Source organism: Halomonas sp. THAF5a, assembly GCF_009363755.1.
Classification (GTDB): Bacteria; Pseudomonadota; Gammaproteobacteria; order Pseudomonadales; family Halomonadaceae; genus Halomonas.
On record NZ_CP045417.1, the window covers coordinates 3668988 to 3722718 of the forward strand.

At 70.2% G+C, this 53731-nt stretch carries 56 protein-coding genes, 1 other RNA gene and 1 pseudogene (2 of these 58 only partly in view); 37 read left to right on the forward strand and 21 right to left on the reverse strand.

Translation table 11 applies throughout. The features are described 5' to 3' along the window. Together FIU83_RS16705 and FIU83_RS16710 are read left to right on the forward strand one after the other, a co-directional pair. Positions 1-85: the 3' portion of an iron ABC transporter permease gene (locus FIU83_RS16705; protein WP_152485061.1), read on the forward strand. 983 nt of this gene lie to the left of the window's left edge; the window shows 85 of its 1068 coding nt (coding positions 984-1068); its start codon lies beyond the left edge, outside the window; the stop codon is at positions 83-85. Beyond that, positions 79-828 (forward strand): ABC transporter ATP-binding protein, encoded by a 750-nt coding sequence (locus tag FIU83_RS16710; protein WP_152485062.1) that lies wholly within the window; start codon positions 79-81, stop codon positions 826-828. The genes FIU83_RS16705 and FIU83_RS16710 overlap by 7 nt, the downstream gene beginning before the upstream one ends. On the opposite strand, the gene FIU83_RS16715 is transcribed toward FIU83_RS16710, so the two are convergent. From FIU83_RS16715 to grpE, 4 genes are all read right to left on the reverse strand, one after another. Continuing rightward, positions 806-1702 carry a DMT family transporter gene (locus FIU83_RS16715; RefSeq protein ID WP_152485063.1) on the reverse strand — a complete coding sequence of 299 codons (897 nt, stop codon included), beginning with the start codon at positions 1700-1702 and terminating at the stop codon, positions 806-808. The two genes, FIU83_RS16710 and FIU83_RS16715, sit on opposite strands and share 23 nt — an antisense overlap. Before the next feature lie 187 nt (positions 1703-1889). Next, the gene (gene dnaJ / locus FIU83_RS16720) at positions 1890-3032 is read right to left on the reverse strand and encodes a molecular chaperone DnaJ (RefSeq protein WP_152485064.1); all 1143 of its coding nucleotides are present in this window, start codon (positions 3030-3032) and stop codon (positions 1890-1892) included. 91 nt (positions 3033-3123) lie between these two features. Further along, on the reverse strand, positions 3124-5052 hold the full coding sequence (gene dnaK / locus FIU83_RS16725) for a molecular chaperone DnaK (RefSeq protein WP_152485065.1): 1929 nt from the start codon (positions 5050-5052) through the stop codon (positions 3124-3126). Between the two features lie 121 nt (positions 5053-5173). Then, positions 5174-5797 carry a nucleotide exchange factor GrpE gene (grpE, locus tag FIU83_RS16730; protein ID WP_152485066.1) on the reverse strand — a complete coding sequence of 208 codons (624 nt, stop codon included), beginning with the start codon at positions 5795-5797 and terminating at the stop codon, positions 5174-5176. A 282-nt stretch (positions 5798-6079) separates the two neighbouring features. Between grpE and recN the strand changes: the two genes are divergently transcribed. Beyond that, complete coding sequence (gene recN, locus FIU83_RS16735) at positions 6080-7753, forward strand: DNA repair protein RecN (RefSeq protein WP_152485067.1); 1674 nt, start codon at positions 6080-6082, stop codon at positions 7751-7753. A 104-nt stretch (positions 7754-7857) separates the two neighbouring features. On the opposite strand, the gene fur is transcribed toward recN, so the two are convergent. Beyond that, on the reverse strand, positions 7858-8304 hold the full coding sequence (gene fur / locus FIU83_RS16740; protein ID WP_108446059.1) for a ferric iron uptake transcriptional regulator: 447 nt from the start codon (positions 8302-8304) through the stop codon (positions 7858-7860). 72 nt (positions 8305-8376) lie between these two features. On the opposite strand from fur, the gene FIU83_RS16745 reads away from it, so the two are divergent. Continuing rightward, positions 8377-8805: an outer membrane protein assembly factor BamE gene (locus tag FIU83_RS16745; protein WP_172976109.1), complete on the forward strand. Its 429-nt coding sequence runs from the start codon at positions 8377-8379 to the stop codon at positions 8803-8805. Positions 8806-8863: 58 nt separating this feature from the next. Here the strand turns inward: FIU83_RS16745 and FIU83_RS16750 are convergent, their stop codons facing one another. Both FIU83_RS16750 and FIU83_RS16755 read right to left on the reverse strand, forming a co-directional pair. After that, positions 8864-9175: an RnfH family protein gene (locus tag FIU83_RS16750; protein ID WP_152485069.1), complete on the reverse strand. Its 312-nt coding sequence runs from the start codon at positions 9173-9175 to the stop codon at positions 8864-8866. Beyond that, positions 9165-9599, reverse strand: coding sequence for a type II toxin-antitoxin system RatA family toxin (locus tag FIU83_RS16755; protein WP_152485070.1), 435 nt, complete (start codon positions 9597-9599; stop codon positions 9165-9167). The genes FIU83_RS16750 and FIU83_RS16755 overlap by 11 nt, the downstream gene beginning before the upstream one ends. 128 nt (positions 9600-9727) lie before the next feature. On the opposite strand from FIU83_RS16755, the gene smpB reads away from it, so the two are divergent. From smpB to FIU83_RS16785, 6 genes are all read left to right on the forward strand, one after another. Then, a complete protein-coding gene (smpB, locus tag FIU83_RS16760) occupies positions 9728-10219 on the forward strand; it encodes an SsrA-binding protein SmpB (protein WP_152485071.1) in 492 nt (163 codons plus the stop codon). Between the two features lie 40 nt (positions 10220-10259). After that, positions 10260-10639, forward strand: a transfer-messenger RNA (tmRNA) gene (ssrA, locus tag FIU83_RS16765). Positions 10640-11001: 362 nt separating this feature from the next. After that, positions 11002-12201 carry a saccharopine dehydrogenase family protein gene (locus FIU83_RS16770; RefSeq protein ID WP_152485072.1) on the forward strand — a complete coding sequence of 400 codons (1200 nt, stop codon included), beginning with the start codon at positions 11002-11004 and terminating at the stop codon, positions 12199-12201. Between the two features lie 6 nt (positions 12202-12207). Beyond that, the gene (nspC, locus tag FIU83_RS16775; protein ID WP_152485073.1) at positions 12208-13362 is read left to right on the forward strand and encodes a carboxynorspermidine decarboxylase; all 1155 of its coding nucleotides are present in this window, start codon (positions 12208-12210) and stop codon (positions 13360-13362) included. A 146-nt stretch (positions 13363-13508) separates the two neighbouring features. After that, on the forward strand, positions 13509-14804 hold the full coding sequence (locus FIU83_RS16780; protein ID WP_152485074.1) for an aspartate kinase: 1296 nt from the start codon (positions 13509-13511) through the stop codon (positions 14802-14804). 317 nt (positions 14805-15121) lie between these two features. Next, a complete protein-coding gene (locus FIU83_RS16785) occupies positions 15122-15595 on the forward strand; it encodes a methylglyoxal synthase (RefSeq protein WP_152485075.1) in 474 nt (157 codons plus the stop codon). A gap of 25 nt (positions 15596-15620) precedes the next feature. Here FIU83_RS16785 and FIU83_RS16790 read toward each other — a convergent pair whose 3' ends face one another. Next, positions 15621-16010 carry a CrcB family protein gene (locus FIU83_RS16790; protein ID WP_152485076.1) on the reverse strand — a complete coding sequence of 130 codons (390 nt, stop codon included), beginning with the start codon at positions 16008-16010 and terminating at the stop codon, positions 15621-15623. Then, positions 16007-16390 (reverse strand): CrcB family protein, encoded by a 384-nt coding sequence (locus tag FIU83_RS16795; protein WP_152485077.1) that lies wholly within the window; start codon positions 16388-16390, stop codon positions 16007-16009. Before FIU83_RS16795 ends, FIU83_RS16790 begins: the two co-directional genes overlap by 4 nt. A gap of 292 nt (positions 16391-16682) precedes the next feature. Here FIU83_RS16795 and ybiO point away from each other — a divergent pair, with 292 nt between their 5' ends. Further along, positions 16683-19070, forward strand: a complete 2388-nt coding sequence (gene ybiO / locus FIU83_RS16800) for a mechanosensitive channel protein (protein ID WP_152485078.1) — start codon at positions 16683-16685, stop codon at positions 19068-19070. Positions 19071-19307: 237 nt separating this feature from the next. On the opposite strand, the gene FIU83_RS16805 is transcribed toward ybiO, so the two are convergent. The 4 genes from FIU83_RS16805 to hemC are packed head-to-tail and all read right to left on the reverse strand — an operon-like array spanning position 19308 to position 23787. Next, on the reverse strand, positions 19308-20561 hold the full coding sequence (locus FIU83_RS16805) for a heme biosynthesis HemY N-terminal domain-containing protein (RefSeq protein ID WP_152485079.1): 1254 nt from the start codon (positions 20559-20561) through the stop codon (positions 19308-19310). After that, a complete protein-coding gene (locus FIU83_RS16810; RefSeq protein ID WP_152485080.1) occupies positions 20558-22045 on the reverse strand; it encodes a uroporphyrinogen-III C-methyltransferase in 1488 nt (495 codons plus the stop codon). The genes FIU83_RS16805 and FIU83_RS16810 overlap by 4 nt, the downstream gene beginning before the upstream one ends. 6 nt (positions 22046-22051) lie before the next feature. Continuing rightward, positions 22052-22846 (reverse strand): uroporphyrinogen-III synthase, encoded by a 795-nt coding sequence (locus tag FIU83_RS16815; RefSeq protein WP_152485081.1) that lies wholly within the window; start codon positions 22844-22846, stop codon positions 22052-22054. Beyond that, positions 22846-23787 carry a hydroxymethylbilane synthase gene (gene hemC, locus FIU83_RS16820; RefSeq protein ID WP_152485082.1) on the reverse strand — a complete coding sequence of 314 codons (942 nt, stop codon included), beginning with the start codon at positions 23785-23787 and terminating at the stop codon, positions 22846-22848. Before hemC ends, FIU83_RS16815 begins: the two co-directional genes overlap by 1 nt. Before the next feature lie 233 nt (positions 23788-24020). Between hemC and argH the strand changes: the two genes are divergently transcribed. From argH to FIU83_RS16855, 7 genes and pseudogenes are all read left to right on the forward strand, one after another. Further along, positions 24021-25430 (forward strand): argininosuccinate lyase, encoded by a 1410-nt coding sequence (gene argH / locus FIU83_RS16825; protein WP_152485083.1) that lies wholly within the window; start codon positions 24021-24023, stop codon positions 25428-25430. Continuing rightward, positions 25430-25534: pseudogene (locus tag FIU83_RS17775) on the forward strand (lipoprotein); the annotation flags it as partial. The gene argH and the pseudogene FIU83_RS17775, both read left to right, overlap by 1 nt. An 82-nt stretch (positions 25535-25616) precedes the next feature. Then, positions 25617-26897 carry a diaminopimelate decarboxylase gene (gene lysA / locus FIU83_RS16835; protein WP_152485085.1) on the forward strand — a complete coding sequence of 427 codons (1281 nt, stop codon included), beginning with the start codon at positions 25617-25619 and terminating at the stop codon, positions 26895-26897. Next, positions 26897-27760 carry a diaminopimelate epimerase gene (gene dapF, locus FIU83_RS16840; protein WP_152485086.1) on the forward strand — a complete coding sequence of 288 codons (864 nt, stop codon included), beginning with the start codon at positions 26897-26899 and terminating at the stop codon, positions 27758-27760. The genes lysA and dapF overlap by 1 nt, the downstream gene beginning before the upstream one ends. A gap of 46 nt (positions 27761-27806) precedes the next feature. Then, on the forward strand, positions 27807-28523 hold the full coding sequence (locus FIU83_RS16845; protein WP_152485087.1) for a DUF484 family protein: 717 nt from the start codon (positions 27807-27809) through the stop codon (positions 28521-28523). Further along, positions 28520-29440, forward strand: coding sequence for a tyrosine recombinase XerC (locus tag FIU83_RS16850; RefSeq protein ID WP_152485088.1), 921 nt, complete (start codon positions 28520-28522; stop codon positions 29438-29440). The genes FIU83_RS16845 and FIU83_RS16850 overlap by 4 nt, the downstream gene beginning before the upstream one ends. Continuing rightward, complete coding sequence (locus FIU83_RS16855; protein ID WP_152485089.1) at positions 29437-30165, forward strand: HAD family hydrolase; 729 nt, start codon at positions 29437-29439, stop codon at positions 30163-30165. The genes FIU83_RS16850 and FIU83_RS16855 overlap by 4 nt, the downstream gene beginning before the upstream one ends. 45 nt (positions 30166-30210) lie before the next feature. Here FIU83_RS16855 and yihA read toward each other — a convergent pair whose 3' ends face one another. Then, positions 30211-30849 (reverse strand): ribosome biogenesis GTP-binding protein YihA/YsxC, encoded by a 639-nt coding sequence (yihA, locus tag FIU83_RS16860; protein WP_152485090.1) that lies wholly within the window; start codon positions 30847-30849, stop codon positions 30211-30213. A gap of 238 nt (positions 30850-31087) precedes the next feature. Here yihA and FIU83_RS16865 point away from each other — a divergent pair, with 238 nt between their 5' ends. The 6 genes from FIU83_RS16865 to FIU83_RS16890 all read left to right on the forward strand — a co-directional run bounded on the left by FIU83_RS16865 (position 31088) and on the right by FIU83_RS16890 (position 36640). Further along, a complete protein-coding gene (locus tag FIU83_RS16865; protein WP_152485091.1) occupies positions 31088-31708 on the forward strand; it encodes a c-type cytochrome in 621 nt (206 codons plus the stop codon). Positions 31709-31873: 165 nt separating this feature from the next. After that, the gene (locus FIU83_RS16870) at positions 31874-32506 is read left to right on the forward strand and encodes a thiol:disulfide interchange protein DsbA/DsbL (RefSeq protein ID WP_152485092.1); all 633 of its coding nucleotides are present in this window, start codon (positions 31874-31876) and stop codon (positions 32504-32506) included. Between the two features lies 1 nt (position 32507). Beyond that, positions 32508-33344, forward strand: a complete 837-nt coding sequence (locus tag FIU83_RS16875) for an endonuclease/exonuclease/phosphatase family protein (protein ID WP_152485093.1) — start codon at positions 32508-32510, stop codon at positions 33342-33344. A 112-nt stretch (positions 33345-33456) separates the two neighbouring features. After that, entirely contained in the window at positions 33457-34014 is a 558-nt protein-coding gene (locus tag FIU83_RS16880; RefSeq protein WP_152485094.1) for a TRAP transporter small permease subunit, read from the forward strand. Next, the gene (locus tag FIU83_RS16885) at positions 34014-35417 is read left to right on the forward strand and encodes a TRAP transporter large permease subunit (protein WP_152485095.1); all 1404 of its coding nucleotides are present in this window, start codon (positions 34014-34016) and stop codon (positions 35415-35417) included. The genes FIU83_RS16880 and FIU83_RS16885 overlap by 1 nt, the downstream gene beginning before the upstream one ends. A 134-nt stretch (positions 35418-35551) precedes the next feature. Continuing rightward, positions 35552-36640: a TRAP transporter substrate-binding protein gene (locus FIU83_RS16890; RefSeq protein WP_152485096.1), complete on the forward strand. Its 1089-nt coding sequence runs from the start codon at positions 35552-35554 to the stop codon at positions 36638-36640. A 75-nt stretch (positions 36641-36715) separates the two neighbouring features. On the opposite strand, the gene FIU83_RS16895 is transcribed toward FIU83_RS16890, so the two are convergent. After that, on the reverse strand, positions 36716-37147 hold the full coding sequence (locus tag FIU83_RS16895) for a YqaA family protein (protein WP_152485097.1): 432 nt from the start codon (positions 37145-37147) through the stop codon (positions 36716-36718). A 63-nt stretch (positions 37148-37210) separates the two neighbouring features. Here FIU83_RS16895 and thiD point away from each other — a divergent pair, with 63 nt between their 5' ends. The 4 genes from thiD to dtd all read left to right on the forward strand — a co-directional run bounded on the left by thiD (position 37211) and on the right by dtd (position 40116). Further along, positions 37211-38023, forward strand: coding sequence for a bifunctional hydroxymethylpyrimidine kinase/phosphomethylpyrimidine kinase (gene thiD, locus FIU83_RS16900; protein ID WP_152485098.1), 813 nt, complete (start codon positions 37211-37213; stop codon positions 38021-38023). A gap of 83 nt (positions 38024-38106) precedes the next feature. Continuing rightward, the gene (locus FIU83_RS16905) at positions 38107-38952 is read left to right on the forward strand and encodes a universal stress protein (RefSeq protein ID WP_152485099.1); all 846 of its coding nucleotides are present in this window, start codon (positions 38107-38109) and stop codon (positions 38950-38952) included. A 77-nt stretch (positions 38953-39029) separates the two neighbouring features. Continuing rightward, a complete protein-coding gene (locus FIU83_RS16910; protein ID WP_152485100.1) occupies positions 39030-39611 on the forward strand; it encodes a chalcone isomerase family protein in 582 nt (193 codons plus the stop codon). Between the two features lie 67 nt (positions 39612-39678). After that, a complete protein-coding gene (gene dtd, locus FIU83_RS16915) occupies positions 39679-40116 on the forward strand; it encodes a D-aminoacyl-tRNA deacylase (protein ID WP_152485101.1) in 438 nt (145 codons plus the stop codon). A 303-nt stretch (positions 40117-40419) separates the two neighbouring features. Here the strand turns inward: dtd and FIU83_RS16920 are convergent, their stop codons facing one another. Next, on the reverse strand, positions 40420-42366 hold the full coding sequence (locus FIU83_RS16920) for an ABC-F family ATP-binding cassette domain-containing protein (RefSeq protein WP_152485102.1): 1947 nt from the start codon (positions 42364-42366) through the stop codon (positions 40420-40422). A 53-nt stretch (positions 42367-42419) separates the two neighbouring features. On the opposite strand from FIU83_RS16920, the gene FIU83_RS16925 reads away from it, so the two are divergent. From FIU83_RS16925 to FIU83_RS16955, 7 genes are all read left to right on the forward strand, one after another. Continuing rightward, positions 42420-42935, forward strand: a complete 516-nt coding sequence (locus tag FIU83_RS16925; protein ID WP_152485103.1) for a TIGR02444 family protein — start codon at positions 42420-42422, stop codon at positions 42933-42935. A gap of 102 nt (positions 42936-43037) precedes the next feature. Further along, the gene (gene dctP / locus FIU83_RS16930) at positions 43038-44060 is read left to right on the forward strand and encodes a TRAP transporter substrate-binding protein DctP (protein WP_152485104.1); all 1023 of its coding nucleotides are present in this window, start codon (positions 43038-43040) and stop codon (positions 44058-44060) included. Positions 44061-44257: 197 nt separating this feature from the next. Further along, entirely contained in the window at positions 44258-44836 is a 579-nt protein-coding gene (locus FIU83_RS16935) for a TRAP transporter small permease (RefSeq protein ID WP_152485105.1), read from the forward strand. A 30-nt stretch (positions 44837-44866) separates the two neighbouring features. Then, on the forward strand, positions 44867-46132 hold the full coding sequence (locus FIU83_RS16940) for a TRAP transporter large permease (RefSeq protein WP_152485106.1): 1266 nt from the start codon (positions 44867-44869) through the stop codon (positions 46130-46132). A gap of 33 nt (positions 46133-46165) precedes the next feature. Beyond that, a complete protein-coding gene (locus FIU83_RS16945; RefSeq protein ID WP_152485107.1) occupies positions 46166-46609 on the forward strand; it encodes a universal stress protein in 444 nt (147 codons plus the stop codon). A 144-nt stretch (positions 46610-46753) separates the two neighbouring features. After that, positions 46754-47440, forward strand: coding sequence for an FKBP-type peptidyl-prolyl cis-trans isomerase (locus FIU83_RS16950; protein WP_152485108.1), 687 nt, complete (start codon positions 46754-46756; stop codon positions 47438-47440). Further along, entirely contained in the window at positions 47433-48539 is a 1107-nt protein-coding gene (locus FIU83_RS16955) for a poly(3-hydroxybutyrate) depolymerase (RefSeq protein ID WP_253939503.1), read from the forward strand. Before FIU83_RS16950 ends, FIU83_RS16955 begins: the two co-directional genes overlap by 8 nt. A gap of 18 nt (positions 48540-48557) precedes the next feature. Here FIU83_RS16955 and FIU83_RS16960 read toward each other — a convergent pair whose 3' ends face one another. Continuing rightward, positions 48558-49157 carry an SCO family protein gene (locus FIU83_RS16960; protein WP_152485417.1) on the reverse strand — a complete coding sequence of 200 codons (600 nt, stop codon included), beginning with the start codon at positions 49155-49157 and terminating at the stop codon, positions 48558-48560. Then, on the reverse strand, positions 49157-49666 hold the full coding sequence (locus FIU83_RS16965) for a hypothetical protein (protein ID WP_152485109.1): 510 nt from the start codon (positions 49664-49666) through the stop codon (positions 49157-49159). Before FIU83_RS16965 ends, FIU83_RS16960 begins: the two co-directional genes overlap by 1 nt. A gap of 108 nt (positions 49667-49774) precedes the next feature. On the opposite strand from FIU83_RS16965, the gene FIU83_RS16970 reads away from it, so the two are divergent. Then, positions 49775-50689: an AEC family transporter gene (locus FIU83_RS16970; protein ID WP_152485110.1), complete on the forward strand. Its 915-nt coding sequence runs from the start codon at positions 49775-49777 to the stop codon at positions 50687-50689. Positions 50690-50997: 308 nt separating this feature from the next. On the opposite strand, the gene trmB is transcribed toward FIU83_RS16970, so the two are convergent. Next, positions 50998-51738: a tRNA (guanosine(46)-N7)-methyltransferase TrmB gene (trmB, locus tag FIU83_RS16975; protein ID WP_152485111.1), complete on the reverse strand. Its 741-nt coding sequence runs from the start codon at positions 51736-51738 to the stop codon at positions 50998-51000. A 106-nt stretch (positions 51739-51844) separates the two neighbouring features. Between trmB and FIU83_RS16980 the strand changes: the two genes are divergently transcribed. Continuing rightward, complete coding sequence (locus tag FIU83_RS16980; protein ID WP_152485112.1) at positions 51845-52225, forward strand: DUF423 domain-containing protein; 381 nt, start codon at positions 51845-51847, stop codon at positions 52223-52225. Here FIU83_RS16980 and FIU83_RS16985 read toward each other — a convergent pair whose 3' ends face one another. Continuing rightward, a complete protein-coding gene (locus FIU83_RS16985; protein ID WP_152485113.1) occupies positions 52226-52639 on the reverse strand; it encodes a PaaI family thioesterase in 414 nt (137 codons plus the stop codon). It lies immediately after the preceding gene. A 183-nt stretch (positions 52640-52822) separates the two neighbouring features. Further along, positions 52823-53731: the 3' portion of a malate synthase G gene (locus FIU83_RS16990; RefSeq protein WP_152485114.1), read on the reverse strand. The gene runs 1278 nt beyond the window's last position; only the last 909 of its 2187 coding nucleotides appear in the window; its start codon lies beyond the right edge, outside the window — the gene reads right to left on this strand; it ends in the stop codon at positions 52823-52825.

Consider the following 53731-nt stretch of genomic DNA (forward strand, 5'->3'; position numbering starts at 1 on the left):
CATCCCCATCGGCATCATCACCTCGCTGGTGGGCATCCCGTTCTTCCTGTTCCTGGTGCTCAGCCACAAGAAGGCCTCATGGTAACCCTCACCCTCGACCGCCTGTCGGCCCGCTACGGCCGCCGCCCGATCCTCGATGCCGTCACCAGCCCGCGCCTCTCGGGCGGCCAGGTGGTGGCCCTGCTCGGCCCCAACGCCGCCGGCAAGTCGACCCTCTTCCGGCGCATCCTCGGCCTGCTCGACGGGGCAGGCGAGGCCCGCATCGAGGGCGCCCGGCGCGAGCGCCCGGTGGCCTACATGCCCCAGGATACCGGCGCCAATGCGGTGCTGACGGTCTATGAATCGGTGCTGCTGGCGCGGATGCAGGGCCGGCGCCTCAAGGTGCAGGCCGACGACCTTCGCGAGGTCGAGCGGGCCCTGGACGACCTGGGCATCGCCGAGCTCGGCGAGCGCGACATCGGCAACCTCAGCGGCGGGCAGCGTCAGCTGGTGAGCGCCGCCCAGGCGCTGGTCCAGGACCCCGAGATCCTGCTCCTGGACGAGCCCACCTCGGCGCTGGACCTGCACCGCCAGCTCAGCCTGCTCGGCATCCTTCGCCGGCTGGCCCGGGAGCGCCAGATGCTCATCATCGCGGCGCTGCATGATCTCGGCCAGGCGCTGCGCTTCACCGACCAGGCCCTGGTGCTGGAGGCGGGGCGGCTGGTCGCCAGCGGCCCCACCGAGCGGGTGGTCACACCCGCCCTGCTGCGCGAGGTGTTCCGGGTCGACGCCCGCATCGAGCCCTGCTCCCAGGGGCGCCCCCAGCTCATCGTCGAAGCCGCCGTCTGAGCCGGCCCTCGAAGGCCGCGAGGACCGCCCCGCCCAGCACCAGCGGCAGGGCCAGCAGGAAGCTGGCGGACAGCGGCAGCCCGAAGATCCACAAGTCCGCCAGCACCGGCCAGATCAGGGCCACGTACTCGAAGGGCGCCAGCCGCGAGACCTCGGCATAGCGCAGCGCCAGGGTCATGCAGATATGGGCCGCTCCGCCGAACAGCCCGGAGAGCACCAGCAGCCAGAGGGTCGAGCCGGACACGGGCACCCAGCCCAGCGGCAGGGTGGCGAGCCCCGCCAGGGCGGTGACCAGCACGAAGTAGAAGGCGATGGAGGCGGCCGTCTCGGTGCGCGAGATCCGCCGCACCGTGACCAGCGCCCCCGCCGTCAGCAGCGCCGCCAGGATGCCCAACGCATAGCCCAGCAGGCGCCCGTCCGGCCGCGCCCCCTGCAGGTCGGGCACCACCAGCACCGCCACCCCGCAGAGCACCAGCGCCAGCGCCGCCGCCCGGTGCAGGGAGAAGCGCTCTCCCAGCAGCAGCACCCCGGCCACCGCCATGGCCACCGGCGACAGCTGCGCCAGCAGTGTCGCCTCGGCCACCGGCAGCCGCGCCACCGCGGCGAAGGAGGCGAACATCGCCGCCGCGCCCAGTCCCGAGCGCACCAGGTGGCCCAGCGGGCGGCGCGTCACCAGCGCCCCGGGAAACTCCCGCCGCCAGGTCATGAAGAGCACGATCGGCAGCAGCGCGAAGGCCGAGCGGAAGAAGACCGTCTGCCCCAGCGGCACCTCGACGCTGACCGCCTTGACGCACACCATCATGCCCGTGAAGAGAAGGCCCGACAGCAGCCTGAGCAGTATGCCGGCCAGTGGGCGGTCCATGGCGTTGTCCATGAGTGTCCTTGTGAATGAGTCGAGTCGAATCGGGCCCCGGCGTTGGCCGGGCCCGGGAGCGGCGGCCATGGTACACCGCCAATGGGAACCATTCCCATGCTCGTCGCCGATATCGCCGCCCTGGACACGACGAGGCCCCGCCTCCTCCTCGGAGCGCGGGGCCTCGTCGTTGGCGGCGGGGCGCCCCTTAGGGCTTCATGTCCTCGAAGAACTTCTTCACGCCGTCGAAGAAGCTCGACTTCTTCGGCGAGTGATGGCTCTTGCTGCCCTCCAGGCTGTCCTGGAAGGCGCGCAGCAGGTCCTTCTGCTCCTCGCTGAGCTTGACCGGGGTCTCGACCACGACCTTGCACAGCAGGTCGCCCGGGGGGCCACCGCGCACCGGCTTGACGCCCTTGCCGCGCAGGCGGAACAGCTTGCCGGTCTGGGTCTCGGGCGGGATCTTCAGCTTGACGCGGCCATCCAGGGTCGGCACCTCGAGCTCGCCGCCGAGAGCGGCGTCGACGAAGTTGATCGGCACCTCGCACTGCAGGTGGCGACCGTCACGCTGGAAGATGTGGTGCGGCTTGATCGCCACCTGGACGTAGAGGTCGCCGGGCGGCCCGCCGTTGACGCCGGCCTCGCCCTCGGCGTTGAGGCGGATGCGATCGCCGGTATCCACGCCGGCCGGGATCTTCACCGACAGGGTACGGGTCTCGCGCACCCGGCCCTCGCCGTGGCACTTGTGGCACGGCACCTTGATGTGCTCGCCGCTGCCGTGGCAGGTTGGGCAGGTCTGCTGCACGGCGAAGAAGCCCTGCTGCATGCGCACCTGGCCCATGCCGTTACAGGTCGGGCAGGTCTCCTTGGTGGAGCCGGGCTCGGCGCCGCTGCCGTCGCAGCGCTCGCACTCGACATGGCGCGGTACGCGGATATCCACGCTGGTGCCGGCCACGGCGTCCTCGAGGTCGAGCTCGAGGTTGTAGCGCAGGTCGCTGCCGCGCTGCGGGGCGTTGGGGTGGCGACGACCGCCGCCCCCGCCGAAGATGTCGCCGAAGACGTCACCGAAGATGTCGCTGAAGCCGCCGGCCCCCGCCCCGGCGCCGCCGAAGCCGCCGCCGGCCTGGCCGTCGACGCCGGCATGGCCGAACTGGTCGTAGGCCGCGCGCTTCTCGCCGTCGCTCAGGACCTCGTAGGCCTCGGAGACCTCGCGAAACTTCTCGGCCGCGGAGTCATCATCCGGGTTGCGGTCCGGATGAAACTTCTGGGCGAGGCGTCGGTAGGCCTTCTTGATGTCCTTCTGGTCGGCACCGCGCTCGACGCCCAGTACTTCGTAATAGTCACGCTTGGACATGAGTCTGTCCGCCTCCGTAGGGACTCTGCGGAAACACCAACGCGGGAGTCAGGCCCCCGCGCTGGCGTCATCCGTCAAACGATGTCGTGGTTTACTGCTTTTTCTGGTCGTCGTTGACTTCTTCGTACTCGGCGTCGACCACGTCATCGTCCTGCTTGGCGGCGCCCTCGCCGGCCTCACCGGCCTGCTGCGCGGCGTCGCCCTGCTCGGCGTACATCTTCTGCGCCAGGGTGCCGGAGGCCTCGGTCAGCTTGTCGAGCTTGGCCTGGATGTCCTCCTGGTCGTCGCCCTTGATCGCCTCTTCCAGCTCGGACGCGGCGCTCTCGATGGCCTGCTTCTCCTCGTCGGTCGCCTTGTCGCCGGCTTCCTCGAGGGTCTTGCGGGCGGCGTGGACCATGCCGTCAGCCTGGTTGCGCAGCTGCACCAGCTCCTCGAACTTCTTGTCCTCGTCGGCGTGGGCCTCGGCGTCCTGGACCATCTGCTCGACCTCTTCCTCGGACAGGCCGCTGGAGGCCTTGATCACGATGGACTGTTCCTTGCCGGTGGCCTTGTCCTTGGCGGACACGTTGAGGATGCCGTTGGCGTCCAGGTCGAAGGCGACCTCGATCTGCGGCACGCCGCGGGGTGCCGGCGGAATGTCGGCCAGGTCGAAGCGACCGAGCGACTTGTTGCCGCTGGACTGCTTGCGCTCACCCTGCAGCACGTGAATGGTCACGGCCGTCTGGTTGTCATCCGCGGTCGAGAAGGTCTGGGTCTTCTTGGTCGGGATGGTGGTGTTCTTCTCGATCAGCGGCGTCATCACGCCACCCAGGGTCTCGATGCCCAGGGTCAGCGGGGTCACGTCGAGCAGCAGCACGTCCTTGACGTCGCCGCCCAGCACGCCGCCTTGGATCGCCGCACCCACGGCCACGGCCTCGTCCGGGTTGACGTCCTTGCGGGCGTCCTTGCCGAAGAACTCGGCCACGGAGGCCTGCACCATCGGCATGCGGGTCTGGCCGCCGACCAGGATGACGTCGTCGATCTCGCCGTTGGAGAGGCCGGCGTCCTTGAGCGCGGTCTTGCACGGCTCGAGGGAGCGCTTGACCAGCTCCTCGACCAGCGACTCCAGCTTGGCCCGGGTCACCTTCACGTTGAGGTGCTTGGGACCGGTGTTGTCGGCCGTGATGTACGGCAGGTTGACGTCGGTCTGCTGGGCGCTGGAGAGCTCGATCTTGGCCTTCTCGGCGGCTTCCTTGAGGCGCTGCATGGCCAGGTTGTCGCCGGAGAGGTCGATGCCGCTGTCGGCCTTGAACTGATCGACCAGGTAGTTGATCAGCTTCATGTCGAAGTCTTCGCCGCCCAGGAAGGTGTCGCCGTTGGTGGCCAGCACCTCGAACTGGGTCTCGCCGTCGACGTCGGCCACTTCGATGATGGAGATATCGAAGGTGCCACCGCCCAGGTCATAGACCGCGATGGTCTTGTCGCCGCGGGACTTGTCCATGCCATAGGCCAGCGCGGCCGCGGTCGGCTCGTTGATGATGCGCTTGACCTCGAGGCCGGCGATGCGACCCGCGTCCTTGGTGGCCTGACGCTGGGAGTCGTTGAAGTAGGCCGGCACGGTGATCACCGCCTCGGTCACTTCCTCGCCCAGGTAGTCCTCGGCGGTCTTCTTCATCTTCTTCAGGACTTCGGCGCTGACCTGCGGGGGCGCCAGCTTCTTGTCCTTGACCTGCACCCAGGCGTCGCCGTTGTCAGCTTCGGTGATGGTGTAGGGGACCATCTTGACGTCCTTCTGGACGACATCGTCCTTGAAGCGACGACCGATGAGGCGCTTGATGGCGTACAGGGTGTTCTGGGGGTTGGTGACCGCCTGGCGCTTGGCCGCCTGGCCCACCAGCGTCTCGCCATCGTCGGTGTAGGCGATGATGGACGGCGTGGTGCGCGCGCCCTCGGCGTTCTCGATCACCTTGGCCTGGTCACCGTCGAGCACGGCGACGCAAGAGTTGGTGGTCCCCAGGTCAATACCGATGATGCGTCCCATAGGAAATCCTCAAACTGGCAGATGAATTCGTGATCTGTGGCTTTCGCCACGGGGTTGCCGTCTATCTGGGGGCCCTCGAGACCTTTTCAAGACCCGAGGACCGCTTTTCTATGGCTCGGTGTCAGCCGGCGGCCTGGCTGACGACCACCATGGCCGGGCGGACCAGGCGCCCGTTGAGCAGGTAGCCCTTCTGCATGACGTCCATCACGGTGTTGGGCTCCATCTCGGGGTTGGGCACCATGGCCATGGCCTCGTGGTACTGCGGGTCGAAGGGCTCGCCGTGGGGCTCCACCACCTCGACGCCGAACTTGGCCATCACGTCGTGCTGCATCTTGAGCGTCATGGAGACGCCCTCGATGTGGGCCTCGCTGGCCTCGTCGCCCATGGACTCCAGCGCCTTCTCGAGGCTGTCGATCACCGGCAGCAGCTCCTTGACGAACTTCTCCAGGGCGAACTTGCGGGCCTTCTCGGCCTCCTGCTCGGCGCGCCGGCGCACGTTCTGCGCCTCGGCGGCCGCCCGCATGGCCTGGTCCTTGGCCTCGGCGACGCTCTGCTCGAGCTCCTCGACGCGGGCCGCCAGCACCTCGGCCTCGGGATTGTCGGCGGCTTCGGCCTCGGCGGCGGCCTGATCGGCGCCCTCGATGGCGTCCTCCAGCTCACCCTCCACGGTCTCGGCCTGCGGCGCGGCTTCCCGCTCCTCGCGAGCGAGTTCGTCGTCCAGCGGGGTCTGAGAATCTTTGGCCATGTGGGGTCTCCTGAATGGCAATCAGCGGCCAGGGGCCGCTGGCAAGGCATGAATGGTGACGTGAATGATGATCTGCCGCGTATATGGGGCTGGCCGCGGTGAACTCAAGGCGTCGGGGCGAGACGAATGGGCGGGTGCATTGTGGGGGCCGCTGGACTACTGTATAAACACACAATACGTGTATGGATAGACAGTACCAAGCACACCCCACGGCCCGCGCCCTGCGCCACGACCGTGCGGTCCTTGCAGAACGGTATTCCCAGACCGCCCCCGGGAGGCACCATGCTGACAGAGCTTGCCATTCGCGACTTCGCCATCGTCGACCACCTCGAACTGGAGCTGTCCGGCGGCATGACCGCCATCACCGGCGAGACGGGGGCCGGCAAGTCCATCCTGCTCGGCGCCCTGGGCCTGTGCCTCGGCGAGCGCGCCGACAGCGCCAGCGTGCGCCACGGCCGCGAACGCGCCGACCTCAGCGCGCGCTTCGACCTCGGGGCCCTGCCCGAGGCGCGCGCCTGGCTCGAGTCCCGGGAGCTGCCCGCCGACGACTGCCTGCTGCGCCGCGTGGTGACCCGCAGCGGTCGCTCGAAGGCCTGGATCAACGGCCAGCCGGCCACGGTGGCCGACCTGCGCGCCCTGGGCGAGCACCTCATCGAGATCCACGGCCAGCACGCCCACCAGGCGCTGCTGAACGAGGAGACCCACCTGCGCCTGCTCGACGACTTCGCCGGCCATCGCGAGCGAGTAGCCGCGATGCGCCAGGCCTTCCGCGACTGGCAGGCGAGCCGCCGGCGCCTCGAGCGCCTGGCCGAGGACGGCGACGAGATCCGCGCCCGCCGCCAGCTACTGCGCTACCAGGTGGAGGAGCTCGATGCCCTGGCGCTGGCCGAGGGCGAACTCAAGGGGCTCGAGGAGGAGCAGGAGGAGCTGGCCCACGCCGAGGAGCGGCTGCGCGAGGCGCAGTTCGCCGCCGAGTGCTGCGACGGCGAGGAAGCCGGCGCCCTGTCGCTGCTCAACCAGGCGATCCAGCACCTCGCGGAGCTGCCGGGCAGTGACCGCGGCAGCCTGGCCGATACCCTCACCATGCTCGGCGAGGCGCGCATCCAGATCGAGGAGGCGGGCCGCGAGCTCGGCCATTTCGCCGCCGGCGTGGAGCTGGACCCGGAGCGCCTGGCCTGGGTAGAGGAGCGCCTGGGCGAGGTGCACCGCATCGCCCGCAAGCATCACGTGCTGCCCGAGGAGCTGGTCGACCTGCACCGGCGCCTGACCACCGAGCTCGAGGGCCTGGAGGGCGGCGACGGCGACCTCGAGACCCTGGCCGCCGAGGTCGAGGCGCACAAGGCGCGCTGGCACGAGCAGGCCTCGGCGGTCTCCCGGGCGCGCCGCCAGGCCGCCCGCCGCTTCGGTCGTGCCGTGCAGGAACAGCTCGCCTTCCTGGCCATGGACAAGGCCACCTTCGAGGTCGAGCTCGCCCCCCGGGAGGCCCCGGCCCTCGAGGGGCTGGAGGGCGCGCGCATGCTGATCAGCGCCAACCCCGGCCAGCCGGCGCGGCCGCTGGCCAAGGTGGCCTCGGGCGGCGAGCTGTCGCGCATCAGCCTGGCGATCCAGGTGGTGGCGGCCCAGCACTCGACCATCGCCAGCCTGGTCTTCGACGAGGTGGACGTGGGGGTCTCCGGGGCCACCGCCGAGATCGTCGGCCAGCTGCTGCGCCGCCTGGGCGAGAACGGCCAGGTGATGACCGTGACTCACCTGCCCCAGGTGGCCGCCCAGGCACACCATCACCTGCATATCGAGAAGCAGGCCGAGAAGGCCTCGACCCTGACCCGCATGGCCCTGCTCGACGAGGCCGGCCGGGTCGGCGAGCTGGCGCGTATGCTCGGCGGCGTTAACCTCTCCGACCGCACCCTGGCCCACGCCCGGGAGATGCTCGACGCCAGCCAGCGCGCCCATCACTGACGTCGCCGAACGCGGCGCTGGCCAGCACGACAGCCCCAACGCAGCGCGGCCCCGATCCAAGGATCGGGGCCGCGCCGTTCGCCACCCGGGTGGACCCGGTGGCGCTACTTCTTCTGGATGCCTTCCTGGCGCGTCGCCCGGGAACCCCGGGGCCGCACGTAGAGCACCAGGGCGTGATCGACGAGCTCGAAGCCATGCTCCTCGGCGATCTCCTGCTGGCGCCGCTCGATGGTCTCGTCGAAGAACTCGACGATCTCACCGCTCTCCAGGCACACCATGTGGTCGTGGTGCTCCTCCTGGGAGAGCTCGAAGACGGCGTGGCCGCCATCGAAGTTGTGACGGATCACCAGGCCGGCGGTCTCGAACTGGGTCAGCACGCGATAGACGGTGGCCAGGCCCACGTCCTCGCCCGCGTCCAGCAGGGTCTTGTACACGTCCTCGGCGCTCAGGTGATGCTTTTCGGAGGCGCTCTCGAGGATCTGCAGGATCTTGACGCGCGGCAGGGTCACTTTGAGACCGGCCTTGCGCAATTCATGGTTCTGGTCGGCCATGGTCGCTCTTCGCAGTATCGGGTAGGGTCGGTTATGATCGACCGAATCCACGATAGTGAAGAACAGGCGCAAATGCAAAAGCTGACCAGAATCGTCACCCTTTCCGTCGCCCTGCTGATGATCAGCGGTTGCAGCTACTTCGGGGTCTACAAGCGCGACCTGCCCCAGGGCAACCTGGTGACCGAGGGCATGGCCGAACAGCTGCGGCCGGGCATGAGCCGCCAGCAGGTGGTCGACCTAATGGGCAGCCCGCTGCTCGAGGCGCCCTTCGATGCCCGCCAGTGGGACTATGTCTATCGCCTCGACGAGGCCTACGGCGACGTGGAGCAGCGGCGTATCACCCTGACCTTCGACGGCGGGCGCGTCGTGGCGATCGAGCGGGAGGGCGACTTCACGACCGCGCCGCCGCTCGGCGACGAACGCGGCATTGGCCCCGACAGCCGCCCCGCGACGGACGACCGGGACGCGCCGATCGACAACCTCACCCCGGATCGCCCCTAAGCCGCGTCGCGATCAGACGTCTCCATGACGCCCCGTGCCGGCCCCGCCGGACGGGGCGTCAGCGTGTCCTGGCGGCGCGTTCGGCACGCACCGCCTTGGGGTCGATCTTGAGCGGCCGGTAGACCTCGACGCGATCCCCCGCCTTCAGGGGCTGCGCCTCGGGGTCGCGCAGCCGCTTGCCGAAGAGCCCCAGGTCGGCCTCGCGAAAGGTCGCCGCGGGAAGCTCCGGAAACCTCGCCTCCAGCCCCGCCATCGCCACCGCCTCGCGGGCCGTGGTGCCCCTGGGGACGCGAAGCGCCACCACGCACTGCCGCTCGGGCAGGGCGAAGGCCACCTCGACCTCGATGGCGTCCGGCGCGCTAGCGGCCATAGAGGCGGTCCGCCCGGCGGGTGAAGGCGTCGACCAGCTGCCCGGCGACCTGCTGGAAGAGCTTGCCGAAGGCCATGCCGAGCAGGCGGTTGGCGAACTCGAACTCCAGCTCCAGGCTGATCTTGCAGGCCCCCTCGCCCATCGGGATGAACAGCCAGCGGCCGCGCAGGCGCTTGAAGGGGCCGCTGACCAGCGACATCTCGATGCGCTCGGGCTCGATCAGGTCGTTGCGGGTGGTGAAGCTCTGCTCGACCCCGGCACGACCCAGGGTCATCTCGCCGATCAGGTGCGACTCGTCGCGCTCGAGCAGGCGGGCATTCCGACACCCCGGCAGGAATTCCGGGTAGCGCTCGAAGTCGTTGACCAGGTCGAACATGTCCTGGGGGGTGTGCCGCACCATGGCGGACCGATTGACCGTTGGCATTGAGCTCTCCGCTGACTTCACAGTGCCCAGGGCGTATCATGAGCGGTTATTTCAGGCCTTGAATGGTACCACGCTTCCCCCCACATCGAAGGGCAAGCGCCACCGGCAGATACAGGACACGAGGTTTCATGGCCAACAAGAAAGGCAAGAGCAAGGGTCCCGGCGGCAACGTCATCGCCCAGAACAAGAAGGCACGCTTCGAATACCACATCGACGAGAGCTTCGAGGCGGGCCTGGTGCTGGCCGGCTGGGAGGTGAAGAGCCTGCGCGCCGGCAAGGCGCAGCTCACCGACACCTACATCCTGGTCAAGAACGGCGAGGCCTGGCTGCTGGGCAGCCACATCACCCCGCTCAACACCGCCAGCACCCACGAGATCGCGGACCCGACGCGCACCCGCAAGCTGCTGCTGCATCGCAAGGAGATCGCCAAGATCTTCTCGCGGACCCAGGAGAAGGGCCACACCTGCGTGCCGCTCAAGCTCTACTGGAAGAACAACCGGGTCAAGTGCGAGCTGGCCCTGGTGACCGGCAAGAAGCTGCACGACAAGCGCGCCACCGAGAAGGACCGCGACTGGCAGCGCCAGAAAGGGCGCATCATGCGCGAACAAACCAAGGCCTGAGGTGTCACAAGGCCACGCATCCTGTTAGGATGCGCGTTACGGGGGCGACACGGTTTCGACGCCGGTGACAATCCCTGAGGTGCATGCCGAGAGCGTGATGTATCTCGTAAATCCAACATCACGATTAAATAGTCGCAAACGACGACAACTACGCTCAGGGCGCGCTGGCAGCTTAAACGCCGCTAGCTTCTAGCCCGGCCCGAAGGCAATGTGCCCATTCATTGCCGACGGGATACGAGCCAAGACTGATGGGATCGCGGCCGGCTTCGTCCTCGCGTCGGCCGTTAAAACTTAGAGGAATCGCGCTGTCGTATCCTGATCGTCGGAGCCGGCAGCGTTAAAACAAAAGACGAAGCTAAGCATGTAGAGCCAATGGGTGAGTGCCGGCGGACGCGGGTTCAATTCCCGCCGCCTCCACCAAACAGTCGACGAATCAAGCGCCTACGGGCGCTTTTTTCGTTTCTGGGCGGCCCTCGCCGGCCCCTTCCCTCGGCACGGCCACCGCCAGGCCGCTGCGCCGCCTGAGTGTCTCGCTCCCCGCCCGACCCCCTCTCGGGCCGGGCCGGCCCGCGCTCGCCTCTGCGCCTTTCGTCGCATCCCGCGGGCGAAAAGCACTTGCTCCCGACTCGCTGGGACGCCATCATCGCGCACACGCGCCGCCCCCTCGGGGCGGGTGCGCCAGTACGACCGGGGTGGCATCGGGTCCGGGCTCGCAGCCGCGGTCCATCGACCGATACGACCCTATCATCGTTGAACCTTTCTCGATCTGGATTCCAAACCCCATGAGCAAAGTCCTGATTGTCGGCGCCGGCGGCGTCGGTGGCGTCGTTACCCACAAGTGCGCCCAGCATCCCGAAGTCTTCTCCGAGATCTGCCTGGCCAGCCGCAACCAAGACAAGTGCCGCGCCATAGCGGCACAGCTGGACCGCCCGATCCAGACCGCCCAGGTGGATGCCGACGACGTCGAGGCGCTGGTCGCGCTGATCGAGTCGTTCAAGCCCGACGTACTGATCCATGTGGCCCTGCCCTACCAGGACCTCACCATCATGGAGGCCTGCCTGCGTACCGGCGTGCCCTACCTGGACACCGCCAACTACGAGCATCCCGACGAGGCGAAGTTCGAGTACAAGGAGCAGTGGGCCTTCCAGGATCGCTACGCCGAGGCCGGCAACATGGCCACCCTGGGCTGCGGCTTCGACCCGGGCATGACCAACATCTACTGTGCCTACGCGCAGAAGAACCTGTTCGACGAGATCCATCACATCGACATCCTGGACGCGAACGGCGGCGACCACGGCTACCCGTTCGCCACCAACTTCAATCCCGAGATCAACATTCGCGAGATCACCGCGAAGGGGCGCTACTGGGAAGAGGGCGAGTGGAAGGAGACCGATCCGCTGGCGGTGAAGCGCACCTTCGACTTCGACGGCATCGGCGAGAAGGACCTCTACCTGCTCTATCACGAGGAGATGGAATCCCTCTGCCAGAACATCAAGGGCCTGAAGCGCATCCGCTTCTGGATGACCTTCTCCGACAAGTACCTCACCCACCTCAAGGTGCTCGAGAACGTCGGCATGACCAGCATCGAGCCGATCAAGGTGGGCGATGCCGAGGTCGCCCCGCTGGAATTCCTGAAGGCCGTGCTGCCCGACCCGGCCTCGCTGGGCCCGCGCACCAAGGGCAAGACCAACATCGGCATCATCGCCGACGGCATCAAGGACGGTAAGCGGCGCAAGGTGCACATCTACAACATCTGCGACCACGAGGCCTGCTACCGCGAGGTGCAGTCCCAGGCGGTCTCCTACACCACCGGCGTGCCGGCGGTGACCGGCGCCATGCTGATGCTGGAAGGCATCTGGAAGGGCGCGGGCGTGTTCAACGTCGAGCAGCTCGATCCGGACCCCTTCATGGACCGCATCGGCGACATGGGCCTGCCGTGGCAGGTCGTCGAGCTCGACCCCGACCACGACCCGCTGGCCTGATCGACGATGGTGGATACGCCCGACTTCGACGTCACGGCCTGCCCCTCGCCGGCCTACGTGGTGGATGACGCCCTGCTGCGCCGCAACCTGGCGCTGCTCGAGCGGGTCCAGCAGGAGAGCGGTGCGCGCATCCTGCTGGCGCTCAAGGGCTTCGCCCTGTGGGACGCCTTTCCGCTGGTCAGCCGCTACCTGGTCGGCACCACGGCCAGCGGCCAGGACGAGGCGCGGCTCGGCGCCGAGACCTTCGGCGGCGAGGTGCACGCCTACTCGCCGGCCTTCAGCGAGGCGGAGATGGCGGTGGTCCTCGAGTACGCGGACCACCTCAGCTTCAACTCCCCGGCCCAGTGGCAGCGCCATCGCGCGGCCGTGGCCGGGGCGCCGCGGGAGGTCTCCTGCGGGCTGCGGGTGAACCCGGAGTACTCCGAGGGCAAGGTCGCGCTCTACGACCCCTGCGCGCCCGGCTCGCGGCTCGGCACCCGGGCCGCGGACCTCGAGGGCGTGGATCTCGCCGGCCTCGACGGCCTGCACTTCCACACCCTCTGCGAGCAGGACAGCGACGCCCTGGAGCGCACCCTGGCGGCCTTCGAGGAGGCCTTCGGCCGCTACCTCGCCGATCGCAAATGGGTCAACTTCGGCGGCGGCCATCACATCACCCGTCCCGACTACGACGTCGAACGGCTGGTGCGGGTGATCCGCGACTTCAAGGCGCGCCACCCCCACCTCGAGGTCTACCTGGAGCCCGGCGAGGCCATCGCCCTCAACACCGGCTACCTGGTCTGCACGGTGCTCGATATCGTCGAGAACGACGGCGCCATCGCCATCCTCGACACCTCGGCCACCGCGCACATGCCCGACGTGCTGGAGATGCCCTACCGGCCGGAGATCCTCGGCGCCGGCGAGCCCGGCGAGAAGGCCCATACCTATCGCCTGGGCGGGCTGACCTGCCTGGCCGGCGACGTGGTGGGCGAGTACAGCTTCGACGCGCCGCTTTCGATCGGCGACCGGCTGGTGTTCACCGACATGGCCCACTACACCATGGTGAAGACCACCACCTTCAACGGCATGCGCCTGCCGTCGATCTGCCGCATCGACGCGGCGAGCCGCGAGGTGCGCACGGTGAAGACCTTCGGCTACGAGGACTACCGGCAGCGGCTGAGCTGACGCCGACGAAGACCTCGACGCCGACGCGACGGGCCCCCTCGGGGGCCCGTCGTCGTTTCCTCCCCGGGCGCATAGGCCCTTTTCTCCCCCGCGACTTTCCCGCATGGTGGCGTAAGCGACGTCATGCCAGCGCGAAAGGAGCCATCATGACCCAGGTCTTCAAGTTCGGCGGCGCCTCGATCCGTGACGCCGCGGCCATTCGCCGCCTGGGCGAGCTGCTCGCCCGCTTCCCCGAGCGCCCGCTGATCGTGGTGGTCTCGGCCATGGGCAAGACCACCAATGCCCTGGAGGCGCTGCTCGCGGCGGCCCGGGGCAGCGATGATGCCGACTACCGCGAGCGCCTCGCGGCCCTGCGTCGTGACCACCTCGCCACCGTCAAGGCGCTGTTCGGGGAACGCGCCGATCCCGTGGCCGGGAGGATCGAGGCGCTGATCGATGAGCTCGACCGCCGCCACCGCGCCCACGCGCACCGCGAACGCCCCTTCCACTACGACCAGACGGTCGGCATCGGCGAACTGCTCTCCACCACCCTCGTGGCCGCCTGGCTGGACGAGATCGGGCTGGCCAGCGAATGGCGCGATGCCCGGGACCTGATCGTCACCGACGACCGCTACCAGGCGGCCAACGTCGACTGGACGGCCACCGCCGAGCGGGTGCGCGACCTGGATAGCGACGACGGCCGGATTCGCGTCACCCAGGGGTTCACCGGCGCCACCGCCGAGGGTGCCTCGACGACCCTGGGCCGCGAGGGGTCGGACTACTCCGCGGCGATCCTCGCCCACTGCCTGGGCGCGGAGGGGGTCACCATCTGGAAGGACGTGCCGGGGCTCTTCAACGCCGATCCGCGCCGCGTCGACAACGCGGTGCGGCTCGAGCGGATCTCCTACGACGAGGCGATCGAGCTGGCCTGGCACGGCGCCAAGGTGATCCATCCCAAGACCCTCGCCCCCCTACGCCAGCGGGCGATCCCGCTGACCGTGCGCTCCTTCCAGGACCTCGCGGCACCGGGCAGCACCATCGGCGACGACGCCCGCCGCGATGGCGAGGTGCCCGCCCTGATGCTCTGCGAGGCACAGACGCTGCTGGAGGTGCGCCCGCGAGACCTCGCCTTCATGGACGAGGCGCGCCAGCACGACGTCCTCGGCCGCCTGGTGGCGGCCGGGCTGCACGCCGGCCTGATCGATGCCGGGGCGATGCGCCTCTCGCTGGTCCTCGACGGCCACCCCGAGCGCCTCGAGCCGCTGGTCGCCTCCCTGGCCACCGACTATGGGGTGACGCGCCGCGACGACCTGACCCTGGTCACCGTTCGCCATGGCGACGACGCCCTGCTGCGCGCCCTCGGCGCGGGGCGCGACTGCCTGGCCGAGCGGCGCAACGCCGATACCGCCCAGCGGCTCTTCCCCAGCGCCCAGTGCCCGGCGACCTGGCACCTGCCCGACTGAGAGGCTCAGGCCGCGGCCTCGCGCATGGCCGGGGCGGTGGCCTGCATGCGCTCGGCGACGCCCCACGCGCGGCCGTGCCTGGCCATCGCTGAACGCCAGCACCGGCGAGGCCCGAAGTTTTTAAGTAATCTTACGGTATTCCGCGCAGCCTTCGCCCGGCCCGCCCGAGGGCGCCTGCCGCCCGTCGAGCGACCAATGCATCGTCGATACGGGCCCGGCGGCGCATCGACGGACTCGCCGCCGACAACCGAGGAAGTAGTAAACATACCTGTAAAGCGCTATCGTCGTCGAAGGATCCCCGCCCGAGGAGCACCGAGATGTCACACCGACCGCCACGCAACGTGACGCGCACCCTGCCGGCCCGCAAGCGCATCGCCCTGGTGGCCCACGACGGCAAGAAGGAGGAACTGCTCGAGTGGGCGGCCCGCTGGGAGGCGACCCTCGCGGAGCACGCCCTGATCGGCACCGGGACCACGGCCGAGCGCATCTCGCGCCAGCTGGGTCTCGAGGTGGAGGGCCTGATGAGCGGCCCGCTGGGCGGCGACCAGCAGATCGGCGCGCGTATCGCCGAGCAGCGCCTCGACCTGCTGATCTTCTTCTGGGACCCCTTCGCGCCGCAGCCCCACGACCCCGACGTCAAGGCGCTGCTGCGCCTGGCGGCGCTGTGGAACGTTCCGGTGGCCTGCAACGCGGCGAGCGCCGACTTCATGATCAGCTCCCCCTGGCTCGACCGGGACTACGAGATGACCGTCCCCGATGCCGGGGCCTGGGTGTCGTCGCGTACCGCCTGAGCCGCCAGAGCGCGCCGCGAGGCCGTCAGGCCCGCGCCGCCGCCCGCCGGCCGGCTCGCTGGCCCAGCCAGGCCGCCACCAGCCACAGCGGCACGCTCGCCAGCACGTAGCCGAGCGACCGCCAGGGGTGGCCGGCCTGCAGCAGCTGCAGCGTCTCGAGGCCGAACAGCGAAAAGGTGGTGAAGCCGCCGCAGAAGCCGGCGACCAGGAAGGGCTGCCAGCGCGCCACCCGGCCATGGGTCCGGTGGGCGGCGAAGGCGGCGAAGGCAGCGATCAACCAGGAGCCGAGGCCGTTGATCGCCAGCGTGGCCCAGGGGAAGGGCGGCCCGGCCAGCGCCGCGCCGACGAGATAACGCAGCACCGCCCCCAGGCCGCTGCCGAGCCCGACGGCACCATAGGCGCGCCAGGCGATCATGCGAGCCCCCCGGCGAGCCAGGCGCCCGCCAGCAGGGCCGAGAAGCCCCCCAGCAGGGTCACGAGGACGTTGGCCGCGGCGGCGCCCGGCCGACCCTGCTGGGCGAGGGTCAGGGTCTGCAGGCTGAACGAGGAGACGGTGGTATAGCCGCCCAGCAGGCCGATGGCCATGAGCGACCACACCGGGCCCGAGGCCATGGGGCCCAGCGCGCCGGCGAGCCCGCCCATCAGCAGGGCGCCGCTGAGGTTGACCGCGAGGGTCCCCCAGGGCAGGCCGGTGCCCAGGCGACGCGCCACGGCGTCGCCCAGCGCCAGGCGCGCCATGCCGCCCAGGCTTCCACCGGCGGTCACGGCCAGCAGTGTCAACGGCTCGAGATTCATCCCTTCGGCACCCCGCTCGCTCCACACAACAGCCACCCGGGCACAAAAAAAGCCACCCGGGAGGGTGGCCAAGAGTATCGCATGCTTGCCTTGCAGGGGGGCAGCGGCCGACGGCCGCCGCGTTAACGGCAATATTGGCAGACAATTCTCATGATGTACAATATTTGTACATAAAAAGTCCACGACCCTCGGGTCGTGATCGTGGCGCCAAACCCGTACCATCCCGACAGGTACCTCGGTACCGCTCCCCTGATAGCCCATCGCCAACACGCCAAGAGACGGAGGTCACCGCGTGAACCCTATGCGAGCCCTGATCGCCCTGGGCATCTGGCTGCTGCTGGCCCTGGTGGCCCTCGGCGGTCCGGCCCAGGCCCAGCAAGCCGAGAGCGGCGGCGAGCCGCCGGCCTACTCCACCCTCGCCGACCTGCTCGAGAACGCCGAGAGCCGCCAGCAGCTGATCGACCAGCTGCGCGGCCTGGCCGCCGAGACCCCGGGCGCCGACGCCGCCGCCTCGGCGGCCGCCGAGGCCGGCGCTGCCTCCCCCTCCCTGCCCCGCCAGCTGGCCCAGGCCACCAGCCGCATCGCCGGCGAGGTCGGCACCCAGCTGGCCGAGGCGGGTGAAGCCATCGGCCAGCTGTTCACGGGCAGCGACGATGCCAGCGCCGAGATCGACCTGGCCGCCGTCGGCGAGGCGGCCATCAACCTGGGCCTGGTGATCCTCGCCACGATAGCGCTCTTCCTGGTCATCCGCTGGCTGGCCAAGCCGGTCTTCACGCGCATCAGCCAGTGGTCGCTCAACGGCCAGGGGCTCAACCCGGTGGTGCGCCTGGTGCTCTGCGTGGCCCTGGCCGCGCTGATCGACGTGCTGGTGGTGGCGCTCTCCTACGTGGGCGGCAACCTGGTCGCCACCTTTGCGGTGGGCGAGACCGGCGCGCTCTCGACCCGTGCCTCGCTGTTCCTCAACGCCTTCCTGGTGATCGAGCTGCTCAAGGCGGGGGTACGGATGCTCTTCGCCTCGCGCTACGAGGGCCTGCGCCTGCTGCCGATCACCACCGGTGAGGCCTCCTACTGGAACCGCTGGATCGCCCGACTGATCGGCCTCGTCGGCTACGGCCTGATGGTGGTGGTGCCGCTGATCAGCGCCTACCTGGCCCCCACCCTGGGACAGAGCCTCGGCACCCTGATCATGATCGGCGCCTTCATCTATGCGGTGACGGTGGTACTGAGCAACCGCGCGCGGCTGCGTGACGCCCTCAATCACAAGGCCCGGCAGACCACCATGGCCGCCAGCCGCGTCTCCCTGCAGCTGTTCGCCCGCACCTGGCACCTGTTCGCCCTGGCCTATTTCCTCATGGTGCTGGTGCTGACCCTGACCCGCCCCGCGGACGCCCTGCCCTTCGTGCTCTTCGCCACCCTCAAGACCCTGGCGACCGTGGTGGTGGGCATGCTGGCCTCCAGCTTCCTGACCCAGACCATCGGCCGCCAGATCCGGCTCTCCGACGACCTGCGGCGCAAGCTGCCGCTGCTCGAGCCGCGCCTCAACAGCTACGTGCCCAACGCGCTGCGCGTCATCCGCGCGCTGATCCTGATCACCGTGATCATGGTCGTGCTGAGTGCCTGGGGCGCCTTCGATCTGGCCGCCTGGTACGCCTCCGAAGCCGGCCGCGGGCTGGTCGGCAAGATCGCCAGTGTGATCGTGATCCTGGTGGTGGCCGCGGCGGCCTGGCTGGGCCTCGCCAGCCTGATCGAGCACAAGCTCAACCCGGAGACCGGCGGCGGCGTGCCCTCGGCGCGGGCCCAGACCCTGCTCGCGCTGTTCCGCAACGCCCTGGCCATCGCCCTGGTCACCATGACGGCGATGATCGTGCTCTCCGAGATCGGCATCAACATCGGCCCGCTGATCGCCGGTGCCGGGGTGCTGGGCCTGGCCATCGGCTTCGGTGCCCAGAAGCTGGTGCAGGACATCATCACCGGCATATTCATCCAGGTGGAGAACGCCATGAACACCGGCGACGTGGTCACCCTGGGCGGCATCACCGGCACCGCCGAGAAGCTGAGCATCCGCTCGGTGGGCATCCGCGACCTCTCCGGCACCTACCACATCGTGCCCTTCTCCAGCGTGGATACCGTCTCCAACTACATGCGCGAGTTCGGCAACCACGTCGGCGAGTACGGCATCGCCTACCGCGAGAACATCGACGAGGCCATCGAGCAGCTCAAGCTGGCCTTCGATGCACTCAAGGCCAGCGACGAGCACGGCCACAAGCTGCTGGCCGAACTGGACGTGGCCGGCGTGGTGGCCCTGGCCGACAGCTCGGTCAACATCCGCGTCATCATCAAGACCACCCCCGGCGACCAGTGGGCCGTGGGGCGCGCCTACAACCGACTGGTCAAGCAGTACTTCGACGCCGCCGGCATCGAGATTCCCTTCCCCCACACCACCCTCTACTTCGGGGCGGACAAGGAGGGCGGCGCGCCGCCGGCCAACCTGCGCGTCATGCAGCAGCGGTTCAGCATCGACGGCAGCCCCGCCGGCCAGCCCAAGCAGGGCGACTACGCCGACGACCGCTTCGATCCGCGTCGCGAGGTCAGGCCCGCGCGCGGCGAGTCCCGCGAGGGGGAGACACTGGCGGGCGAGGAGTACCGCAAGCCCAGCAGCGACGACGTCGACGAGCCCTGAGCGATCCCGCCGCCGGGCCCGGCCCGGCGGCGCTGCCGACGAACCACGCCGGCCTGGGGCGCGTCACCCTCCCGCCGACGATGCCCCTGCCGGCCGATCTCCCCACCACGATCTCCCCACCAACGACATCCTCACCAACGACATCTTCACAAACAAAGAGAGGGGCTGCCATGCGGCAGCCCCTCTCTTCGTGACGCACCGCGCGCCGGGTCAGGCGCGGGGGTGGCCAGCGCCCGCTCAGGACGCCGCCTTGGCCGCCTTCGCGCCCGACTCGGGCGCCTCGGTGGGTTGCGGCAGCGAGGGCAGCGACTTGTCGAGCAGCTCGACGCTCTGGCGGTAGAAGAGCTGGCTCTTCTGGTGCTCGCCCAGGTTGGCATAGAGCCGGGCCAGCTCCGCGCAGGCCACGCCGCTGGGCCGCTGGCGCTGGCTCGCCTCGAAGTACTCCTGGGCCTTGCCCCAGTAGGCGTTGCGCAGCGCCAGGCGCCCCAGGGTGAGCAGCAGGTCCGGGTCGTTGGGCCGCTCCTGCAGCCACTTCTCGGCCACCACCAGCTGGCGACGGGCATCCACGTCGAGCAGGCCGTAGCGCAGCACCAGGCGGCTGTCCCAGTGCTCCTTGAGGGAGTGGCGCAGCAGGCGCTCGGCGATGCCCTCCTCGCCGCCGCGCACCAGCGCCTCGGCGTAGAGCACGATCAGGTCGTTGTTGGTGCGCAGGTCGTCGGGCATGTCGGCCCAGAGGTTGCGCACCCGCTCGATGTCGCCGGGGTTGCGAGCCTCCTGGCCGATCAGTTCGCGGTAGGCGCGCAGCTCGAGCTGCTCGCGCTCCTCGCGGGAGATCAGCTGCTGGGCACCCAGCCGCGGCATCAGGCGGCGCAGGCCGTCCCAGTCGCTGACGCTGAGGTAGGCCTGCTTGAGCTGCTTGAGCACCTGGGGATGGTTCGGCAGGTGGCGGTCCAGGCGGGTCAGGATCGCCAGCGCCTCCTCGTACTGCTGGCGGTCCAGCATCAGCTGGGCCTGCATCATGCCCACCGCGGTGTCGGCCCCCTCGGTGCTCAGGTGCGCCCGCTTGAGCAGGGTGTCGGCCTGCTCGTAGCGCCCCTGGTAGTGGGCGGCCAGGGCCGCGGAGAGGTAGTTGACCAGCGGCGTGCTGGAGTCGTCGGCGGCCTTGACCAGGGCCTTCTCGGCGCGCTTCCAGCGCCCCTCGGCGAGCGCCACCAGGCCACGCACGGTGCGCTTCATGGCGGTGCGATTACGGGCGCGGCTGTTCCACACCTTGAAGCGGCTGACCGGGCGGGTCAGACGCATCAGCAGGCGCAGGCCGAAGTGCAGCGCGATGAACACGGCCAGCAGGATGACCAGGCCGAACCAGAAGGAGGTCTGGTAGGAGGTGTCGCCCACCCGCACCAGCCAGTAGCCCGGCACCGACATCATCAGCTGGCCGAACAGCGCCCCGAGCGCGAGGCCCAGGACCACGATCAGGATCAGCTTTCTCATGCGTCATCTCCCTGGCCGCCCTCGGCCTGATCGGCGACGCGGCTCTCGAAGCGATGCTCGATGAAGCCCGCCAGCGCCTGCTGGGAGCCGCTGATGTCCGGCAGCTCGGGGCGGATGCTGCGCTGCTGGAGCTCCTCGAGGCGGGCGACCACCGACTGCACGCCGGACGCGTCCATGTCGTAGTAGCCGCGGATCAGCGTCAGGGCCTTGTCGAGGCTGGCGTCGAAGAGCGCCTGCTCCTCCTTGAGCAGCGCCAGCTGGGACTGCTCGAGCACCAGGCGCACGCTCTGGCGCAGGTAGGACTCCTGCTCCGGAGCGATCAGCGCCTCCAGGGCCTCGTCGTGCTGACGCACGGTGACCAGGTCCTTGAGCTCGCTGCCGAAGCGCGACAGCTGCTGCTGCCAGCCGCCGGTGGGCGCGTCCTCGATGACGGCATCGGCGGTCATCTCCTCGATGTCCTGGGCCAGGGGCTGGCCGGCGATCAGCTCCTGCTGGGCGTTGAGGGCCAGGTAGAGGCCGGTGCGATCGACCGTCGGCACGGCCTCCAGGGCGGCGAGCTCGGAGGCGATCTCGCGACGCACCGGCACCAGGGCGGGGTTGTCGGCCTCGCGCAGGCGCGCGTCGGCGGTGCGCAGCAGGGCCGACGCGCCCTCGACGTCGCGCTCCAGCTGCAGGCGCTGGTTGGCCAGGCGCAGCAGGTAGGCCGCCTCGGCGTGCAGCCAGTCGCGCTCGTCGGTCTCCTGCTCGCGGGAGAGCTCGTCGAGCACCCGGTCGAGGGTCTCGTCGACGCTGCCGCGATAGTCGGCGAAATCGCCGCGCAGGCTGGAGAGGGTCGACTCGAGGGCCGCATCACGCTCGCTCTCGGCGCTCTGGAGCTGGGCTTCCAGGTCGCCCAGGGCGGACGCGCTGGCGACCTCGCCGGGCAGCGCGGCGAGGCGCTGCTGCTGCGACTCGAGCTTCTGCCAGGCCAGCCAGCCGAAGCCCCCCACGCCGATGGCGAGCAGGATCACCAGCGCCAGCGCCACGCCGCCGGCCTTGCCGCCGCCCCGGCCGTCGCCGCTGGTGGCGGTGGCGGCACCGCCCGCCGGGGGCTTGCCGCTCTCGGCGGCCTTCGCCTTGTCGGCGGAGGCGCCCGGCGCCTTGGCCTTGCCAGCGGCCGGCTTGTCGGCCGCGGCACTCTGGGTCTTGGCCTTGTCGGGGCCGGAAGCGCCCGAGGCCGGCTTGTCGGCGGAGGCGCTCGGCGTGCCGGACGAGCCGCTCGCCTCCTGCGCGCTCGAGGCGGCCGCGCCCTGCTTCTCCGGCCCGGCCGCGGCCCCGGCCGGCGCCGATGCGCCGCCCTTGCCGCGGCGGCGCGAACGGCGGGAGGACGAACCGCCGGCCTTGTCGGCCTCGCCGCCCCCCTGACCGCCCGGCGGCGTCGATGCGCCCTGGGCCGCATCGGAAGGCGTCTGCTGTTCGTCCTGATCGTTTGGTTGCTTGCTCATCTGTCGCTAGCCCTTTTCGAGATCATCATGATCGACATCGGCCTCCTCAGGGGCGCTGCACCCGGCGACCGCGGCCGCCAGGGCGGCAGGGGTGGCACCCGACGCCACCACGGGGACACGAAATCCCAGCCTGCCGGCCAGTGTAGCCAACCGCGCGCTGGAAACGATTAGCGGTTGGTTCAAGGCGGCATCCGTACACCATCCTGCCAGATGTTCGAGGATTTCTCCGCTGCTGACCACCAGCGCGCGGTAATTGCCCTCGGCGAGCCGCGCCTTCTGGGAGGGCGCCGGGTCCATCAGGCGGCGCCGGTAGACCGCCAGGCGCGTCACCCTCGCGCCGCGAGCGGCCAGGGTGTCGGCGAGCAGGGGACGCCCACCCTCGCCGGCCACCAGCAGCACCCGCTTACCATCGAGGTCGCGCAGCGAGGCGAGGCGCAGCAGCGCCTCGCTGGTGTCCTCGCCGCTGTCCGGCGGCGGCACGTGCACGCGTACCCCGAGGTGATGGTGCAGGGCGGCGGCGGTGGCGGCACCCACCGCATAATAGTCGATGCCGACCGGCAGCTGCGGCCAGTAGCGGTCCAGCGCCTCGGACAGGCACTCGGCGGCGAAGGGGCTCACCACCACCACCTTGTCGAACTGGTCGACGTCCAGCCAGTGGCGGCGCGCCGCCGGCGTCTCCGCCAGCGGCTCGAGGCGCATGACCTCGAGTCTCGCCACGGGCAGGCCGCGCGCCGCGATGGCCGCGGCCAGCGGACCCGCGCGCTCGCCCGGGCGGGTGATCAGCACCGGCCGGCTCGCCATCAAACGGCGCCGTAGACCTCGGCGAGGATGTCGCCGGCGCCCTGCTCGAGCAGCTCCTCGGCGACGCGGATGCCCAGCGCCTCCGGCTCGTGGATGGAGCCGCGCCCCTCGGCGCGCAGCACCCGGGTGCCCTCCGGATTGCCCACCAGGGCGCGCAGCCAGAGGGTCTGGCCGTCGTTCTCGAACACGGCGTGGCCGCCGATGGGCACCTGGCAGCCCCCTTCCAGGCGGGTGTTCATGGCGCGCTCCGCCCGCACCCGGGTGGCGGTGGCCGCGTCGTCCAGCGGGGTCAGCAGCGCCAGCAGCTCCGGGTCGTGCAGGCGGCACTCGATGCCCAGCGCGCCCTGGCCGCAGGCCGGCAGGCACACCTCGGGGGGCAGCTCCATGGCGATGCGCGCCTCGAGGCCCAGTCGCTTGAGGCCGGAGGTGGCCAGCAGGATGGCGTCGTACTCGTTGGCGTCGAGCTTGCCCAGGCGGGTCTGGACGTTGCCGCGCAGGTTGAGGACCTCGAGGTCCGGGCGCGCCTCGCGCATCTGCAGGCCGCGGCGCAGGCTGGAGGTGCCGATGCGTGCGCCCTCGGGCAGCTCGTCCAGCGAGGCGTAGTGGTTGGAGACGAAGGCGTCGGTGGGCTCGGCCCCCTCGAGGATCACCGAGAGGCCCAGGCTCTCGGGGAAGTGCATCGGCACGTCCTTCATGGAGTGCACGGCGATGTCGGCGCGGCCGTCGAGCATCGCCTCCTCGAGCTCCTTCACGAACAGCCCCTTGCCCCCGACCTTGGCCAGCGGCGTGTCGAGGATCTTGTCGCCGCGGGTGGACATGGGCACCAGCTCGACCGTGAGACCGGGATGGGCGGCCATCAGGCGGTCGCGGACATGCTCGGCCTGCCACATGGCCAGTTGACTCTTGCGGGTGGCGATACGCAGGGTGTTGATGGCTTGCACGTGGTTCTCCCGTACCGGTTGGCCTGCCGATGGCGCACGATGCGCTGGCGCCCGGTGATGATGTGGATACGCTTCATCATAAAGCACCGCGCGAAACAGGAAAAATCACGCCACGGCGAGCGTCCCCCGCCCCTCGCCAGCCCCACGGACTCTGGTACACTTTCCGCCATGTCAAGGCAGCGCCGCCAGGGCGGCGCCCATCACCCCTTTCATCAAGCAGGATGCCCAGCCCGATGAGCCCGAGCCCCTCCAACCCCGGCACTAACCAGTCCTGGGGTGGCCGCTTCAGCGAGCCCACCGACGCCTTCGTCGAACGCTTCACCGCCTCCGTCGACTTCGACCAGCGCCTCGCCCTCCACGACATCCAGGGCTCGGTCGCCCACGCCACCATGCTCGCCCGGGTCGGCGTGCTGACCGACGCGGAGCGCGACGCCATCGTCCAGGGCCTCGACGAGATCCGCGGCGAGATCGAGGCCGGCACCTTCGAATGGTCGGTGGCCCTCGAGGACGTGCACATGAACATCGAGGCGCGGCTCACCGACAAGATCGGCATCACCGGCAAGAAGCTACACACCGGCCGCTCGCGCAACGACCAGGTGGCCACCGACATCCGCCTCTTCCTGCGCGACGAGATCGACGCCGTGGCCGCGGAGCTCACGCGCCTGCGCGCGGGGCTGATCGACCTGGCCGACCGCGAGGCCGACACCATCATGCCCGGCTTCACCCACCTGCAGACCGCCCAGCCGGTGACCTTCGGCCACCACCTGCTGGCCTGGCAGGAGATGCTGGCCCGCGACCACGAGCGCCTGCTCGACTGCCGCAAGCGGGTCAACGTGCTGCCGCTGGGCGCCGCGGCGCTGGCCGGCACCACCTACCCCATCGACCGCCACGTCACCGCCGAGCTGCTGGGCTTCGAGCGTCCCGCCGAGAACAGCCTCGACGCGGTGAGCGATCGGGACTTCGCCATCGAGTTCACCTCCTTCGCCAGCATCCTGCTGATGCACATGTCGCGGATGAGCGAGGAGCTGGTGCTGTGGACCAGCGCCCAGTTCGCCTTCATCGACCTGCCCGACCGCTTCTGCACCGGCTCCTCGATCATGCCGCAGAAGAAGAACCCCGACGTGCCGGAGCTGGTGCGCGGCAAGACCGGGCGTGTCTACGGCCACCTGATGGGCCTGCTGACCCTGATGAAGTCCCAGCCGCTGGCCTACAACAAGGACAACCAGGAGGACAAGGAGCCGCTGTTCGACACCCTGGACACCGTCAAGGGCTGCCTGCGCGCCTTCGCCGACATGGCCCCGGCCATCGAGTCGAAGAAGCCGAGCATGGCCGAGGCCGCCCGCCGCGGCTTCTCCACCGCCACCGACCTGGCCGACTACCTGGTGCGCAAGGGCGTGGCCTTCCGCGACGCCCACGAGATCGTCGGCCAGTCCGTGGCCTTCGGCCTCAACGAGGGCAAGGACCTCTCCGAGATGAGCCTCGAGGAGCTCCGCCAGTTCTCCGACACCATCGAGGCGGACGTCTTCGAGGTGCTGACCCTCGAGGGCTCGGTAGCGGCCCGCAACCACATCGGCGGCACCGCCCCGGACCAGGTGCGTGCCGCGGCCCAGCGCGCCCGCGACGCCCTGGCGGGGCTGGCCTGATGGGACGCCTGCTGCCCGCCGCCCTGATGCTGGCCCTGGCCCTGGCCGGCTGCGGCCAGAAGGGCCCGCTCTACCTGCCCGGCGACGAGGCGGCCGCCGAACGCTACGACCCTGCCGGCGAGCAGGCGACGTCCAACGACGCCGCCCGGCAGGACGATGACACCGCCCGCGACGACGAGAGCTAGCATGGACCATTTCGACTACCGCGACGGCGTCCTCTACGGCGAGGACGTGCCGCTCACCCGCATCGCCGACGAATTCGGCACGCCCTGCTACGTCTACTCCCGGGCGACCCTGGCGCGCCACTACCGCGCCTACGCCGAGGCCCTGGGCGGCCACCCGCACCTGATCTGCTACGCGGTGAAGGCCAACTCCAACCTCGCCGTGCTGGGGCTGCTGGCGAAGATGGGCGCCGGCTTCGACATCGTCTCCGTGGGCGAGCTCGAGCGCGTGCTCGCCGCCGGCGGCGACCCGGCCCGGGTGGTCTTCTCCGGCGTGGCCAAGCAGGAGGCCGAGATGGCCCGCGCCCTGGAGGCGGGCATCAAGTGCTTCAACGTCGAGTCGCGCCCCGAGCTCGAGCGCCTCAACGCCGTGGCCGAGCGGCTCGGCACGCGGGCGCCGGTCTCGCTGCGGGTCAACCCGGACGTCGACGCCGGCACCCACCCCTACATCTCCACCGGGCTCAAGGACAACAAGTTCGGCATCCCGGTGGACGAGGCGCTGGCCGTCTACGAGCTGGCCGCGTCGCTGTCCCACCTCGAGGTGGTCGGCCTGGACTGCCACATCGGCTCCCAGCTCACCGAGCTCGCCCCCTTCCTCGACGCCCTCGACCGCCTGCTGGTGCTGCTCGAGCGGCTGCGCGAGTGCGGCATCGAGATCGCGCACCTCGACCTCGGCGGCGGGCTGGGCGTGCCCTACCACGACGAGCGCCCGCCGGCGCCCTTCGACTACGCCACCGCCCTGCTCGAGCGGCTCTCGGCGTGGCCGGGCAGCGAGCGGCTGACCCTGCTCTTCGAGCCGGGCCGCTCCATCGCCGCCAACGCCGGCGTGCTGCTGACCCGAGTCGAGTTCCTGAAGCCCGGCGAGACCAAGAACTTCGCCATCGTCGACGCGGCCATGAACGACCTGATCCGCCCGGCGCTCTACCAGGCCTGGCAGGCGATCCTGCCGGTGGATACCCGTCAGCCCCGCGACACCGCCACCTACGACGTGGTCGGCCCGGTCTGCGAGACCGGCGACTTCCTGGGCAAGGACCGCGAGCTCGCCATCGCCGCCGATGACCTGCTGGCGGTGCGCTCCGCCGGCGCCTACGGCTTCGTGATGGCCTCGAACTACAACAGCCGCCCGCGCCCCGCCGAGGTGATGGTCGACGGCGACCGGGTCCACCTGGTGCGCCGCCGCGAGCGCCTGGAGGACCTGTGGGCCGGCGAGGCGCTGCTGCCCGACGACGCGGGAGAGACGCGCTGATGCTCCTGCACTTCACCAAGATGCACGGGCTGGGCAACGACTTCATGGTGGTCGACCTGGTCACCCAGCGGGCGCGCTTCAGCGAGGCGGAGATTCGCCGACTGGCCGACCGGCGCTTCGGCATCGGCTTCGACCAGCTGCTGGTGGTCGAGCCGCCCCGCGACCCGGAGATGGACTTCCGCTACCGCATCTACAACGCCGACGGCAGCGAGGTCGAGAACTGCGGCAACGGGGCGCGCTGCTTCGCGCGCTTCGTGCGCGACCAGCGCCTGACCCACAAGCACGAGATCCACGTCGAGACCGCCGGCGGCCCGCTGACCCTGGTGGTCGAGGAGGACGGCCGGGTGCGCGTCGACATGGGCGCCCCGCGCTTCGCGCCCGAGGCACTGCCCTTCACGACCGAGCCCTTCACGACGGCATCCTGCGACGCCGCCGAGGACCGTGTCCTGCACGCCCTCGAGGTGGACGGCGAGCGCCTCGAGGTGGGCGTGGTCTCCATGGGCAACCCCCATGCCGTGCTGCGGGTCGACGACGTCGAGCGCGCCCCCGTCGAGCGGCTGGGGCCGGCCATCGAGGCCCACCCGCGCTTCCCCAAGCGGGTCAACGCCGGCTTCATGCAGGTCGTCTCGCCCCACGAGATCCGCCTGCGCGTCTATGAGCGCGGCAGCGGCGAGACCCTGGCCTGCGGCACCGGCGCCTGCGCGGCGGTGGCCAGCGGCATCCGCCAGGGGCTGCTCGAGAGCCCCGTCACCGTGCACCTGCCCGGCGGCGAGCTACGCATCGAGTGGGCCGGCGACGGCGCCCCGCTGATCATGACCGGACCGGCCGAGCGCGTCTTCGACGGCCGCGTCCTGCTGAACTGAGTCGCCCCGCCACCCCAAGGACCCTCGCCACCCAGGAGACGTGACCATGACCCGAGCCGCCCCCGATCCGCGCAAGACCCTCGATCCCGATCGGGTCGCCGAGTGGCTGGCCCGTCACCCGGACTTCTTCGTCGGGCGCGAGGGGCTGCTGCAGCAGCTCAAGGTGCCCCACCCGGAAAGCCGCGGCGCCACCTCGCTGCTCGAGCGGCTGGTGCACGACCTGCGCGCCCGCGCCGAGCAGGCCGAGTGGCGGCTCGAGCAGCTGCTGGAGTCGGCCCGCTTCAACGAGGGGCAGTACCGGCGCACCCGGGAGCTGATCCTCGCGCTGCTCGAGGCCGAGGACAACGACGCCCTGGGCCAGGCGCTGGCGACCCAGCTCGCCGAGCACTTCCACACCCCGGCGGTGGCACTCTGGTGCCCGGCCAGCCTCACCGACGCCGAGCCCCGCCCGCCCCAGGCGCCGCGTCAGGTGCTCGACGACCACGCCGGCCAGCGCCTCGCGGCGCTGCTCGACGGCCGCGCCAGCCGCTGCACGCGGCTGACGCCCACCGACTGGAAGCGCCTGCTGCCCCACGCGACGGCCCCCACCCAGGCTGGCTCCTGCGCGGTGGCCCGGCTGACCCTGGGCGAGCCGCTGGGCTACCTGGTGCTGGCGAGCCCCGACCCGGACCACTTCCGCGCCAGCATGGACACCCTGTTCACCGACTACGTGGGCGAGGTGGTGGCCCGCCTGCTGGTGCGCATGGCGCCGGCCGCGCCGTGAGTGCCGCCGCCCTCGAGCCCGAGGTCGAGGCCTTCGTGGCGGCGCTGGCGCGCACGGCGAGCCCCGCCACGGCGGACGCCTACCGGCGCGACCTCGGGGCCCTGACGGCCTTCCTCGCCGCCGAGGGGATCGACGACTGGTCGCGCCTCGACGCCGCCCTGCTGCGCCGCTTCCTCGGCGGCGAGCGGCTGCGCGGCCTCGCTCCGCGCAGCCTGGCCCGGCGCCGCGCGGCGATCTCGCGCTTCGCCGCCCACCTGGTGGAGACGGGGCGACTGCGCCACAACCCGGCCACCCTGGTGAAGGCCCCGCGCCAGCCGCGCCACCTGCCCCGGCCGCTGGACGTCGACCAGCTCTCCCGCTTCCTCGACACCCCCCACGACGACTCGCCGCTGGCGCGGCGCGACCAGGCGATGCTGGAGCTCTTCTACTCCAGCGGCCTGCGCCTCGCCGAGCTGGCGGCACTGGACCTTCCCGACCTGCAGCCGCAGCGGGTCCGGGTGCTCGGCAAGGGCGGCAAGCCCCGCCAGGTGCCGGTGGGCCGCCGGGCCCGCCAGGCGCTGGAGGCCTGGCTCGCGTTGCGCGGCCAGCTGGCCGGGCGCGACGAACCGGCGCTGTTCGTCGGGGTGCGCGGGGGGCGGCTCGGGCATCGCGGCATCCAGCGGCGCCTCGCCGAGCTGGCCAAGGCGCGCGGACTCGCCGAACACCTCCACCCGCACCGGCTGCGCCACTCCTTCGCCAGCCACCTGCTGGAATCGAGCCAGGACCTGCGCGCGGTGCAGGAGCTGCTCGGCCACGCCGACCTCGCCACCACCCAGGTCTATACCCGGCTCGACTGGCAACACCTGGCGGCGAGCTACGACGCCGCCCACCCGCGAGCGCGACGCCGCGGCGGCGACGACCACGGAGCCTCCTCATGAGCCTGCGGGCGATCACCTTCGACCTGGACGATACCCTCTGGGACAACCGCGGGGTGATGACGCGCACCGAGACCGGCCACTACGCCTGGCTCGACGAGGCCCTGAGCGACTGGCTCGCGCGCCGCGGCGAGTCTCGCGGGCGCTTCGCCGAGCGCTACCCGCCGACGGCCTATCAGGCGGCGCGGGCCCGGCTGGCCGAGCGCTTCCCCACCCGGCGCGGCGACTTCACCTGGCTGCGCGAGCGCGCCCTGGTGGAACTGCTGGAGGCCTATGGGCTGTCGCGCAGCGCCGCCTGGCTGTGGGCGGCCGCCGCCATGGCGCGCTTCCACGCGCTGCGCCTGGAGGTCACGCCCCACCCGGAGGTGGAGCCGCTGCTCGAGGACCTCGGCGGCCGCTTCCGGCTGGGGGCCATCACCAACGGCAACCTGGCGCTGCACCGCCTGGCCCTGCATCACCACTTCCGGGTGGCCATTGCCGCCGGCGAGATCCAGGCGCCCAAGCCGGACGCCCGCCCCTTCCTCGCCGCCCTGGCGCGCCTCGAGGCGACGCCCGCCCGGGCACTGCACGTGGGGGATTCCTGGCAGGAGGACGTGCTGCCGGCGCTACGGCTGGGGATGCGGGCGGCGTGGATCGCCCCGGACGCCCCGGCGGGGACGCTGCCCGAGGGCGTGCATCGGCTGGCGCACGTGCGCGAGCTGCCGGCCCTGCTGGCCGACCTGACCTAGCCGTCGCGTCGGACGACGCGACGACGGGAAGGCGGGGGTAGAACGTCAGTCGTCGGCGGGCGCCGGCGCCTCGAGCAGCCACTCGTCGAGGCGCGCGTGCACCTCCTCGATGCCCTGCTTCTTGAGGGCGGAGAAGAGCTGGATGCTGACCAGGTCCTCCCACTCGCGCAGCCGGGAGCGCACCTGCTGCAGGGCGTTCTTCGCCGCGCCGCTCTTCAGCTTGTCGGCCTTGGTCAGCAGGATATGCACCGGCATGTCGGCCTCGTCGGCCCAGCCCAGCAGGGTCTGGTCGAACTCCGAGAGCGGATGGCGCACGTCCATCACCAGCACCAGGCCGCGCAGCGAGCCGCGCCGGCGCAGGTAGTCGGAGAGGTGGCGCTGCCACTCCAGCTTGACCTGCTCCGGCACCTTGGCATAGCCATAGCCCGGCAGGTCGACCAGCCGGTGGTCGCTGTCCTCGCCGAGCCCGAAGAAGTTGATCAGCTGGGTGCGCCCCGGCGTCTTGGAGGTACGGGCCAGCGCCTTCTGCCGGGTCAGGGCATTGATGGCACTGGACTTGCCGGCGTTGGAGCGGCCGGCGAAGGCCACCTCGGCACCGGCGTCCGGCGGGCACTTGGCCAGGGTCGGGGCGCTGGTGAGGAAACGAGCGGCCTGGTAATTGAAGCGAGCGTTGCATCGCGACATGCGGGAGAGTCCTGACGTTGATCAAGGGCGCCACGGCTTGCATTCCCGCGGCTCGGGTGTTCCGTTATAATGCAGTGTCTTTGTCTGCGACCCGGGGCGCGTCAGTATACCACCGTGCTTCGGCCGCCAGCGACCGACCACCGCGTCGGCGACGACCGGCCACAGGGCACCCGGATCCAACCCGGGCGGCACCCGGGGTACGTACCGGCCAACAACGTAACGGGATAGTGGAACTGCGATGAGAAAGCTACTGGCAAGCCTGGCAATCACCATGGGTGCGGTCGGCGTGGCCCATGCGGACCTTCAAGCGGATGCCGACGCGGCAGCCGGTCGGGACAAGGCACAGGCCTGCGCCGCCTGTCACGGGCAGCAGGGCATCAGCCCCTCCGGTGCCTTCCCCAACCTGGCCGGCCAGCAGGCCTCCTACCTGGCCAAGCAGATCATGGACATCCGCGACGGCAACCGCATGGTGGCGCAGATGGCCGGCCAGGTGGACAACTTCTCCGACCAGGACGCCTGGGACGTGGCCAAGTACTTCGCCGAGATGGACCCGGCCCTCGGCCAGGCCGAGGACGACGAGGCGCTCATCGAGCGCGGCCGCCAGCTCTACCGCGCCGGCGACATGGCCAAGGGCATCCCGGCCTGCGCCGCCTGCCACAGCCCGCAGGGCGAGGGCATCGGTTCCGCGGTCTACCCGGCGCTCTCCGGCCAGAAGCACGACTACGTGGTCTCCACCCTGCAGGACTTCGCCGCCGGCGAGCGGGCCAACGACCCGGCCGCCATCATGCGCAGCATCGCCGCCAAGATGAGCGACGACGACATGGCCGCCGTGGCCAACTACGTGCGCGGCCTGCACTGAGCCCCGCCCGGCCCGCCGGGCAGCGGCACTCTAAGGGCGGCCGATGGCCGCCCTCGTCGTCTGTGGGGAACCCGGACGGTCCCGGGGCATCAAAGCCAGCGGCGTGCCGCGCGCCGGCACCCGGACGCAGTTTCATTCAAGGTGTTGCACACAAGGAGAGCTTTCATGCTGAAGACCCTGATGGTCGCCCTGGCCGGCCTGGGCCTGTCATCCCTGGTATCCGCCGCCCCCCTCGTCGAGGGCGAGCACTACACCGTGCTCGAAAACCCGGTGGAGACGCGGGTCGAGGACGGCCAGGTCGCGGTGACCGAGGCCTTCTGGTACGGCTGCCCGCACTGCTACAACCTGGAAGAGCCGCTCAACGCCTGGGTCGCCGAGCAGCCCGAGGACGTGGTCTTCCAGCGCATGCCGGCCACCATGGGCGGTGACTGGAACACCCACGCCTTCGCCTTCTACGCCGCCGAGCAGCTGGGCATCCTCGAGGAGCTCCACGGCGACTTCTTCCACGCCATCCATGAGGAGGGCCGCCGCCTGACCTCGGAGGACGATATCGCCGCCTTCTTCAGCGACTACGGCGTCACCGAGGACGCCGCTCGCGAGGCGCTCTCCTCCTTCGGCGTGAAGAGCCAGGTCAACCAGGCCCATGCCCGCATGCGCCAGATGCAGCTGATGGGCGTGCCGGCACTGATCGTCGACGGCCGCTACCTGGTCTCGCCGAGCACCGCGGGCAGCCTCGGCAACATGCCGCAGATCGCCGGCGCCCTGGTCGAGAAGGTCCGCGAGGAGCGCGCCGACTGAGATGTCCCAGCTGGCCGAGGCAAGGACTCCGCTGCTCGACGGCGGCCACCTGAAGCTGCTCACCTTCAACCTGCAGGTGGGCATTCAGACCTCGGCCTATCACCACTACCTGACGCGCAGCTGGCAGCACCTCCTGCCCCACCCGAAGCGGCTGCAGCGACTCGACATGATCGGCGAGGTCCTCGGCCGCTTCGACATCGTCGGCCTCCAGGAGGCCGACGGCGGGAGCTTCCGCTCGAGCCACATCAACCAGGTGGAGTACCTCGCCACCCATGCCGGCTTTCCCCACCATTTCCAGCAGCTCAACCGCAACCTGGGCCGCATCGCCCAGCACAGCAACGGGCTGCTCTCGCGCCTGACCCCGTCACGCATCGAGGAGCATCGCCTGCCCGGCACCCTACCCGGGCGCGGAGCCATCCATGTGCGCTACGGCGACGGCCCCGACGCGTTGCACCTGTTCGTCGCCCACCTGGCGCTCAGCCATCGTGGCCGGGTGCGCCAGCTCGACTACCTGAGCGAGATCATCCGCCCGCTGCGCCACGTGGTGGTGATGGGCGATCTCAACTGCACCCCGGACCAGCTGCACGGCCACGAGCGCTTCCGCGCCTCGCTGCCGCTGCATCCGGTGCGCCCGCCGCTCAGCTACCCCTCCTGGCAGCCGCGCCGCGCCCTGGACCACATCCTGCTCTCCGACTCCCTCCAGGCGGACGAGGTGCGGGTGCTGGAACACCTCTTCTCGGATCACCTGCCGATCGCCGTGGACGTGCGCCTGCCCGACGCCTGCCTGGCCAGCTGCCGGGCCATCGGCCGGCCGAACGGCGAGCGCCGGCACCACTGACGCCCGCGGGCCGATAACGTATAGTCAGCGTTGGAGACCGCGACGGTCTGCACCTTCCGGGTGTGCGACCATCCGCCCCTTTACACGCCCGTTCGACACAGCGAGACCCCCCATGGCCCAATCCCGAGAGTTACCGGGCATCATCGCCTGGCTCGACCGCGCCTCGGAGCGGCTCGGCACGAGCCTCTCCTGGCTGATCCTTGCGATGATGCTCATCCAGTTCCTGATCGTGGTGCTGCGCTACGCCTTCAGCGTCAACAGCATCCCCATGCAGGAGTCGGTGATGTACCTGCACGCCACGGTGTTCCTGCTGGCCGCCGGCTACACCCTCAAGCATGACGGCCATGTGCGGGTCGATATCTTCTATCGGGCGATGACGCCGAAGCGCAAGGCGCTGGTCGACCTCGCCGGCACCCTCCTGCTGCTGCTGCCGGTGATGGGCTTCGTAATCCTCGCGAGCCTCGGTTACGTCGGCAAGGCCTGGGCGATCCTCGAGGGCTCACCCGACTCCGGCGGCATTCCCGGGGTCTTCCTGCTCAAGACGCTGATCCCGCTGTTCGCCGGCCTGATGATCCTCCAGGGCCTGGTCGAGGCGGTGAAGAACGTCTACGTGCTGACCGGGCGCCTGGCCGCCACCCATGACGACGAGACCCACGAGGAGCACCTCTGATGCTGGAGTTCATGCCGCTGATTCTCTTCGTCGTCATCTGCCTGGTGCTGATGGCCGGCTACCCCGTCGCGCTGTCGCTGGCCGGCACCGCGCTGGCCTTCGCCGGGCTCGGTCTCGGGCTCGAGTCGCTGGGCATCGATGCCCACTTCGATGCCGGCTACCTGGGCGCCTTCCCCAACCGCCTCTACGGCATCATGACCAACCAGACCCTGCTGGCGGTGCCGCTGTTCGTGCTGATGGGCGTGCTGCTGGAGAAGTCCCGGGTCGCCGAGACCCTGCTCGAGGCCATGGCCCTGCTGTTCGGCTCGCTGCGCGGGGGCCTGGGCATCTCGGTGACCCTGGTCGGCATGCTGCTGGCCGCCTCCACCGGCATCGTCGGCGCCACCGTGGTCACCATGGGCCTGATGTCGCTGCCGACCATGCTCAAGCGCGGCTACAGCATGCCGCTGGCCACCGGCACCATCTGCGCCACCGGCACCCTGGGCCAGATCATCCCGCCCTCCATCGCCCTGGTGCTGCTGGGCGACGTGCTCTCCTCCGCCTACCAGCAGGCGCAGCTCTCCATGGGCATCTTCAGCCCCAAGACGGTCTCGGTGGGCGACCTGTTCATGGGCGCGCTGGTACCCGGCCTGGTGCTGGTGGTGTTCTACATCGTCTACGTCGCCCTGGTCGCCTGGTGGAAGCCCGACGCCGCGCCGGCCGTCGACCGCCGCGAGCTGATGGAGGAGCTCGGCCACGAGGGCGGCCTCGGCCTGCTGCTGCTCAAGGGGCTAGTGCCGCCCATCGTGCTGATCGTGGTGGTGCTGGGTTCGATCCTCGGCGGCTTCGCCACCCCCACCGAGGCCTCGGCGGTGGGCGCCTTCGGCGCGCTGATGCTGGCCCTGGCCTATCGCCGCCTGGACCTCGCCACCCTCAAGGAGGTGCTGCGCTCCACCACCCACGTCACCACCATGGTGTTCCTGATCCTGATCGGTGCGGCGCTGTTCTCGCTGGTGTTCCGCGCCTACGGCGGCGAGGAGCTGGTCACCCACCTGTTCGACAACATGCCGGGCGGCGTGGTCGGGGCCACGATCATCGTGATGCTGGTGATCTTCCTGCTCGGCTTCATCCTCGACTTCATCGAGATCACCTTCGTGGTGGTGCCGATCGTCGGGCCGATCCTGCTGGCCATGGGCCTCGACCCCATCTGGCTCGGCATCATGATCGCCATCAACCTGCAGACCTCCTTCCTCACACCGCCCTTCGGCTTCGCGCTCTTCTACCTGCGCGGCGTGGCGCCGGAGTCGGTGCCCACCTCGGCGATCTACAAGGGCGTGATGCCGTTCATCGCGCTGCAGCTGGCCATGCTGCTGGCCCTGGCCTTCCTCCCCGGGCTCGCCACCTGGCTGCCCGACCAGTTCTAGCCGGAGCGTGGAATCGGCCGCCCCGGCGGCCGGGTATAGTGACAAGAACTCCAGCGGGAGGGCGGCAGCCCTCCCCCAACGACCGGTCCGATGCGGGCCACTCTCCCACAACGTACACAACGAGAGGGAATCACATGCAACCGAAAGCACTCGCCATCGCCGTCGGCGCCGCCGGCCTGATGCTGGCCGCGGGTACCGCCCAGGCCCAGGAGACCTTCGAGTGGAAGATGGTCACCTCCTGGCCGAAGAACTTCCCGGGCGTCGGTCAGGGGCCCGAGCGGCTGGCCACCCTGGTCGAGGAGATGTCCGACGGTCGCCTGACCATCGAGGTGTTCGGCGCCGGGCAGCTGGTGCCGGGCTTCGAGGTGTTCGATGCCGTCGCCGGCGGCACCGCCGAGCTGGGCCACTCCGCCTCCTACTACTGGAAGGGCAAGGCGCCGGCCGCCCAGTTCTTCGCCGCCGTGCCCTTCGGCATGAACGCCCAGGAGATGAACGCCTGGCTGCACCATGGCGACGGCCTGACGCTGTGGAACGAGCTGTATGACGACTTCGGCGTCGACGTCATGGCCGCCGGCGCCTCGGGCGTGCAGATGGGCGGCTGGTACAACAAGGAGATCAGCTCCGTCGACGACCTGGACGGCCTGAAGATGCGCATGCCGGGCCTCGGCGGCGAGGTGATGAACCGCATGGGCGTGGCCATCGTCAACATGCCGGGCGGCGAGATCTTCACCTCCCTGCAGTCCGGCGCCATCGACGCCACCGAGTGGATCGGTCCCTACAACGACCTCGCCTTCGGCCTGCACCAGGCCGCCGAGTACTATTACTATCCGGGCTGGCACGAGCCGACGGTGATGTTCGAGGCGATCGTCAACGAGGAGGCCATGGCGTCACTGCCCGCCGACCTGCAGGCGATCCTGCGTACCGCCGTGCGCGACGTGAACGCCGACGTGCTTGACGAGTACACCGCGCGCAACAACGACGCCCTCGAGACCCTGGTCAACGAACACGACGTGGAGCTGCGCCGCCTGCCGGCCGACGTGCTGGCCCAGGCCAAGGAGCACTCCGCCGACGTGGTCGCCGAGCTCGCCGAGTCGAGCGAGATGGCCCGGAAGATCCACGACTCCTACCGGGCCTTCCAGGACAAGGTCGTGAACTATCACGCCATCTCCGAGCAGGCCTACTACAACGCCCGCAACCCGGAGGGCGACACCACCGGCGAGTAGGCACGCCGCCGCCACGCCCAAGAGGGGCCGCCCACGGGCGGCCCCTCGTCGTTACCGGGCGCCTCACCGGCGCGCTTACGTGCAGAGCGGGGCCAGCCAGGCCTCGGCGAGCCACAGCACCAGGGCGTAGCGCGCGCCCTTGGCCACGGCGATCAGCAGGACCGCCCGCCACCAGGGCAGGCGCAGGACCCCGGCCAGCACGGTGAGCGGGTCGCCGATGACCGGCGCCCAGGCCGCCAGCAGGCTCCACTCGCCGAAGCGCCGGTACCAGCGCTCGGCGCGCGCAAGCCCGCCCGCCGAGACCGGAAACCAGCGGCGCCCCTGGAAGTGGCGGGCATAGCGCCCCAGGCCCACGTTGACGAGGCTGCCCAGGGTGTTGCCGACGCTCGCCACGCCCCACAGCCACCATCCCGGCTCGCCCTGGCACCAGAGCCGCGCCAGCCACACCTCGGAGCCGCCGGGCAGCAGGGTGGCGCTGGCCAGCGCCACCAGGAACAGCATCAGCATGGCACCGGGCCCCCTCCCTGCAGTAGGCTAACGGTCCCCTTCGAAAGCAATGACAAGACGCTGATGGCCACCCCCCGCTCGATCCCCAATACCCTGACCATCGCCGGCTCCGACCCGTCCGGCGGCGCCGGCATCCAGGCCGACCTCAAGACCTTCTCGGCCCTGGGCAGCTATGGTACCAGCGTGATCACCGCGCTGACCGCGCAGAACACCCGCGGCGTCACCGGAGTGCACCCGGTACCGGCCGACTTCATCGCCGCCCAGCTCGACACCCTGCTCGACGACATCGCCATCGACGCGGTGAAGATCGGCATGGTGGCCAGCCGCGAGGTGGCCGAGACGATCCGCGAGGGCCTCGCCGCCCGCCGGCCGCCCTGGGTGGTGCTCGACCCGGTGATGGTGGCCAAGAGCGGCGACACCCTGGTGGACGACGCCGGCATCGCCGCGGTGCGCGACTGCCTGGTGCCGCTGGCCGACCTGATCACCCCGAACCTGCCCGAGGCGGCGGTGCTGCTCGACCGCCCGGTGCCCACCGACCGCGCCGGCATGCAGGCGCTGGCCCCCGCGCTGCGCGAGCTGAGCGCCGGGGCGGTGCTGCTCAAGGGCGGCCACCTGCGCGGGGAGGCCTGCCCGGACCTGCTGATCACGGCCGACCGCCTGGCGTGGCTGGAGGCGCCGCGCATCGCCACCGCCAACCTGCACGGCACCGGCTGCACGCTCTCCTCGGCGATCACCGCACGCCTGGCCCTGGGCGACGCCCTGCCCGAGGCGGTGGCCGCCGCCAAGGCCTGGCTGTCCCAGGCACTGGCGCAGAGCCACCGCCTCGCGGTGGGTGAGGGACACGGCCCGGTGCACCACTTCCACGCCTGGTGGTAGGCAGGCGGCCTTGCGCCCTCCCCCCGGGCCACCCATGCTGAGAGCGGTGCCCTCGAGATCTTCCTGCCCGGGAGGGAGTCATCATGAGCCAGACCCTGCTGTTCGCCAGCGACCTCTCCGCCGAGAACCGCGCCGCCTTCGCCCGCGCCGTGCGCCTCGCGGTGGAGAGCGGTGCCCGCCTCGACATCATCCATGTGCTCGACCCCTACCTGCCGCACCGCGTCCTTCACGACCTGGAGGCGGCCGTGGTGGCGGACCTCCACGCCACCCTCACCGACCTGCGGGAGGACTACGCGCTGCCCGAGCCCCAGAGCCTGATCCAGACCATGGCCGGCGCCCCCTACGCCGAGATCATCCGCGAGGCCCACGAGCGCCAGGCCGACATGATCATCCTCGGCGCCCACCGCAAGCGCGGGCAGCCCGACCTGGTGGCCGGCACCACCCTGGCCCGGGTGCTGCGCAGCGCCCCCTGCCCGGTGCTCTCGGTCAGCCACCTGGCGACCCAGGCGTGGCAGGACATCCTGGTACCGGTGGACTTCTCGCTGACCTCGCGGCACACCCTGCGCGAGACCCTCAAGCGCTTCCCGGAGGCGCGCCTGACCCTGCTGCACGCCTGGGACATCCCCGGCGAGCGCGAGCTGGGCTCGAACGGCGACTTCGCCCGCTGGCGCGACCGCGAGGTGGAGCGGCTGCGCACCCAGCTCGAGCGCGAGACCGAGCAGCTGATGAGTGAGCTCGACGACGTCCCGGAGCTCGAGCTGGTGCTCGAGCAGGGCGATCCCCTGGAGGTGCTGATGACGCGCCTGCGTCGCCAGCCGCCGGACCTGCTCGCCCTGGGCAGCCGCGGTCAGCCGGGCCGCCAGAGCCAGATCACCGAGCGCCTGCTCGCCGAGCCCCACTGCGACATCATGCTCTGTCGCGCCTGGTAGGACCGACCAAGCTGTACAGAACCTCAACGCCGTTTCGATGTCCGTAAAAGGACACGCCCGTCCTGCGAGGTTTCCCCATGCCCCTGTTCCTGGCCCGCGTCCTCCTGCTGCTCGCGGCCCTGGGCGCCGCGCTGCCCATTGTCGCCACGGCCTCGTCCACACCGGGCCCCGTCGTGATCGAGGGCGCCCGCTTCCCCGCCACCCTGGAGGTCGGCGAGCGCCGCTACGAGCGCATCGGCCACGGCCTCTTCCGCTACATGATCTGGGACGCCTACGCCGGCGCCTACTACCAGGCGGCGGGCTACCCCCGCCCGGCGCCGCAGTCCGACGTGCCTCGCCGTCTGGAGCTCGAGTACTTCCACGCCATCGAGGCCGGCGACTTCGCCGAGGCGACCCGCGAGCGGGTGCGCAAGGCCCTGCCCGGCGACGAGTTCACCCGCCTCGAACCGCGCCTTGCCGCCTTCAACGGCCGCTACCGCGACGTCCGCCCCGGCGACCGCTACGCCCTGGGCTGGGACGGCGAGGCCCTGACCCTCACACTGAACGGCGAGACCCTCTACTCGGGGGGCGACCCGGCGCTCGCCAATGCGCTGTTCGGCATCTGGCTGGGCGATGACCCGCTGGGCGACGACTTCCGGGACGCCCTGCTGGGGCGCTGAGCGCCCCTCGAGGCGGCGGTCGTGCTAGGCTTTCCCGCCCGAGACATCAGCAAGGAGAGTCCGCCCGATGAAGGCCCTGATCCAGCGCGTGCGACGCGCCAGCGTGGAAGTGGACGAGCGTGAAGTGGGCGCCATCGGCCCGGGGCTGCTGGCCCTGGTGGGGGTCGAGAAGGGCGACGACGAGGCCGCGGCCGACCGGCTGCTGCACAAGCTGCTGCACTACCGGGTCTTCGCCGACGCCGACGGCAAGATGAACCGCAACCTGCAGCAGGCCGAGGGCGGGCTGCTGCTGGTCTCCCAGTTCACCCTGGCCGCCGACACCCGCAAGGGGCTGCGGCCGAGCTTCTCCAGCGCCGCCCCGCCCGCCGAGGGCGAGCGCCTCTTCCACTACCTGCTCGACCGGGCCCGGGCGGCCTGGCCGCAGGTGGCAAGCGGCGAGTTCGCCGCCGACATGCAGGTCGCGCTGGTCAACGACGGGCCGGTCACCTTCCTGCTGGAGGGCTGAGCCTTGCACGCAACGCCCGCGATCAGGCGCACAAGACCAACGCAGATAGCGTTATAGACGGGTAGCGCGGGGCTGATCTGGCGACAAGCCTGCGAGCGGAGCCGGCCTTCCGGAGGCGCTGTGAACCCCTCCCTGGGCGCTACCGACGCCCTGCAGCGCTCTCGCATCCTGCTCCGCTTGCAGGACCGATGCTGGCCGTCCATGGCCAGCCCGTTCGGAGGCATCCTCCTCACCCCTGGCGTAGGACCTCCTCTTCGGCTTGTCCCCAGCGCTCCTTGTTTCCAGTCATTGCGATAGCCCTGTTCAGGCGCCGTTGAGCTCCGCCTCGGCGGCCTCCAGCGCCTCCTCGGCCTCGAGCCAGGCCTGCTCCAGGGCCTCGAGCCGCGACTTGAGCTCGCCCTGGCGGCCCAGGCGCTCGGTGAGCTCCTCCTTGCGCGCCGGGTCGGTATAGAGTTCGGCCTCGCCGAGGCCCTCCTCGACCCCGGCGAGTTCGGCCTGGACCCTCTCCATGGCCTGCTCCGCCCTGTCGCGGTCGCGCTTGAGCGGGCGCAGCTTCTCGCGCAGCTCCGCCGCCGCCCGGCGCGTCGCCTTGCGATCCTCCCGGGGCGCGCTCCCCGCCTCCTGGCGCTCGGCCTTGTCGGCCCGGGCCTCGCGACGCTCGTCCTCCAGGCGGTTCTTGAGCCAGGCCCGGTAGTCCTCCAGGTCGCCGTCGAAGGGCGTGACGCCGTGGTCGGCCACCCGCCAGAACTCGTCCACGGTGGCGCGCAGCAGGTGGCGGTCGTGGGAGACGATGATCACCGTGCCCTCGAAGCTCGCCAGCGCCTCGGTGAGCGCCTCGCGCATCTCCAGGTCCAGGTGGTTGGTGGGCTCGTCGAGCAGCAGCAGGTTGGGCTTCTGCCAGGCCACCAGAGCGAGGGCCAGCCGCGCCTTCTCGCCGCCGGACAAGCGGCCCACCTCGGCGAAGACGTCGTCGCCCTGGAAGCCGAAGCCGCCCAGGAACTTGCGGATGTCCAGGTCGGCCGCGGTGGGCGAGAGGCGCTGCACGTGCTGGAACGGCGTGGCGGCGAGGTCCAACCCCTCCAGCTGGTGCTGGGCGAAGTAGCCGATCGCCAGGTGCTCGCCGGGCACCCGCCGCCCGGCCAGCAGCGGCAGGTCGCCGGTGAGCGACTTGATCAGGGTCGACTTGCCGGCCCCGTTGGGGCCCAGCAGGCCGATGCGGCTGCCCGGCAGCAGGGTCACCTTGACGTCGTCGAGCTGCGTCGTCTCGTGGCCGTCGGCGTGACGGTAGCCGAGGCGCGCCTCGTCGAGTACCAGCAGCGGGTGGGAGCTCTTGTCGGCCGAGGGGATGGTGAAGTGGAAGGGCGAGTCGGCATGGGCCACGGCGATGTCGCCCATGCGCTCGAGCATCTTCAGGCGGCTCTGGGCGGCCCGCGCCTTGGTCGCCTTGGCGCGAAAGCGCGCCACGAAGCGCTCGATCTCCTCGCGGCGGGCCTGCTGCTTGGCGGCCTCGGCCTGCTGCAGGGCCAGCTTCTCGGCGCGGGTGCGCTCGAAGGTGGTGTAGTTGCCGCGATAGAGTACCAGTGACTGGCGATCGAAGTGCACGATGTGGTCGCACACGGCGTCGAGGAAATCGCGGTCGTGGGAGATCAGCAGCAGGGTGCCGGGATAGCGGGCGAGCCACTGCTCGAGCCACAGCAGGGCATCTAGGTCCAGGTGGTTGGTCGGCTCGTCGAGCAGCAGCAGGTCGGAGGGCTTGAAGAGCGTGCGCGCCAGGTTGACGCGCATGCGCCAGCCGCCGGAGAAGGCCGACAGCGGCCGCGTCAGGTCGGCCTGGACGAAGCCCAGCCCCACCAGCAGCTGGGCGGCCCGGGCCGGGGCGCTGTAGCCGTCCAGCGCCTCGATGGCGCCGTGCAGCTCGGCCTCGCGGTGGGCCTCGCCCGCCTCGCGGGCCCGCTCCAGGGCCGCCTCGGTGCGCCGCAGCTCGCGGTCGCCGTCGAGCACATAGTCGACGATGGAGCGCTCCAGGGCCTCCACCTCCTGATCCATGTGGGCGATGCGCTGCCCGCCGCTCATCTCGACCTCGCCCTTGTCCGGGGCGAGCTCGCCGAGCAGCAGCTTGAACAGGCTGGACTTGCCCGCGCCGTTGGGCCCGACGATCCCCGCCTTGTGGCCGGCATGCAGGGTCAGGTCGGCCCCCTCCAGCAGGGTCTGGGTGCCGCGTTGCAGGGAAACTTGGCGCAGTGCGATCATGCAGGCTCCACTCGACGGTCGGTGAGGCCGCCGCCCAGGGGCGACAGCGTGTCATGAGCCATGATTCTACCCAATTGCCCGACGCTCTGCGGGCCCGTCTGCTGAGCGCCCCGCTCTGGGAGTTCGCGCTGGCCCTCTACGGGCGCGACGGGGTCGAGGCGGCCTGCCTGACGCTGCAGGACGAGGCCGGCGTCGATGTCTGCGAGCTGCTCTGGCACTGCTGGCTCTATCGCCACGGCCTGGCCTGCGAGGCCCCGCCCGACGGCGTGCGCCACTGGCAGCGCGACGTCACGGCACCGCTGCGCCGCCTGCGCCGGGCCCTCAAGGCCGAGGCCCGGACCGACGAGGGCGTCGCCGAGCTGCGCGCCACCCTCCAGCGGGCCGAGCTCCAGGCCGAGCGCGAGGCCCTCACGCGCCTGCAGCGCCTGGCCCTGAGCGGGACCGGCATCCGTCCACTTCCTGACCCGCCGCCCGACCCGCTCGAGCTTCTCGCCGCGCGCTTTCACCTCAGAGAAGCGTCATATCTTATTGAACTTAAGATGCTAATAAGCCAGCTTGACCCCTCATAGCGGCCACGCTAGCCTGAAATTCAGTTGCGTGAATGCCATGTTCACCAGATACCCGGCGATGGGGCATATCATCTCGGGAAAACCTGTAGAGGGATCACAAGAATGAAGTCACAGAAGCTGTTGACGAGCGCCGGTATCGGCGCCCTGATGGTTGGCATGACCTCCGCCGCGATGGCCGACAACTGGCGCTATGCCCACGAAGAGTACGAGGGCGACGTGCAGGACGTCTTCGCGGTCGCCTTCAAGGACTACATCGAGGCCAACTCCGATCACACCCTGCAGATCTATCGCTTCGGCGAGCTCGGTGAGTCCGACGACATCATGGAGCAGACCCAGAACGGCATCCTGCAGTTCGTCAACCAGTCTCCTGGCTTCACCGGTGCGCTGATTCCCGAGGCACAGATCTTCTTCATCCCCTATCTGATGCCCACCGACATGGACCAGGTGCTCAAGTTCTTCGACGAGAGCCAGGCCATCAACGAGATGTTCCCGGAGCTCTACGCCGAGCAGGGACTCGAGCTGCTGCAGATGTATCCGGAAGGCGAGATGGTGGTCACCGCCAACGAGCCGATCACCTCGCCGGCGGACTTCGAGAACAAGAAGATCCGCACCATGACCAACCCGCTGCTGGCCGAGACCTACAGCGCCTTCGGCGCCACACCGACCCCGCTGCCCTGGGGCGAGGTCTACGGCGGCCTGCAGACCGGCATCATCGACGGCCAGGAAAACCCGATCTTCTGGATCGAGTCCGGCGGCCTCTACGAGGTGTCGCCGCACCTGACCTTCACCAGCCACGGCTGGTTCACCACCGCGATGATGGCCAACCAGGACTTCTTCGAGGACCTCTCCGACGAGGACAAGGCGCTGGTGCGCGCCGCCTCCGACGCGGCCTACGATCACACCATCGAGCACATCCAGGGGCTCGCCGAGGAGTCGCTGGAGAAGATCCAGGCCGCCTCCGACGAGGTCACCGTGACGCGCCTGGACGATGAGCAGATCGCCGCCTTCAAGGAGCGTGCTCCCCAGGTCGAGGAAGAGTTCGTCGACATGACCGGCGAGCGCGGCAAGGAGCTGCTCGAGCAGTTCAAGGCCGACCTCGAGGCCGTGAAGGACGACGCGGAGTAAGCGCGACCCACGTCGCCCTGACAGGGGGGTGGCCTGCCCGGGCCACCCCCCTGCTGTTTCTGGACAGGAAATTTCCGGGCATGCACGAGCGTGCACAGAGCGTTGAGGTCCCGGGTCTCGGCGTCTGAGTGCGACACGTATGCTGGCCCTACGGGCAACCATTTTCCCCGCATCGCATGCTGAAAGGGAGCGCGGACATGACCGAAGAAGAGTCCGAAAAGCATTATCGCTCGGGGTTACCGGGCTTTCTGGGCACCATCGACACCTTCATCAGCAAGCTCGAGGCGATCATCCTGGCGCTCGGCGTGCTGCTGATGGCCTTCAATACGATCGCCAACGTCATTGCCCGCTTCGTCTTCGGCGACAGCATCTACTTCTCGGGCGAGATCAACCGCATCCTGATCATCATGATCACCTTCGCCGGCATCGGCTACGCCGCCCGGCACGGCCGGCATATTCGCATGTCGGCCATCTACGATGCGCTGCCCGTCGGCGGGCGCAAGGTGCTGATGATCTTCATCGCCCTGATCACGTCGCTGGTGATGTTCTTCCTGCTCTATTACTCGGTCATCTACATCCTGGACCTCTACGACAAGGGCAGGATCCTGCCGGCACTGAGCTTCCCGATCTGGATCATCTATGTCTGGGCACCGCTCGGCTTTCTGATCACCGGCATCCAGTACCTGCTCACCGCGATCAAGAACCTGACGTCGCGGGACGTCTACCTGTCGACCGGCGTGCTCGACGGCTACAAGGATACGGAAACGGAAGTCTGACGGAGGGCAGTACGCCCGGGGGAACGCACGATGACGACAATAATGGTTACCACCATGATCGCCCTGCTGCTGCTGGGCTTTCCCATGATGATCCCGCTGATCACCGCGGCGGTCATCGGTTTCTTCATGATGTTCAACGGCCTGGGCCAGATGGATACGCTGATCCAGCAGATGATGGCGGGTATCCGCCCGGCCTCGCTGATCGCGGTGCCGATGTTCATCCTCGCCGCGGACATCATGACCCGCGGGCAGTCGGCCGACCGCCTGATCGCCATGGTGATGTCCTTCATCGGCCATGTGAAGGGCGGGCTCGCGGTCAGCACCGCCGCCTCCTGCACCCTGTTCGGCGCCGTATCGGGGTCCACCCAGGCCACCGTGGTGGCCGTCGGGTCGCCGCTGCGCCCCAAGATGCTCAAGGCGGGCTACTCCGACTCCTTCACCCTGGCGCTGATCATCAACGCCAGCGACATCGCCTTCCTGATCCCGCCAAGCATCGGCATGATCATCTACGGGGTCATCTCGGGCACCTCCATCGGCGAGCTGTTCATCGCCGGCATCGGCCCCGGCCTGCTGATCCTGCTGATGTTCTCCCTCTACTGCGTGATCTATGCCACGGTGCGCAAGGTCCCCACCGAGCCGAAGTCGAGCTGGGGCGAGCGCTTCACCGCGGTGCGCCAGGCGCTGTGGCCGCTGGGCTTCCCGGTGATCATCGTCGGCGGCATCTACGGCGGCATCTTCAGCCCTACCGAGGCGGCGGCGGCCTGCGTGCTCTACGCCGTCTTCCTGGAGTTCCTGATCTTCCGCTCCCTGAAGCTCCCGGACATCTACCAGATCGCCAAGTCCACCGGCCTGATCACCGCCGTGGTCTTCATCCTGGTGGCGGTGGGCAACGGCTTCTCCTGGATCATCTCCTTCGCCCAGATCCCCCAGGAACTGCTGGCGGCCGCCGGCATCAACGAGGCGGGCCCCACCGGCGTGCTGATCGCCATCTGCATCGCCTTCTTCGTGGCCTGCATGTTCGTCGACCCCATCGTGGTGATCCTGGTGCTGACGCCGATCTTCGCCCCGGCCATCGAGGCCACGGGCCTCGACCCGGTGCTGGTGGGCATCCTGATCACCCTGCAGGTGGCCATCGGCTCGGCGACCCCGCCCTTCGGCTGCGACATCTTCAAGCGGCCCTACCTCGACGTGATCAAGGGCACGCCGCCCTTCATCATGATCCTGGTGCTGGCGGCGGCTCTGCTGATCCTGTTTCCGCAGATTGCCCTCTTCCTTCGCGACCTGGCCTTCCGGTAAGGCGCGCGTCCTGGCCTGAGGAGAACGACGATCATGTTCAATCGCATACTGGTCCCGGTGGACGGCTCCAAGGGGGCCATGAAGGCCCTCGAGAAGGGCGCGGGCCTGCAGATGCTCACCGGCGCCGAGCTCTACATCCTGTGCGTCTTCAAGCACCACAGCCTGCTCGAGGCCTCGCTCTCCATGGTGCGCCCCGACAAGCTGGACCTGCCCGACGACGTGCTCAAGGAGTACGCCACCGAGATCGCCGTGCATGCCAAGGCCCAGGCCGTGGAGCTCGGCGTGCCCTCGGATCGGGTGCGCGCCTTCGTCAAGGGCGGCCGCCCCTCGCGCACCATCGTGCGCTTCGCCCGCAAGCGCGAGTGCGATCTGATCGTGATCGGCTCCCAGGGCACCAACGGCGACAAGAGCCTGCTGCTGGGCAGCGTCGCCCAGCGGGTGGCCGGCTCGGCCCACTGCCCCACCCTGATCACCTGAGCCCGTCGCGGGGCGCCAGCGGACCGGTTTGCCGGCATCCTCCACGGATGCGGAACCGGTTCGGCACTGTTAGAGTCCCAGAAAGCTGATCCGACTAGACCCATTCATCCACGGCGCCGCGGCGCCGGACCACAAGGTTGTTTCATGAAGACACTGCTGACCACCGCCTCCCTCACGGCCCTGCTCACCGCCGCTCCGCTGGCCCTGGCCGCTCCGGAAACCGAGGACGAGAAGCTGAGCTACAGCCTCGGCGTGACCCTGGGCCAGAGCATCCAGCAGGACGTCGAGGACCTCGACATCGACGCCTTCACCCAGGCCATTCGCGATGTCTTCGGCGGCGACGAGCTGGAGATGAGCGACCAGGAGATGGCCGAGGCCCTGACCGCCTTCCAGCAGCAGGCCATGGCCGCCCGTCAGGCCGAGGAAGAGCAGAAGGCCGCCGCCAACCGCGCTGAGGGCGAGGCCTACCTGGCCGAGAACGCCGAGCAGGAGGGGGTGACGGTCACCGACTCCGGTCTGCAGTACCGCGAGCTGGAGAGCGGCGACGGCGCCACCCCCGCGGCCGGCGATACCGTCGAGGTCCACTACGAGGGGACGCTGATCGACGGCACCGTCTTCGACAGCTCCTACCAGCGCGGCGAGCCGGTCAGCTTCCAGGTCGGTCAGGTCATCGAGGGCTGGCAGGAGGCCCTGCAGCTGATGAGCGTGGGCGATACCTGGGAAGTCGTGATCCCCTCCGAGCTCGCCTACGGCGCCCAGGGCCAGGGCCCCATCGGCCCCCACGAGACCCTGGTCTTCAAGGTCGAGCTGCTCGACGTCAGCGGTGAGTGATCCGGCCGCGAGGCGCCGCGGCCTGGCCATCGCCGCCGGTCTGCCGATCACCGGACTGCCGGCCACCGCGCTCTGCCTGAGCCTGGGGCTCGGCACCGCTCTTCCGGCCATCGCCCAGGAGACGCCGCCCCCCCTGCCCCGCCTCGCCCTCGCCGCGGACGACACCAGCGTGATCGGGGTCTCCTCGGGGGGCTACATGGCCACCCAGCTGGCGGTGGCCTGGCCGGCGCGCTTCCAGGGCCTCGGCGTGCTCGCCGCCGGTCCCTGGGCCTGTGCCCAGGGCTCGCTGAGCCTGGCCCTGGGCCAGTGCATGGGGACCCACAAGGGCCCGCCCGACCTCGAGCCCCTGGCCGAGCGCCATCGTGACTACCGCGAACGCGACCTGGTCGGCGACGCCGAGGCGCTCGCCGACCTGCGGGTGTTCCTCTGGCACGGCGGCGAGGACGACACCGTGGCCCCGGCACTGGGCCGCGCGCTGGCCGAACAGTTCCGCGCCTGGCTGGCCGCGCCCGACGACCAGCTGCACGTCGTGGAGAGCGAGGGAGCCGGCCACGGCTGGCCGGTGGCGGCGGACAGCCCGGCCCCCGTGGAGGCACTGGCGGACTGCCGCGAGGGAGGGGCCACGCACCTGCTGGCCTGCGACCTCGACATCGCCGGCGAGGCGCTCGGCTGGCTGCACGGCGAGCTCACCCCGCCCGAAGCCGCGGCGCGCGCCGGCCAGCTGATCGCCTTCGACCAGGCGGACTTCGATGCCCGGGGCCTCGCCGACCGCGGCTATCTCTTCGTGCCGGAGTCGTGCGAGGCGGGCGGCTGCGCGCTGACCGTGGCACTGCACGGCTGCGCCATGGGCGCGGAGCAGATCGGCGAGACCTTCGTGCGCCACAGCGGCCTGAACGACTGGGCCGCGGCCAACCAGCGGGTGGTGCTCTACCCCCAGGCGGAGAGCAGCCTGCCCAATCCTCAGGGATGCTGGGACTGGTGGGGCTTCGCCGAGAGCACCTGGCAGCTCGATCCGCTGCACGATACCCGTGAGGGGACCCAGACCAGCGCGCTGATGGCCATGATCGAGCGCCTGCAGGCCGCGCCCGACGCCCCCTGAGCCGACGGGCCGGAGGCGTCAGCCCTCCGCCAGGACCTGCTCCAGGGCCGCCTGGAGCGGGCCCGAGGTGGGGGAGTGCAGGACGCGACGCTGGATCTCGCCGTCGCGGTCGACCAGGAACAGCGAGGCGCTATGGTCGATGGTATAGCCCATGGCGGAGTCCGGGGTCTCCACCTTGCGCCAGATCACCCCATAGCGCTCGGCCAGCTCCTCGAGGGCCCCCTGGCTACCGGTGGCGCCGATGAACCCCTCGCCGAAGAACGCCAGATACTCCTCCAGCCGTGCCAGGGTGTCACGCTCGGGGTCCACCGACACCATCAGCGGGACCACCCGGCGGCGCTGCTCGGGGGAGAGCCGCTCCATGGCCTGGCGAACCACGGCGAGGCTCATCGGGCAGACATCCGGGCACCAGGTGTAGCCGAAGAAGACCACCGCCAGCTGGTCATCGTCGAGCTGGCGCAACGAGAACTCGCCCTCGGTCGACGGCAGCGCGATCGGGCCGCCCTCGGGCTCCCCCTCGACCGGCGACGTCGCCTGCAGATAGAGGGCCACGCCCACCGCCACCAGCAGCGCCAGCGCCGACGCCAGTCCCCACCGCATGCCCCGCCGCGTCATCATCATCGTCTCTCCACCTCGAAGTCGAACCAGCTTCCCAGACGCCCCCGGGGCGTGTCCACGACCACCTTCGCCCGCCAGGGCATGACCGCCTCGGTGCAGATCGAGACCTGCCCCTCGCCGCGAAAGGCCCCGTCGCCCTCGGCCGTGAGGGGAAAGCGATGCAGCCCCATGTCCATCTCGCGGCCGACGAAGTCGACCCGCACGGCCTCGGCCGTCGTGCCGGACACCCGCACCTCCAGCGGCAGGCGCTCGAGGGGCCGGATCGGCCCCTCGGTGACCACCGTCAGGCTCAGCTCGGCGCCGCCCCCCAGCCGCGCGGTACAGGGGGCCGCGGACGGATCGCAGGCGGCCGTGGCCGGCGGCATCCAGCGCACCTCGGCCTCGTCGCGCAGGCTGTAGCGGGTGAGGTACCAGAGGGCCACGGCCAGGGTCAGCAGGGTGACGGTGATCAGCAGCGGCAGCAGCGGCAGGCGCGACGCGCCGCTCGACGACGGGATACGCGGGGGCATGGCGAAGCGCGGAGCCTCCATCGATGGCAAGATGCGGGTAAGCTTACCAGCATTTGCCGGCATCGCAGTGCGCAAGGATGTCGCAGGGAAGGACCACGAGGAGGTGTTATGGAAGGCGTTGGCGGTGCACTGGGCCCCCTGTTCCTGATGATCCTGCTGGGGGCCGGGCTCGGCCGCTGGCGCCAGCCCGGCGGCGATTTCTGGCCGCAGCTGGAGCGGCTGATCTACTTCCTGCTGTTTCCCGCCATGCTGGTCTCGACCCTCGCCGAGGCGGACGTCGGCCAGGTGCCGGTGGCGCGCCTCGCCCTGGCGCTGCTCGGCGCCCTGGGGCTGTTCGGCCTGCTGCTGTGGGGGCTGCGGCGGCGCCTCGGCCTCGCCCCGGCCGCCTTCACCTCGACCCTGCAGGGGGCGCTGCGCTTCAACACCTACGTCGGCGTGGCCGGCGCCGCGGCGCTGCATGGCACGGCCGGCACCACGGTGGCGGCGGTCGCCGTGGCGCTGCTGGTGCCGATGGTCAACGTGCTCTGCGTGGCCAGCTTCATCGCCGCGGGCACCCTGGGCCGGGCGAGCCTGGGGCGCAGCCTGGGCGCCCTGGCGCGCAACCCGCTGATCCTCGCCTGCCTGGCCGGCATCGGCCTGAACGCAAGCGGCATCGGCCTGCCCGGCTGGAGCGCGGCCACCGTGGAGCTGCTGGGCCGTGCCGCCCTGCCGCTGGGCCTGGTGGCCGTGGGCGTGGCGCTGCGCCCCGCCGCACTGCTGCGCCGGGATCGCGGCGTCTGGGTCGCCAACCTGATCAAGCTGGTGCTGATGCCCGCGGCGGTGCTGGCGCTGGCCCTGCTGCTCGGCCTGGACCCGGTGACCCGGGACGTGGCGCTGCTCTTCGCCGCCCTGCCCACCGCCACCTCGGCCTATATCCTGGCGCGGCAGCTGGGCGGCGACGCCGAGCTGATGGCGGCGCTGATCACCGGCCAGACGCTGCTGGCCATGCTGACCCTGCCCCTGTGGTTGAAGCTGGTCGGTTGACGCGGGTCGGGCGCGGGAGACGCGACATCACGGCGGGCGCCCTGGGCCGACACTTAACGAAAACACTTCTTGTTTGCATTGACGGCGCAAACGAGAATGATTATTCTGCAGGGGTGGCGTGGATGAGGCGCCACGACCGGACAGGACCCCTGCCAGTGTCCTGTCGGGATTTCTCCCTCTCATTGTTTGTCACGGTTCTTGTCGCCGCCCCCTCGGGCGGCGTTTTTTTGTGCGCTCGTCATATGCCCCAACGCAGGACGCCCCCGGGATCGGGCGATCGCCGGGGGCGTCTGCGGGCGCATGGCCGCTCAGTCGACGCGTCGGAAGATCAGGTCCCAGACGCCGTGACCGAGCTTCTCGCCGCGCGCCTCGAACTTGGTCAGCGGGCGGAACTCGGGGCGCGGCACGTAGGGGGCCGTCTCGGGCTCGGCGGTGTTGGCGAAGCCCGGGGCCGCCTGCATCACCTCGGCCATCCACTCGGCGTAGGCCTCCCAGTCGGTGGCCATGTGCAGGGTGCCGCCGGGCTTGAGGCGGCCGCGCACCAGCTCGACGAAGGTCGGCTGCACGATGCGCCGCTTGTGGTGCTTCTTCTTCGGCCAGGGGTCGGGGAAGAACAGCTGCAGGGTGTCGAGGCTCGCCTCGGGCAGGCACTGCTCGAGGACGGCCAGGGCATCCTCGCGATAGACCCGCAGGTTCGTCAGGCCACGCTTGTCGGCCTCGTCGAGCAGCTTGCCGACGCCGGGCGCATGGACCTCGATGCCGATGAAGTCGGTCTCCGGGTGGCGCTCGGCCTGCTCGACCAGCGAGGCACCCATGCCGAAGCCGATCTCCAGCACCACCGGGGCGCGACGCCCGAACAGCGTCGCGAGGTCCTGGCGGCCATCGTCCAGGGTCAGCCCCAGGCGCGGCCAGACCTCCTCGAGCCCGCGGGTCTGGGCCTGGGTCATGCGCCCGGCACGCAGCACGTAGCTCTTGATGCCGCGGCGATGCAGCGGGGCCTCGGGCCCCTCGGGGCCGGTCGTCTTGTCGTCGTGTCGCGGGTCGCTCATGGGCTGGGAAGAACTCGTTGGCAACGGTGATTCGGGGCCGACATTGTAGCCGCTAAGGGCGCCGCCGGGTACGGTAGGCGGTCATCCACGGCAAGGAGATGCGCGCATGCAGGACAGAGGCTGGTGGGTCGGGGCGGCCCTCTCCGGCGCCCTGGTGGTCGCGGCCGGCGCCTTCGGCGCCCACGCCCTGGAAGGGGCGCTTGCGCCGCGCCTGGCGGCCGCCTTCGAGACCGGCGTGCGCTACCAGGCCTGGCATACCCTGGCGCTGCTCGCCGTACTGGCCTGGCGGGCCGCGACGCCGCTGGCCGGCCAGCGCCTGGCGCTGGGCCTGTGGGCGGCCGGCATGGCGCTCTTCTCAGGCTCGCTCTACGCCCTGGCGCTGACCGGTATCGGCCGCCTGGGCATGGTCACCCCGCTCGGCGGCGTGCTGCTGATCGCCGGCTGGCTGGCCCTGGCGGCGGCGGTGGCGCGGGCCCGCCCCGGCTGATCAGTCGCCGTCGGGCAGCGCGTAGGTGGCGGTGACCAGCGCCACCGGCCGCTCGTCGCCCGCCGAGAAGAGCTGCACCTCGCCCACCGCCAGGCGCCTGCCCAGCTTGAGGATGCGGGCGTTGGCGATGAGGTCGCGGTCGCCCCGGGGGCGGCGCAGGAAGCGACAGTGCAGGTCGCTGGTCACGGCCATGGGTTCGGGTCCGACCTGGGCGAGGATCGCCACGTAGAGGCAGACGTCGGCGAGCCCCATCAGGGTGGGCCCGGAGACGCTGGCGCCGGGGCGCAGGTGCTCGTCCTCAATGGCCAGGCTCATGGTGGCGCGCATCTCCCCGACCCCCTCGATCGTCCCGGTACGCTGGGGAAAGACCTCGTCGAGGAAGTCCTCGATGGCGGCGGCGGTCATCACGGTCATGGTGCGTCTCCCGACGATAGGGGTGTAAGGGAGCCCTTCACGATAGCGAAGCCCGCCCGCGATCGACAGTCGCCGAAGGTCCGGCGACTCAACGCCCGGCGCACGCGACGACGCCCCCGCGGCAGGACCGCGGGGGCGTCGTCGGATCGGGCCCCATGGGGCCCGCGGCGGGGGCAGTCGGCCTTACTTGGCCTTGTGCACCGCGCGCCAGTGGTGCAGGAGCGGCTCGGTGTAGCCGGCGGGCTGCTCGCAGCCCTTGAAGATCAGGTCGCTGGCGGCCTGGAAGGCGGTGGAGGCGGCGAAGTCGTCGCTCATCGCCGTGTAGGTCGGATCGCCGGCGTTCTGCTGGTCGACCACCTTGGCCATGCGCTCCAGGGTCTCCTGGACGCGAGCCGCATCGACCACGCCGTGGCGCAGCCAGTTGGCGATGTGCTGGCTGGAGATCCGCAGGGTGGCGCGATCCTCCATCAGGCCCACGTCGTGGATGTCCGGCACCTTGGAGCAGCCCACGCCGTGCTCGACCCAGCGCACCACGTAGCCGAGGATGCCCTGGCAGTTGTTGTCGAGCTCCTGCTGGATCTCCTCGTCGCGCCATTCGGGCGTCTCGGCGACCGGGATGGTGAGCAGGTCATCCAGCAGCTTTTCATGAAGGGCAGGCTCGCCCTGGCCTTCCATCTCGCGCTGCAGGGCCGCCACGTCCACCTGGTGGTAGTGCAGGGCGTGCAGGGTCGCGGCGGTCGGGGACGGCACCCAGGCGGTGTTGGCCCCGGCCTTTGGGTGGCCGATCTTCTGCTCGAGCATCGCCGCCATCAGGTCCGGCATGGCCCACATGCCCTTGCCGATCTGGGCGCGGCCGCGCAGGCCGCAGGCCAGGCCAACCTGGACGTTGTTCTTCTCGTAGGCCTGGATCCAGGCGGAGCCCTTCATGTCGCCCTTGCGGATCATCGGGCCGGCTTCCATGGCGGTGTGCATCTCGTCGCCGGTGCGGTCGAGGAAGCCGGTGTTGATGAACACCACCCGCGACGGCGCCTCGTTGATGCACGCCTTGAGGTTGGCCGAGGTGCGGCGCTCCTCGTCCATGATGCCCATCTT

What these genes read in the sequence shown, in the direction of transcription:
- FIU83_RS16985 (WP_152485113.1), bottom strand. Translation starts at nt 52,639, where the DNA reads ATGACCGTGATGACCGCCGCCGCCATCGAGGACTTCCTCGACGAGGTC.
- FIU83_RS16795 (WP_152485077.1), bottom strand. Translation starts at nt 16,390, where the DNA reads ATGAATCTCGAGCCGTTGACACTGCTGGCCGTGACCGCCGGTGGAAGC.
- recN (WP_152485067.1), top strand. Translation starts at nt 6,080, where the DNA reads ATGCTGACAGAGCTTGCCATTCGCGACTTCGCCATCGTCGACCACCTC.
- dnaK (WP_152485065.1), bottom strand. Translation starts at nt 5,052, where the DNA reads ATGGGACGCATCATCGGTATTGACCTGGGGACCACCAACTCTTGCGTC.
- FIU83_RS16785 (WP_152485075.1), top strand. Translation starts at nt 15,122, where the DNA reads ATGTCACACCGACCGCCACGCAACGTGACGCGCACCCTGCCGGCCCGC.
- FIU83_RS16910 (WP_152485100.1), top strand. Translation starts at nt 39,030, where the DNA reads ATGCCCCTGTTCCTGGCCCGCGTCCTCCTGCTGCTCGCGGCCCTGGGC.
- yihA (WP_152485090.1), bottom strand. Translation starts at nt 30,849, where the DNA reads ATGTCGCGATGCAACGCTCGCTTCAATTACCAGGCCGCTCGTTTCCTC.
- FIU83_RS16895 (WP_152485097.1), bottom strand. Translation starts at nt 37,147, where the DNA reads ATGCTGATGCTGTTCCTGGTGGCGCTGGCCAGCGCCACCCTGCTGCCC.
- FIU83_RS16710 (WP_152485062.1), top strand. Translation starts at nt 79, where the DNA reads ATGGTAACCCTCACCCTCGACCGCCTGTCGGCCCGCTACGGCCGCCGC.
- FIU83_RS16880 (WP_152485094.1), top strand. Translation starts at nt 33,457, where the DNA reads ATGGCCCAATCCCGAGAGTTACCGGGCATCATCGCCTGGCTCGACCGC.
- FIU83_RS16810 (WP_152485080.1), bottom strand. Translation starts at nt 22,045, where the DNA reads ATGAGCAAGCAACCAAACGATCAGGACGAACAGCAGACGCCTTCCGAT.
- FIU83_RS16805 (WP_152485079.1), bottom strand. Translation starts at nt 20,561, where the DNA reads ATGAGAAAGCTGATCCTGATCGTGGTCCTGGGCCTCGCGCTCGGGGCG.
- FIU83_RS16970 (WP_152485110.1), top strand. Translation starts at nt 49,775, where the DNA reads ATGGAAGGCGTTGGCGGTGCACTGGGCCCCCTGTTCCTGATGATCCTG.
- thiD (WP_152485098.1), top strand. Translation starts at nt 37,211, where the DNA reads ATGGCCACCCCCCGCTCGATCCCCAATACCCTGACCATCGCCGGCTCC.
- FIU83_RS16755 (WP_152485070.1), bottom strand. Translation starts at nt 9,599, where the DNA reads ATGCCAACGGTCAATCGGTCCGCCATGGTGCGGCACACCCCCCAGGAC.
- FIU83_RS16965 (WP_152485109.1), bottom strand. Translation starts at nt 49,666, where the DNA reads ATGCCCCCGCGTATCCCGTCGTCGAGCGGCGCGTCGCGCCTGCCGCTG.
- smpB (WP_152485071.1), top strand. Translation starts at nt 9,728, where the DNA reads ATGGCCAACAAGAAAGGCAAGAGCAAGGGTCCCGGCGGCAACGTCATC.
- dctP (WP_152485104.1), top strand. Translation starts at nt 43,038, where the DNA reads ATGAAGTCACAGAAGCTGTTGACGAGCGCCGGTATCGGCGCCCTGATG.
- dnaJ (WP_152485064.1), bottom strand. Translation starts at nt 3,032, where the DNA reads ATGTCCAAGCGTGACTATTACGAAGTACTGGGCGTCGAGCGCGGTGCC.
- FIU83_RS16815 (WP_152485081.1), bottom strand. Translation starts at nt 22,846, where the DNA reads ATGGCGAGCCGGCCGGTGCTGATCACCCGCCCGGGCGAGCGCGCGGGT.
- FIU83_RS16920 (WP_152485102.1), bottom strand. Translation starts at nt 42,366, where the DNA reads ATGATCGCACTGCGCCAAGTTTCCCTGCAACGCGGCACCCAGACCCTG.
- FIU83_RS16745 (WP_172976109.1), top strand. Translation starts at nt 8,377, where the DNA reads ATGCAAAAGCTGACCAGAATCGTCACCCTTTCCGTCGCCCTGCTGATG.
- FIU83_RS16890 (WP_152485096.1), top strand. Translation starts at nt 35,552, where the DNA reads ATGCAACCGAAAGCACTCGCCATCGCCGTCGGCGCCGCCGGCCTGATG.
- FIU83_RS16885 (WP_152485095.1), top strand. Translation starts at nt 34,014, where the DNA reads ATGCTGGAGTTCATGCCGCTGATTCTCTTCGTCGTCATCTGCCTGGTG.
- trmB (WP_152485111.1), bottom strand. Translation starts at nt 51,738, where the DNA reads ATGAGCGACCCGCGACACGACGACAAGACGACCGGCCCCGAGGGGCCC.
- FIU83_RS16980 (WP_152485112.1), top strand. Translation starts at nt 51,845, where the DNA reads ATGCAGGACAGAGGCTGGTGGGTCGGGGCGGCCCTCTCCGGCGCCCTG.
- FIU83_RS16950 (WP_152485108.1), top strand. Translation starts at nt 46,754, where the DNA reads ATGAAGACACTGCTGACCACCGCCTCCCTCACGGCCCTGCTCACCGCC.
- FIU83_RS16925 (WP_152485103.1), top strand. Translation starts at nt 42,420, where the DNA reads ATGAGCCATGATTCTACCCAATTGCCCGACGCTCTGCGGGCCCGTCTG.
- FIU83_RS16875 (WP_152485093.1), top strand. Translation starts at nt 32,508, where the DNA reads ATGTCCCAGCTGGCCGAGGCAAGGACTCCGCTGCTCGACGGCGGCCAC.
- FIU83_RS16935 (WP_152485105.1), top strand. Translation starts at nt 44,258, where the DNA reads ATGACCGAAGAAGAGTCCGAAAAGCATTATCGCTCGGGGTTACCGGGC.
- FIU83_RS16845 (WP_152485087.1), top strand. Translation starts at nt 27,807, where the DNA reads ATGACCCGAGCCGCCCCCGATCCGCGCAAGACCCTCGATCCCGATCGG.
- FIU83_RS16715 (WP_152485063.1), bottom strand. Translation starts at nt 1,702, where the DNA reads ATGGACAACGCCATGGACCGCCCACTGGCCGGCATACTGCTCAGGCTG.
- FIU83_RS16855 (WP_152485089.1), top strand. Translation starts at nt 29,437, where the DNA reads ATGAGCCTGCGGGCGATCACCTTCGACCTGGACGATACCCTCTGGGAC.
- argH (WP_152485083.1), top strand. Translation starts at nt 24,021, where the DNA reads ATGAGCCCGAGCCCCTCCAACCCCGGCACTAACCAGTCCTGGGGTGGC.
- FIU83_RS16750 (WP_152485069.1), bottom strand. Translation starts at nt 9,175, where the DNA reads ATGGCCGCTAGCGCGCCGGACGCCATCGAGGTCGAGGTGGCCTTCGCC.
- FIU83_RS16905 (WP_152485099.1), top strand. Translation starts at nt 38,107, where the DNA reads ATGAGCCAGACCCTGCTGTTCGCCAGCGACCTCTCCGCCGAGAACCGC.
- FIU83_RS16960 (WP_152485417.1), bottom strand. Translation starts at nt 49,157, where the DNA reads ATGATGACGCGGCGGGGCATGCGGTGGGGACTGGCGTCGGCGCTGGCG.
- FIU83_RS16780 (WP_152485074.1), top strand. Translation starts at nt 13,509, where the DNA reads ATGACCCAGGTCTTCAAGTTCGGCGGCGCCTCGATCCGTGACGCCGCG.
- FIU83_RS16870 (WP_152485092.1), top strand. Translation starts at nt 31,874, where the DNA reads ATGCTGAAGACCCTGATGGTCGCCCTGGCCGGCCTGGGCCTGTCATCC.
- FIU83_RS16945 (WP_152485107.1), top strand. Translation starts at nt 46,166, where the DNA reads ATGTTCAATCGCATACTGGTCCCGGTGGACGGCTCCAAGGGGGCCATG.
- lysA (WP_152485085.1), top strand. Translation starts at nt 25,617, where the DNA reads ATGGACCATTTCGACTACCGCGACGGCGTCCTCTACGGCGAGGACGTG.
- dapF (WP_152485086.1), top strand. Translation starts at nt 26,897, where the DNA reads ATGCTCCTGCACTTCACCAAGATGCACGGGCTGGGCAACGACTTCATG.
- FIU83_RS16865 (WP_152485091.1), top strand. Translation starts at nt 31,088, where the DNA reads ATGAGAAAGCTACTGGCAAGCCTGGCAATCACCATGGGTGCGGTCGGC.
- nspC (WP_152485073.1), top strand. Translation starts at nt 12,208, where the DNA reads ATGGTGGATACGCCCGACTTCGACGTCACGGCCTGCCCCTCGCCGGCC.
- grpE (WP_152485066.1), bottom strand. Translation starts at nt 5,797, where the DNA reads ATGGCCAAAGATTCTCAGACCCCGCTGGACGACGAACTCGCTCGCGAG.
- FIU83_RS16940 (WP_152485106.1), top strand. Translation starts at nt 44,867, where the DNA reads ATGACGACAATAATGGTTACCACCATGATCGCCCTGCTGCTGCTGGGC.
- FIU83_RS16770 (WP_152485072.1), top strand. Translation starts at nt 11,002, where the DNA reads ATGAGCAAAGTCCTGATTGTCGGCGCCGGCGGCGTCGGTGGCGTCGTT.
- FIU83_RS16790 (WP_152485076.1), bottom strand. Translation starts at nt 16,010, where the DNA reads ATGATCGCCTGGCGCGCCTATGGTGCCGTCGGGCTCGGCAGCGGCCTG.
- dtd (WP_152485101.1), top strand. Translation starts at nt 39,679, where the DNA reads ATGAAGGCCCTGATCCAGCGCGTGCGACGCGCCAGCGTGGAAGTGGAC.
- fur (WP_108446059.1), bottom strand. Translation starts at nt 8,304, where the DNA reads ATGGCCGACCAGAACCATGAATTGCGCAAGGCCGGTCTCAAAGTGACC.